The sequence below is a fragment of the Pseudomaricurvus sp. HS19 genome (assembly GCF_009857815.1).
Lineage (GTDB): Bacteria > Pseudomonadota > Gammaproteobacteria > Pseudomonadales > Cellvibrionaceae > Pseudomaricurvus.
On the sequence record NZ_WVVW01000001.1, the window covers coordinates 461,096 to 518,766 of the forward strand.

At 58.8% G+C, this 57,671-nt stretch carries 50 protein-coding genes (2 of these 50 running past the window's edge); 38 read left to right on the forward strand and 12 right to left on the reverse strand.

Annotated features, from left to right (window positions below):
* The 8 genes from ligA to GSF27_RS01955 all read left to right on the forward strand — a co-directional run.
* Positions 1-855 carry the final stretch of an NAD-dependent DNA ligase LigA gene (ligA, locus tag GSF27_RS01920; protein ID WP_160965156.1) on the forward strand. 1,185 nt of this gene lie to the left of the window's left edge, so 855 of the gene's 2,040 nt are visible here — the last part of the coding sequence; the start codon falls outside the window, past its left edge; the stop codon is at positions 853-855.
* Between the two features lie 36 nt (positions 856-891).
* The gene (locus GSF27_RS01925) at positions 892-1,494 is read left to right on the forward strand and encodes a transglycosylase SLT domain-containing protein (RefSeq protein WP_370462545.1); all 603 of its coding nucleotides are present in this window, start codon (positions 892-894) and stop codon (positions 1,492-1,494) included.
* 36 nt (positions 1,495-1,530) lie between these two features.
* Positions 1,531-1,956: a hypothetical protein gene (locus tag GSF27_RS01930; RefSeq protein WP_160965158.1), complete on the forward strand. Its 426-nt coding sequence runs from the start codon at positions 1,531-1,533 to the stop codon at positions 1,954-1,956.
* 89 nt (positions 1,957-2,045) lie between these two features.
* Positions 2,046-2,897 (forward strand): HAD hydrolase family protein, encoded by an 852-nt coding sequence (locus GSF27_RS01935; protein ID WP_160965160.1) that lies wholly within the window; start codon positions 2,046-2,048, stop codon positions 2,895-2,897.
* Between the two features lie 68 nt (positions 2,898-2,965).
* Positions 2,966-3,196, forward strand: a complete 231-nt coding sequence (locus GSF27_RS01940) for a hypothetical protein (protein ID WP_160965162.1) — start codon at positions 2,966-2,968, stop codon at positions 3,194-3,196.
* A 249-nt stretch (positions 3,197-3,445) separates the two neighbouring features.
* Positions 3,446-5,230 carry an acyl-CoA dehydrogenase C-terminal domain-containing protein gene (locus tag GSF27_RS01945; RefSeq protein ID WP_160965164.1) on the forward strand — a complete coding sequence of 595 codons (1,785 nt, stop codon included), beginning with the start codon at positions 3,446-3,448 and terminating at the stop codon, positions 5,228-5,230.
* Positions 5,231-5,521: 291 nt separating this feature from the next.
* Positions 5,522-7,153 carry an AMP-binding protein gene (locus tag GSF27_RS01950; RefSeq protein ID WP_160965166.1) on the forward strand — a complete coding sequence of 544 codons (1,632 nt, stop codon included), beginning with the start codon at positions 5,522-5,524 and terminating at the stop codon, positions 7,151-7,153.
* A 28-nt stretch (positions 7,154-7,181) separates the two neighbouring features.
* The gene (locus GSF27_RS01955) at positions 7,182-8,324 is read left to right on the forward strand and encodes a patatin-like phospholipase family protein (protein ID WP_160965168.1); all 1,143 of its coding nucleotides are present in this window, start codon (positions 7,182-7,184) and stop codon (positions 8,322-8,324) included.
* Positions 8,325-8,359: 35 nt separating this feature from the next.
* On the opposite strand, the gene GSF27_RS01960 is transcribed toward GSF27_RS01955, so the two are convergent.
* Positions 8,360-10,720: a bifunctional serine/threonine-protein kinase/formylglycine-generating enzyme family protein gene (locus GSF27_RS01960; protein ID WP_160965170.1), complete on the reverse strand. Its 2,361-nt coding sequence runs from the start codon at positions 10,718-10,720 to the stop codon at positions 8,360-8,362.
* Positions 10,721-10,727: 7 nt separating this feature from the next.
* Positions 10,728-11,579: a PP2C family serine/threonine-protein phosphatase gene (locus GSF27_RS01965; protein ID WP_160965172.1), complete on the reverse strand. Its 852-nt coding sequence runs from the start codon at positions 11,577-11,579 to the stop codon at positions 10,728-10,730.
* Positions 11,580-11,827: 248 nt separating this feature from the next.
* Between GSF27_RS01965 and GSF27_RS01970 the strand changes: the two genes are divergently transcribed.
* Both GSF27_RS01970 and GSF27_RS01975 read left to right on the forward strand, forming a co-directional pair.
* Positions 11,828-12,712: an FHA domain-containing protein gene (locus GSF27_RS01970; RefSeq protein ID WP_160965174.1), complete on the forward strand. Its 885-nt coding sequence runs from the start codon at positions 11,828-11,830 to the stop codon at positions 12,710-12,712.
* Positions 12,713-12,793: 81 nt separating this feature from the next.
* Entirely contained in the window at positions 12,794-13,039 is a 246-nt protein-coding gene (locus tag GSF27_RS01975; RefSeq protein ID WP_160965176.1) for a glutaredoxin family protein, read from the forward strand.
* Between the two features lie 121 nt (positions 13,040-13,160).
* On the opposite strand, the gene GSF27_RS01980 is transcribed toward GSF27_RS01975, so the two are convergent.
* Positions 13,161-15,182 carry a transglycosylase SLT domain-containing protein gene (locus GSF27_RS01980; RefSeq protein ID WP_160965178.1) on the reverse strand — a complete coding sequence of 674 codons (2,022 nt, stop codon included), beginning with the start codon at positions 15,180-15,182 and terminating at the stop codon, positions 13,161-13,163.
* 261 nt (positions 15,183-15,443) lie between these two features.
* On the opposite strand from GSF27_RS01980, the gene GSF27_RS01985 reads away from it, so the two are divergent.
* On the forward strand, positions 15,444-17,351 hold the full coding sequence (locus tag GSF27_RS01985; protein WP_160965180.1) for an ATP-binding cassette domain-containing protein: 1,908 nt from the start codon (positions 15,444-15,446) through the stop codon (positions 17,349-17,351).
* 106 nt (positions 17,352-17,457) lie between these two features.
* Here GSF27_RS01985 and GSF27_RS01990 read toward each other — a convergent pair whose 3' ends face one another.
* Complete coding sequence (locus GSF27_RS01990) at positions 17,458-17,892, reverse strand: universal stress protein (RefSeq protein ID WP_160965182.1); 435 nt, start codon at positions 17,890-17,892, stop codon at positions 17,458-17,460.
* A gap of 91 nt (positions 17,893-17,983) precedes the next feature.
* Here GSF27_RS01990 and GSF27_RS01995 point away from each other — a divergent pair, with 91 nt between their 5' ends.
* The 4 genes from GSF27_RS01995 to GSF27_RS02010 all read left to right on the forward strand — a co-directional run bounded on the left by GSF27_RS01995 (position 17,984) and on the right by GSF27_RS02010 (position 22,384).
* Positions 17,984-18,472 carry a hypothetical protein gene (locus GSF27_RS01995; RefSeq protein ID WP_160965184.1) on the forward strand — a complete coding sequence of 163 codons (489 nt, stop codon included), beginning with the start codon at positions 17,984-17,986 and terminating at the stop codon, positions 18,470-18,472.
* A 338-nt stretch (positions 18,473-18,810) separates the two neighbouring features.
* Positions 18,811-21,504, forward strand: coding sequence for a type I DNA topoisomerase (gene topA, locus GSF27_RS02000; RefSeq protein ID WP_160965186.1), 2,694 nt, complete (start codon positions 18,811-18,813; stop codon positions 21,502-21,504).
* A 74-nt stretch (positions 21,505-21,578) separates the two neighbouring features.
* Entirely contained in the window at positions 21,579-22,055 is a 477-nt protein-coding gene (locus tag GSF27_RS02005) for a DUF6586 family protein (protein ID WP_160965188.1), read from the forward strand.
* An 80-nt stretch (positions 22,056-22,135) separates the two neighbouring features.
* Positions 22,136-22,384: a hypothetical protein gene (locus tag GSF27_RS02010; RefSeq protein WP_160965190.1), complete on the forward strand. Its 249-nt coding sequence runs from the start codon at positions 22,136-22,138 to the stop codon at positions 22,382-22,384.
* Positions 22,385-22,788: 404 nt separating this feature from the next.
* On the opposite strand, the gene GSF27_RS02015 is transcribed toward GSF27_RS02010, so the two are convergent.
* From GSF27_RS02015 to GSF27_RS02025, 3 genes are all read right to left on the reverse strand, one after another.
* Positions 22,789-23,241, reverse strand: a complete 453-nt coding sequence (locus tag GSF27_RS02015) for a SulA-like leucine-rich domain-containing protein (protein WP_160965192.1) — start codon at positions 23,239-23,241, stop codon at positions 22,789-22,791.
* Positions 23,242-23,266: 25 nt separating this feature from the next.
* Complete coding sequence (gene lexA / locus GSF27_RS02020) at positions 23,267-23,869, reverse strand: transcriptional repressor LexA (protein WP_160965194.1); 603 nt, start codon at positions 23,867-23,869, stop codon at positions 23,267-23,269.
* A gap of 284 nt (positions 23,870-24,153) precedes the next feature.
* Positions 24,154-24,483 carry a DUF6763 family protein gene (locus tag GSF27_RS02025; RefSeq protein WP_160965196.1) on the reverse strand — a complete coding sequence of 110 codons (330 nt, stop codon included), beginning with the start codon at positions 24,481-24,483 and terminating at the stop codon, positions 24,154-24,156.
* A gap of 338 nt (positions 24,484-24,821) precedes the next feature.
* On the opposite strand from GSF27_RS02025, the gene GSF27_RS02030 reads away from it, so the two are divergent.
* From GSF27_RS02030 to GSF27_RS02050, 5 genes are all read left to right on the forward strand, one after another.
* Positions 24,822-25,505, forward strand: a complete 684-nt coding sequence (locus tag GSF27_RS02030; protein WP_237457330.1) for a TetR/AcrR family transcriptional regulator — start codon at positions 24,822-24,824, stop codon at positions 25,503-25,505.
* A 54-nt stretch (positions 25,506-25,559) separates the two neighbouring features.
* Positions 25,560-26,585, forward strand: a complete 1,026-nt coding sequence (nagZ, locus tag GSF27_RS02035) for a beta-N-acetylhexosaminidase (protein WP_160965198.1) — start codon at positions 25,560-25,562, stop codon at positions 26,583-26,585.
* Between the two features lie 15 nt (positions 26,586-26,600).
* On the forward strand, positions 26,601-27,719 hold the full coding sequence (locus tag GSF27_RS02040) for a mechanosensitive ion channel family protein (RefSeq protein ID WP_160965200.1): 1,119 nt from the start codon (positions 26,601-26,603) through the stop codon (positions 27,717-27,719).
* On the forward strand, positions 27,716-28,477 hold the full coding sequence (locus GSF27_RS02045; protein ID WP_370462546.1) for an S-methyl-5'-thioinosine phosphorylase: 762 nt from the start codon (positions 27,716-27,718) through the stop codon (positions 28,475-28,477). Before GSF27_RS02040 ends, GSF27_RS02045 begins: the two co-directional genes overlap by 4 nt.
* A gap of 254 nt (positions 28,478-28,731) precedes the next feature.
* Entirely contained in the window at positions 28,732-28,956 is a 225-nt protein-coding gene (locus tag GSF27_RS02050; protein WP_160965202.1) for a cold-shock protein, read from the forward strand.
* Between the two features lie 273 nt (positions 28,957-29,229).
* Here GSF27_RS02050 and GSF27_RS02055 read toward each other — a convergent pair whose 3' ends face one another.
* Positions 29,230-30,063: a CsiV family protein gene (locus tag GSF27_RS02055; RefSeq protein WP_160965204.1), complete on the reverse strand. Its 834-nt coding sequence runs from the start codon at positions 30,061-30,063 to the stop codon at positions 29,230-29,232.
* A 78-nt stretch (positions 30,064-30,141) separates the two neighbouring features.
* Positions 30,142-33,594, reverse strand: a complete 3,453-nt coding sequence (gene mfd / locus GSF27_RS02060; RefSeq protein WP_160965206.1) for a transcription-repair coupling factor — start codon at positions 33,592-33,594, stop codon at positions 30,142-30,144.
* A gap of 400 nt (positions 33,595-33,994) precedes the next feature.
* On the opposite strand from mfd, the gene GSF27_RS02065 reads away from it, so the two are divergent.
* From GSF27_RS02065 to sthA, 10 genes are all read left to right on the forward strand, one after another.
* Entirely contained in the window at positions 33,995-35,446 is a 1,452-nt protein-coding gene (locus GSF27_RS02065) for a glyceraldehyde-3-phosphate dehydrogenase (protein ID WP_160965208.1), read from the forward strand.
* A 527-nt stretch (positions 35,447-35,973) separates the two neighbouring features.
* A complete protein-coding gene (locus GSF27_RS02070) occupies positions 35,974-37,317 on the forward strand; it encodes a Na(+)-translocating NADH-quinone reductase subunit A (RefSeq protein ID WP_160965210.1) in 1,344 nt (447 codons plus the stop codon).
* A 3-nt stretch (positions 37,318-37,320) separates the two neighbouring features.
* The gene (locus GSF27_RS02075; protein WP_160965212.1) at positions 37,321-38,514 is read left to right on the forward strand and encodes an NADH:ubiquinone reductase (Na(+)-transporting) subunit B; all 1,194 of its coding nucleotides are present in this window, start codon (positions 37,321-37,323) and stop codon (positions 38,512-38,514) included.
* Positions 38,507-39,271 (forward strand): Na(+)-translocating NADH-quinone reductase subunit C, encoded by a 765-nt coding sequence (locus GSF27_RS02080; protein WP_160965214.1) that lies wholly within the window; start codon positions 38,507-38,509, stop codon positions 39,269-39,271. The genes GSF27_RS02075 and GSF27_RS02080 overlap by 8 nt, the downstream gene beginning before the upstream one ends.
* Before the next feature lie 2 nt (positions 39,272-39,273).
* On the forward strand, positions 39,274-39,927 hold the full coding sequence (locus tag GSF27_RS02085) for an NADH:ubiquinone reductase (Na(+)-transporting) subunit D (RefSeq protein WP_160965216.1): 654 nt from the start codon (positions 39,274-39,276) through the stop codon (positions 39,925-39,927).
* A 3-nt stretch (positions 39,928-39,930) separates the two neighbouring features.
* Positions 39,931-40,539: an NADH:ubiquinone reductase (Na(+)-transporting) subunit E gene (gene nqrE, locus GSF27_RS02090; protein ID WP_160965218.1), complete on the forward strand. Its 609-nt coding sequence runs from the start codon at positions 39,931-39,933 to the stop codon at positions 40,537-40,539.
* A 21-nt stretch (positions 40,540-40,560) separates the two neighbouring features.
* A complete protein-coding gene (gene nqrF / locus GSF27_RS02095) occupies positions 40,561-41,784 on the forward strand; it encodes an NADH:ubiquinone reductase (Na(+)-transporting) subunit F (RefSeq protein WP_160965220.1) in 1,224 nt (407 codons plus the stop codon).
* Between the two features lie 47 nt (positions 41,785-41,831).
* On the forward strand, positions 41,832-42,854 hold the full coding sequence (locus GSF27_RS02100) for an FAD:protein FMN transferase (protein WP_370462547.1): 1,023 nt from the start codon (positions 41,832-41,834) through the stop codon (positions 42,852-42,854).
* 46 nt (positions 42,855-42,900) lie between these two features.
* Positions 42,901-43,149 (forward strand): (Na+)-NQR maturation NqrM, encoded by a 249-nt coding sequence (nqrM, locus tag GSF27_RS02105; protein WP_160965224.1) that lies wholly within the window; start codon positions 42,901-42,903, stop codon positions 43,147-43,149.
* A gap of 34 nt (positions 43,150-43,183) precedes the next feature.
* Positions 43,184-44,584: a Si-specific NAD(P)(+) transhydrogenase gene (gene sthA, locus GSF27_RS02110; protein WP_160965226.1), complete on the forward strand. Its 1,401-nt coding sequence runs from the start codon at positions 43,184-43,186 to the stop codon at positions 44,582-44,584.
* Between the two features lie 232 nt (positions 44,585-44,816).
* Here the strand turns inward: sthA and GSF27_RS02115 are convergent, their stop codons facing one another.
* Positions 44,817-45,137 (reverse strand): 2Fe-2S iron-sulfur cluster-binding protein, encoded by a 321-nt coding sequence (locus GSF27_RS02115; RefSeq protein ID WP_160965228.1) that lies wholly within the window; start codon positions 45,135-45,137, stop codon positions 44,817-44,819.
* Between the two features lie 168 nt (positions 45,138-45,305).
* On the reverse strand, positions 45,306-46,112 hold the full coding sequence (locus GSF27_RS02120; RefSeq protein WP_160965230.1) for a class II aldolase/adducin family protein: 807 nt from the start codon (positions 46,110-46,112) through the stop codon (positions 45,306-45,308).
* Between the two features lie 116 nt (positions 46,113-46,228).
* Here GSF27_RS02120 and GSF27_RS02125 point away from each other — a divergent pair, with 116 nt between their 5' ends.
* Positions 46,229-46,498, forward strand: a complete 270-nt coding sequence (locus GSF27_RS02125; RefSeq protein WP_160965232.1) for a DUF1653 domain-containing protein — start codon at positions 46,229-46,231, stop codon at positions 46,496-46,498.
* Entirely contained in the window at positions 46,495-47,067 is a 573-nt protein-coding gene (tadA, locus tag GSF27_RS02130; RefSeq protein ID WP_370462548.1) for a tRNA adenosine(34) deaminase TadA, read from the forward strand. The genes GSF27_RS02125 and tadA overlap by 4 nt, the downstream gene beginning before the upstream one ends.
* A 22-nt stretch (positions 47,068-47,089) precedes the next feature.
* Here the strand turns inward: tadA and mltF are convergent, their stop codons facing one another.
* Positions 47,090-48,550, reverse strand: coding sequence for a membrane-bound lytic murein transglycosylase MltF (gene mltF / locus GSF27_RS02135; protein ID WP_160965234.1), 1,461 nt, complete (start codon positions 48,548-48,550; stop codon positions 47,090-47,092).
* Positions 48,551-49,246: 696 nt separating this feature from the next.
* Here mltF and purL point away from each other — a divergent pair.
* The 6 genes from purL to atpD all read left to right on the forward strand — a co-directional run.
* Positions 49,247-53,122 carry a phosphoribosylformylglycinamidine synthase gene (purL, locus tag GSF27_RS02140; RefSeq protein ID WP_160965236.1) on the forward strand — a complete coding sequence of 1,292 codons (3,876 nt, stop codon included), beginning with the start codon at positions 49,247-49,249 and terminating at the stop codon, positions 53,120-53,122.
* Between the two features lie 157 nt (positions 53,123-53,279).
* Positions 53,280-54,524, forward strand: coding sequence for a sodium:proton antiporter NhaD (gene nhaD / locus GSF27_RS02145; protein ID WP_160965238.1), 1,245 nt, complete (start codon positions 53,280-53,282; stop codon positions 54,522-54,524).
* A 108-nt stretch (positions 54,525-54,632) separates the two neighbouring features.
* On the forward strand, positions 54,633-55,247 hold the full coding sequence (locus GSF27_RS02150; protein WP_160965239.1) for an FKBP-type peptidyl-prolyl cis-trans isomerase: 615 nt from the start codon (positions 54,633-54,635) through the stop codon (positions 55,245-55,247).
* A gap of 248 nt (positions 55,248-55,495) precedes the next feature.
* A complete protein-coding gene (locus GSF27_RS02155) occupies positions 55,496-56,536 on the forward strand; it encodes an inorganic phosphate transporter (RefSeq protein WP_160965241.1) in 1,041 nt (346 codons plus the stop codon).
* A gap of 3 nt (positions 56,537-56,539) precedes the next feature.
* Complete coding sequence (locus tag GSF27_RS02160) at positions 56,540-57,322, forward strand: DUF47 domain-containing protein (protein WP_160965243.1); 783 nt, start codon at positions 56,540-56,542, stop codon at positions 57,320-57,322.
* Positions 57,323-57,391: 69 nt separating this feature from the next.
* Positions 57,392-57,671, forward strand: the beginning of a protein-coding gene (gene atpD / locus GSF27_RS02165; protein ID WP_160965245.1) for a F0F1 ATP synthase subunit beta. 1,169 nt of this gene lie beyond the right edge of the window; only the first 280 of its 1,449 coding nucleotides appear in the window; the start codon lies at positions 57,392-57,394; its stop codon lies off the right edge, out of view.

A 57,671-nucleotide genomic window follows, 5' to 3' on the forward strand; every position in this document is an offset into this window, starting at 1 on the left:
TCAAAACGCCCGGCGGACGCATCGTCGATTACCTTTCCCGATGCCTGCCCGGTTTGTGGTTCGCCGGTGGAGTCAGTGCCGGGCGAGGCGGTTGCACGTTGTACTGGTGGCCTGATCTGCGAGGCGCAGCGCAAGGAGGCGATCAAACACTTCGCCTCCCGCAAGGCGATGGATATCGACGGCCTCGGTGACAAGCTGGTGGAGCAAATGGTGGATCAGGGGCTGGTGCATTCGGTGGCTGATCTCTATCGCCTGCAGGCGGCACAGGTCGCCGGACTGGAGCGTATGGGCGAAAAGTCGGCACAGAACCTGGTGGCGGCGCTTGACAAAAGCAAGTCCACAACGCTGGAACGCTTTCTTTTCGCGCTGGGTATTCGTGAGGTGGGCGAAGCTACGGCCCGGGCGCTGGCGCGTCACTTCGGCAACCTGCCGGCATTGATGGCAGCCGATGAAGAGCAGCTGCAGCAGGTGCCTGATGTAGGTCCGGTAGTGGCTCACTTTGTCGCTGAGTTTTTTCAGCAGGAACACACTCGCGAGGCGATTGTGGCATTGCAGGAGTGCGGGGTGCACTGGTCGGACCTGGAAGTGGCCGCACGCCATGAGCCGTTGGCGGGTAAAACCTATGTGGTGACCGGCTCCTTCGAGCTGATCAAGCGCGACCTGGCGAAGAAGCTGCTACAGGATCTGGGTGCCAAGGTGGCGGGTTCTGTGTCGGCCAAAACCCACTGTGTGGTGGTGGGGGGCGGTGCCGAGAATAACGCCAAGTACGTCAAGGCCCGGGAGTTGGGGATTGAAACCATGGACGAAGAGCAGCTCGTGACGCTGCTGAAAGAGCAGGGCGTCTTTGAGGGCTAGGAATGTGAGGATTAAGTGCATGGGGGATCGTCTGCAGTGAGGGTTCAGTGGCTGTTGGTCGTTGTGTTCGGGGTGTTGGTGAGTGGTTGTGTCACCAGCCCGCCCCGCCAGATCGATAACATCTGCGATATCTTTGATGAAAAGAGCGGCTGGTACGACGATGCGAAAGAGGCCAGTGACAGGTGGGGAGTTTCCATTCCGGTTATGATGGCGATCATCTACCAGGAATCCCGTTTTCAACCCAAGGCCAAGCCACCCCGCACCAAAATCCTGTGGATCTTCCCGGGGCCACGCAAGAGCAGTGCTTACGGTTTTGCCCAGGCCAAGGACGAGACCTGGGACTGGTATAAGGATCAGGCCGGGAGCTGGGGCGCCGACCGCGACGATTTTGCCGATGCTGTGGATTTTGTGGGCTGGTACAGCCATGTCAGTAACAAACGCAGTAAGATATCCAAGAACGATCCCTACCGGCTCTACCTGGCGTACCACGAAGGACACGGGGGGTATAACCGCGGGACGTATCGTAAAAAGCCCTGGCTGCAATCGGTGGCCAAAAAGGTCTCTTCCCGGGCGGCAATCTATCAGCGACAGCTGGTCAAATGCGAAGAGCGCCTGCAGGGCGGCTGGTGGTTTTTTTGAGTAAGGAGGCAGGGCCTCCGCTGATTGAGTAGCTCTATGGATCAGGAATCAATCGTGTACGGCTGTATCAAGGATGTTGCTTTCAGGGAGGGCGATGCGGTGCGCCGTCGCGCCAACCGTGAAGCGATGCTGAGCCTGCCTCATGCCGACGAATGGCCGTTTCTCAGTCAGGAGATGTTCGCCATCCCCCGTATTGAAGTGGATCAGTCCAACTACCAGACCGAAGTTATGCACTTCGGTGCCTCCTACCAGGCGGTTGAGTATGAGTGGGAACAGTGGATTGAACAGTTTGAGCGTCTGTTAAGTCGCATGTACTGGGTTTCTGCCACTGTGCATTTGGAAACAGAGCTTTCCGGAACCCACACTTTCACCTGGGAATCCTCCGGCAACTGGCATGAGCCGGGGTCCGGGGATATGCAGATCCGCTGTGAATGGAGCCACGAGGGTCGCTTGCGGCTCTAGTCTTTTTGTTCCGCCCGGGCTCCTGATCCCCAAACCGAATTTCAGGCCTGAACCCGAATTCCTGAACAAAGCCCTACAGGTTGTCACCGATGTTGTTCGATACCGCAGGCAGCGATGAGCTGCTCTCACGCCACTACAAGCTCGCGTTTTTCGATATTGATGGCACCTTACTGGGACTGGACGGTAACTACAGCCAGCGGGTGAAGGATGCGGTTCTTGCGCTGAGGCAGGCGGGTATCCGCACCGCCGTGGCTTCGGGGCGCCCCCGTTTTGCTGCGGACTTCCTGATAGACCAACTGCAGTTGCGTGACGCCGGCCTGTTCTATACCGGCGCTCTGGTGCAGGAGCCCGCCGGCGACGTGCTGGCCCTGCACAGTCTCGACGATGACATCGTGCAGGCATTGGTAATGAATGGGCGCGAGCAGGGTCTCTATACTGAAGTCTGCGGGCTCAATGAATTTTTCGTGGACCAGCTTACAGAGCTTGGCATGCTGCATGCGGAGCACCTGCGGGTGACGCCGGTGGAGACCGACCTGCTGGCGTTACGGGGCCGGTTTCCGGTCATAAAAATCCTGTTTGCAGCACACAACGCCGAAGAGCAATTGCGCCTGCAGGCCCTGGAGCAGAAATTTCCGCAGCTGGTTTTTGCCTACGCCAAGATGGCTGCCAAACCCGATTGGCTATTCGCCAGTGTTATCAGTGGCGCAGCCTGCAAGCAGCAGGCGTTTGACCTGTTGCTGGCCTATCACGGTGTGTCGGCCGATGAGGTGATGAGTTTCGGTGACGCCCAGTCCGATATGATTTTCCTGCAGCGAGCCGGTTTGGGTGTGGCGTTGGGAAACGCAGCCCCGGAGGTGCAGGCGGTTGCCAGCATGGTCACCAGCCCGGTGTGGGAAGACGGGGTCGCAGAGGTGATTGAGCGTCACCTGCAGCTGCGTTAACCCGGATCGTGTTTGCTTTACCCCGTCGTCTTGTGCGGCGGGTAGTATCAGTTTCTACAGGTGTGTGTATGTTATTTGGTTTTCGCCGCAAGTCCCGTCCCGCATTCGGGGTGGCCATGGTTGCCAGTCTGGCGTTTATTGCCCTGGCCATCTGGGGCTGGAATGTGCCGGTCGATCAGATTCTTTCGATTTTACTGGCATGCCTGCTGTTGATTGTCGGGCTGGTACTGGTCTCCGCGGCACTGATCGTGGGACTCAAATTATTGCGGCGCCTGCTGCGCAAGCCTCCAGAGCGCTGACCGCGATCCTGGCGGTGTGAGAAAAAGTCTGAATCAACCATTTCAAACGGTCGTTTGAAATGGTTATACTGAGGCGCGTTTGATCGGTGAGCCTTCTCTGTGCACCGCCTGCCAGGGCGCAGCGAGGGGAAAGTTGCTCCGGTCATCAGGGCGATAGCGTCGTTTAATGGAAATTTTTTGCGCCTCAGACGTCAAATCGCGTATACATTTACCAACAACACGCCAATTGAGTTGTGAGAGGTTATCGGGATGACAGATTACAAAGCTCCACTGCGGGATACCCAATTCACCCTGTTTGAATTGCTGGACTACGAGCAGCACTGGCAAAGCCTGCCCAGCTACGGTGATACCGGTGCCGACATCGCCAATGCCATCCTGGAAGAGAGCGCCAAGTTTTGTGAAAACGTACTGGGCCCCATCAATCAGAGCGGCGATGCCGAAGGCTGCAGCTGGCAAGATGGTGAGGTTACAACGCCCAAGGGCTTCAAGGAGGCCTACCATCAGTACGTGGAGGCGGGCTGGCCATCCATCAGTCATGATGTTGAGTACGGTGGCCAGGGGTTGCCACCTTCGCTGGGAATGGCGGTAAATGAAATGTCCGGCACTGCCAACTGGTCCTGGGCCATGTATCCCGGCCTCTCCCATGGCGCGATGAATACCATTGATGCCCATGGCACCGAAGAGCAGAAGCAAACCTACCTCACCAAATTGATCAGTGGCCACTGGACCGGCACCATGTGCCTTACCGAGCCTCACTGTGGCACAGACCTGGGTATCCTGCGCACCAAAGCAACACCCAATGCTGACGGCTCTTACGCTATCAGCGGTACCAAGATCTTTATCTCCGCCGGCGAGCACGACATGGCGGACAACATCATCCACATTGTGCTGGCCCGTCTGCCGGATGCGCCTCCCGGCACCAAGGGTATCTCGCTCTTTATTGTGCCCAAATTCAATGTGAACCCGGACGGCACTCCGGGTGAGCGCAATGCGGTCAGCTGTGGATCCATCGAACACAAGATGGGTATCAAGGCTTCCGCCACCTGCGTGATGAATTTTGATGGTGCCAAAGGTTACCTGATTGGCCCTCCCAATCGCGGCCTCAACTGCATGTTTACCTTTATGAATACCGCGCGTCTTGGAACCGCCATGCAGGGCGTGGCCCATGCCGAGCTGGGTTTCCAGAAGTCGCTGGCCTACACCAGGGAGCGGCTGCAGATGCGCTCTCTCAGTGGTGCCAAAAATCCGGATGGCCCTGCAGATCCCATCATTGTGCATCCGGATGTACGCCGTATGCTGCTGACCCAGAAGGCCATCGCCGAAGGTGGTCGTATGCTGCTCGCCTACTGCGGCAAACTGGTGGACATTGTTGCCGATGGGGACGAGGCCGCCAGTAAGGAGGCCGATGGTAAACTCTCTTACCTGACACCGATTGCCAAGGCTTTCCTGACCGAGGCGGGTTTCGAGTCTGCCAACCTTGGCATGCAGTGTTTCGGTGGCCACGGCTATATCGCTGAGTGGGGCGTGGAGCAGAACGTACGCGATGCGCGTATCGCCATGATCTACGAGGGTACTACCGGTGTGCAGGCTCTGGACCTGTTGGGTCGCAAGGTACTTATGAGCCAGGGCGAAATCATGAAGCCCTTTACCAAAGAGGTGCACAAGTTCTGCAAGGCCAATGAAGGCTCTCCTCATGTGGAAGCGCTGGCGAAGGTTAACCAGCAGCTGGGCGAGCTGACCATGCATGTGGGTATGCTGGCGCTGGAAAATCCCGATGAGGTAGGCGCCGCCTCGGTGGATTACCTGATGTACTCCGGATACTTTGTCATGGGCTACCTGTGGGCGATGGCGGCACTGAAGGCGCAGCAGGCTCTGGATGAGGGGCGGGGAGACAGCGCTTTCTATACTGCCAAGATCCGCACCGCCAACTTCTATTTTGCGCGCATACTGCCGCGCACCGCTGGCTTGGCGGAAACCATCAAGGCTGGTGCTGCATCCTTGATGGAAATGGACGACGACGCCTTCGCATTTTGATGGTTATGACACAGGTCGCGTGCTCTGCTGTGCGCGGCCTGTGTCGCTCCGGTTGCTGCTTCGCCGGAGTTGGCGGTCGGTTACGTTACCGATCGGTGCTGCATTAGCCGGCTGTCAATGCCTGCCCATGACACCTCAGTGGGTTGTGATCACGGCGCTGCAGCAGGTCGTAAATAAAGGTAGTATCGGTTATTGAGTTATCCCGGACAGCAGGTTACAGCCACAGTTGTCGCCATCCGGTTTTAATCGTGGGGCGACGCCAGGGAATGCAGAGAATCAAATGGGGGCGATATGAATAAGAACGATATGCGGTCAATTCCCGAGACAGTCTGGGACGCCTTTGGGCAGTTCAGGGACAAGCCTGCTTTCACCTGTATGGGGAAAACCCTCACGTACAGAGAGATGCAGGAATACAGCGAACAGTTCGCCAGTTTTTTGCAGCACCATACCAGTTTACAGCCCGGTGACCGGGTGGCGGTGCAGCTGCCCAATTTGCTGCAGTACCCGGTGGTCATGTTCGGAATTCTGCGCGCCGGTATGATTCTGGTAAATACCAACCCGCTGTACACCGAGCGCGAGCTGGAACACCAGTTGAACGACGCCGGTGCCAAGGCGCTGGTGGTGTTTGCCAACCTCGCCAATACCGCCGCCAATGTGATTCACAAAACCTCTGTGGAAACGGTGGTGGTAACCGATATTGCCGACCTGCACGGCTTCCCTAAACGACCCTTGATTAACGGTGTGGTTCGCTACCTGAAACGAATGGTGCCGGCGTACCATTTCCCATCCCAGATCACCATGCGCCGGGCTCTGGCATTGGGTCGCCAGCAAGCGGCGACAGCAGCGGAGGTGCAGCCGGAGGATGTGGCTGTATTGCAATACACCGGCGGTACCACCGGTGTCGCCAAGGGCGCCATGCTCACACACGCCAATATTGTGGCCAATATGCACCAGACCCAGGAGCGCATTGGCGAGCTGAACGGTGTCGGGGTAGAGACCTATGCGGCGCCATTGCCGCTCTATCACATCTACGCCTTCACCATTCACTGCATGATGCTGGTGAATACCGGCAACCACAGCATCCTGATTCCCAACCCCCGCGACCTGGCATCGCTGGTCAGTGCTATAAAGCCTTTCCGGTTGACCGGCTTTGTGGGGCTTAACACCTTGTTTAACGGGCTCTGTCACAACAACGGTTTTCAGGCGCTGGACTTCTCCAAACTGAAAATTACCGCGTCAGGTGGTATGGCGTTGACGGCTGATGTGGCCAAACTGTGGGAGAAGGTGACCGGCTGCAAGGTTACAGAAGGCTACGGCATGACCGAGACCTCACCGGTGATTTCTGCCAATTTCCCCAGCAATATTCACCCGGGAACCGTCGGTCCGGCAGTGCGGGATACCGAAGTGCGGGTGCTTGATGAAGCGGGTACCGTTTTGCCGGTGGGCCAGGTGGGGGAACTGGAAGTCAAAGGCCCGCAAGTCATGAAAGGTTACTGGCAGCGGCCGGACGAGACTGCCCAGGTGATGGACGCTGAGGGCTGGTTGAAAACCGGTGATATGGCGGTCCTGGATGAGGAGGGGTATATCCGAATTGTGGATCGCAAGAAGGATATGATCATTGTCTCCGGGTTTAACGTTTACCCCAATGAGGTTGAGGACGAGATCACGCAACATCCCGGCGTGCTGGAAGCTGCAGTGATTGGTGTGCCCAGCGACAAAACCGGAGAGGCTGTGAAGCTGTTTGTGGTGCGGCGGGACCCGTCACTCACTATCGAAGATGTTATCGGCTTCTGCCGTGAGCGTATGACCGCCTACAAGGTGCCGCACCTGATCGAATTCCGGGATGAGCTGCCCAAGTCCAATGTGGGCAAGGTGTTACGTCGTGAACTGAAGGATCAGGAAATGCGCCGTCGTGGCAAGTGATGGTGAATCGCTGCAACAGGAGCACTGAATGCCCACCAATGCGCTGATTCTGTCGGGTGGAGGTGCCCGGGCTGCCTATCAGGTAGGTGTGCTGAATGCGGTTAATGAACTGTTGCCTGCGGGCGTACACAACCCGTTCCCGGTCATCTGTGGTACATCCGCCGGTGCCCTCAACGCGTTGGCGCTGGCCACCCACACCGGCAGTTTCTACGAGGCGTCGAAAGACCTGGAGAAGATCTGGGGTGAACTGCAGACGCAAAAGGTGTTTCGGACCCGCTGGCGGGACCTGCTGGGTGGTGGCGGGCGCCTGCTGACTTCCCTGTTCAATGAAGGCGTCGGTAAAGGCAAGTCCATTGCCTTGCTGGACAATGCCCCGTTGCGGGAATTCGCCGATCGCCATATCAACTTCCCTCAACTGGACGCCGGTATTCAGAAGGGCGACCTGAAAGCTGTTTGTGTTACCGCCATGAACTACAGCAGCGGTGAGTCCATGAGCTTTTTCCAGGGTGACCCTTCGGTGAAGGAGTGGCGTCGGTACCGGCGCACCGGTGTCAAAGCACAGTTGTCACTGGATCACCTGATGGCGTCGTCTGCCATTCCGGGCATTTTCCCCGCCATACGTTTGGGACGTGATTACTTTGGTGACGGAGCCTTGCGTCAGGTCGCGCCGATCAGCCCGGCGCTGCACATGGGCGCGGACAGGATCTTTATTGTTGGTGTTTCCGGTAACCGTAACCCGGTGCACTGGGCCAAGCCGAAATTGCGTGCACGTCATTCGCCTTCCATTGGCCAGGTCTTTGGCCATTTGTTCAGCAGCGCGTTTATTGACAGTTTTGAAGGGGATATCGAGCACCTGGAGCGGGTCAATCACCTGCTCAGGCTGGTACCGGAAAAGATACTGCAGGAGCAGGGCGTAAAACTGAAGCCGGTGGACACGCTGATTATCTCACCCAGCAAGGAACTGGATAAAATGGCGGGTCGGCGAATCCGCCATATGCCTCGTTCGGTGCGCTTTTTCTTTCGCGCCACAGGTGCTACCACCAAGGGTGGCGGTGCGACCACCAGCAGCTACCTGCTGTTTGAAAAGCCCTACATTGATGACCTGATCGAGCTGGGTTACCAGGACGCCATGTGGGAGAAGGAGCAGATACAGGCGTTTTTCCAGGTCTGATGCCGGGTCATGGCCCGGGGCAGGACGGGCGTCTGTCAGTAGAGGTCAACCACCACCCGAATGCCGACATCATTGTAGACGCTTCTGCCGTCACGGTGATCCCGGTAGTAGCTCTTCAGTTCCTCGGCGCTGTTACGAATACTGCCGCCGCGTACGACTTTTTCCGCGCAGCCGTTCTGCACCACGGCACTGCCGTCCCGCGGTGCTGCGAGGTAGTGGGGCTGGTAGCAGTCCTCTACCCATTCGGCCACATTTCCTGCCGTATCAAAGATGCTGAAGCCATTGGCTGGATAGCTGCCCACCGGCGCAGTCTTGGTGCGGAACAGGTTGCTGAATTTGCTGTTACAGCCGCGTCGACAGTTGGCTTTGCCGTCGGCACTTCCTTGCCACCAGTAGTCGCCGCCGGTGCCGGCACGGGCCGCATATTCCCATTCCGCTTCTGTTGGTAAGCGGTATTTGCGTCCGGTGGAGTCCCGCAGCCATTTGGCGTAGGCACGGGCGTCTTCCCAGCTGACATTGATGACCGGGCGACTGCCCCGACCCCATTGGCCGTCGGGCGGCAGGGGGCGTTTGGTGGCCTGTGCAAATTTGTCGTAGTCGGCAAAGGTGATTTCGTACTGGCTGATGGCGAACGGTTGCGCCAATCGCACGCGGCGGGTGGGAGAGGTGATGGCGTCTCCCGAGTTGCCCATTTCAAAGCTGCCCTGGCGCACGATAACCATAGCTGGCCCTTTGGAGCCATCTGCCAGTTCGTTATGGAAGGTGGCGCCGGGCACGGGGATCTTGCGCAGGGATACGTCCAGCGTCAGCGGTTGGTTGGTGATCTCCACCCACTGCACGTCGCGATCATGGCCCTCTGCGGTTACCTCCACCTGATAGCGTCCCGGCAGCAGCGGAATTCCGGTGTAGTAGCGTTCGCGAATATTGAGCACCCGAACTTTGGCGTCAATCGGGCTGGCGTTCACTTTCAGCCCAAAGCGTGGCGGCGGTGGCGGGGGACTGGCGGGTTGCACCGACGCGGTTGCCGGAGGCTCGGCCAGTGCGGCAGAGGCGGGTAGCGAAGCAGCAGGAGGAGCCTCAGTAGTTTCTGCGGAAACGGCTTCGATGTCATGGTCGCGGGCGGGCTGCTGTTCTCCCTCAGCCAGCAGCAGGCGCTCGACCCAGCGGTTGGTGGAGATGATCGCCGCCTGCAGCGAGTTAGGCAGGACCGTGTCCCGGTTATCGATCAGTCTGCCCATGCCCATGCTGAACGCAATCCAGATGATACCCAGCAGCCCCCCCAGCATGAGACCGCGGTAGATGCGGGCAATGCGCCGGTTTTCCAGTGACTGGTAGTGAGCCGCTTTCTGCACACGGGTGGAGATAATCGTGGCCCGGTCTTCTTCGACGGTTTCGGCGCTGGTACGGATCTCGGTGACGGTGACCCTGGGATGGCGGTAGACGCCGCGCTTGGGGGTCCAGCGCCAGCTGGCCAGCCACAGGCCTGCCAGTTTCGCCTGCGCGGCAATGGCTGCATAGCTGGTGAGCACCAGTGCCTTGAACAGCGACAGGATCTGGATGGCGGTGGGGTCGGTCTCCGTCAGGTAGGTCGGTGTTGTGCCCCTGGAGGTCCCCTGCAGCTGGGCAATGGCCTCCACCACTTCGCGACCACGCTGGAAGCGGTCGTTGGGATCCTTGGCCAGCAGCTTGTTCAGGAATGGCTGGAACATGGTGTACTGCGGCGGCAGCTTGGGTATCGGTGCCGTGAGGTGCTTGATGGCGATGGCCACAGCTTCCTCGGCGGTGTAGGGGACACTGCCGGTAATCATTTCGTAGAACACCACGCCCAGGCTGTAGAGATCGGCACGCCCGTCAATGGGTTTGCCGCGGGCCTGTTCGGGGCTCATGTAGTGGGGGGTGCCGACCACCGTTCCGGCGTTGGTCATGTTGGAGGCGGTACTGACGGTCTTGGCCACGCCGAAGTCGGAGAGTACGGCGGTGCCGTCTTCCCTGAAGAGGATGTTCTCCGGTTTGATGTCCCGGTGGATATAGCCTTTTTCGTGGGCGTGATCCAGGGAGTTGGCAATCTGGGAGGTGATGCGCAGCGCTTCCACAGCACTGAGCCCCGCCTTCATGCGGTCGTGAATGGATCCGCCGGCCAGGTAGTCCATGGCGATGTAGTTGAGATTCTTGAAGCGGCCAATGTCGTAAACCGAGACGATATTCGGGTGTGACAGCTGGCCAACAATATTGGCTTCACGCTGAAAGCGCTCGCTGAATACCGGGTCGGCATTGAGCGCCGGCGACATGACCTTCAGGGCAACTTCCCGACCGACACTGAGCTGAATAGCCAGATAGACGGTCGACATACCACCCTGGTTGATTTTGCGAATGATTCGATAGCCGGGGATCTGCATTGCGGTATCAGGTGATCGTCCAGTAACCAATCATAAGGGTGCTGACCAGGGCCAGCCCGTAGAGAGTCAGGTCCAGCCACAGGCGACCTGTAACCCTGGGCAGCCACTCGTTGAGGCGGTGCAGCAGGTTGCGGCGGAAAAGAGGGGATTCGATCACCTGCACGGTGATGTTGTCCCTGCCACCGGAGGTCAGCGCCTGTTGCATCAGCTTCTGCGTGGCCTCCCTGGGAGTACTGGCATGGCAGAGAATCTGGGCGATGGCGCTGTTGTCCAGTTCGTCGGTCAGGCCATCGCTGCAGAGCACAATCCACTGTTGTTGCTCCCAGTTACCGCGCACCGTATCCACCTTGATGGGATCGGGGCCGGAAGAGCCAATACATTGGGTAATGACATTCTTGTCGGGATGATCATCCACCTCTTCGGCCTGGATGGCGCCGGAGGCGAGCAGCATCTGCACATAGGAGTGGTCGGTGGTGAGCTGCTCCAGACGGCCGCCGTCACCCTCTTCGGACCAGAGGTAGGCACGGCTGTCGCCAACCCAGGAGACCTGGTAGTCGGTATCGTCGGACAGCAGGGCCACTACGGTGGAGCCCATGCCGTTGGCACCTTCGCCACGGGAGGCGGCCTTGAGTACCGCCTTATGGGCGCTGTGAATGGCACTTTCCAGGTCGCGGCTGCCCGGCAGTTTTTCATCAATGGTACGTTTGACAATGTCACTGGCAACTTCGCCGGCATCGTGGCCGCCCATGCCATCTGCCACCATCCAGAAACCCTGGTCGGGCCTGCTGAGAAAACAGTCCTCGTTATTGTCTCTGACCAGACCTTTGTTGGTCAGCGAGTAGGATTGCAGTGGTGGCATAGAAAATCCGTATTGGCGTGAACTGTCGGGATCACCGGCAATTCAGGGGCAGTGGTGAGCCAGATAATACGTGCGAATATAAGGTGGGCGCAATTTGTCCACAGGAGTTCCGCTAAAAATGTATAGTACTGCTAAATACCCACAAAAAAAGTGATTTATTTCACCTAACCTATTGAAGGCCAAAGAGCTTTTATGCATTATCGGGCGCTTGAAAATATCTGGGTTTACTTGCAGAGGGTCACCTTTTTATGCTCAAGCTCCGCTTTACCAACAACAAACAGAATGCGGTGTGGCTTGTTGAACCTCTGGTGACCATTGGCCGCAGTCCTGACTGTGACCTGGTGCTTGAAGGGGAAGGAGTTGCCGACCAGCACGCCGAGATCCGTGTTGAGCATGAGCAGCTCACCTTGCGCCTGCTGGTAGATGCCGACAACACCTTCCTCAACGGAAAGCTGGTTCCCATGGCCACGCCGCTGCCTCTGGAGCCGGCTGATAACCTGCGCATCGGTCGTGTGGCCATGCAGGTGGTAGACCCCAAGCGCGAACCGCGTCCGGCGGTGAATATGGCCAAGCCCGACCCGGGTACCGGTTGGGCCCTGAAAGCCAACCACAGTGCATTGGGCAACCGCGTTTTCCCCCTCAAAAATGAAACCCTGGTGGGTCGCTCCGGCGATTGCGACATCACCTTGGCTGCCGCCCACCTCTCACGCCGCCACGCGCAACTGACGGTGCGCGACGGGCTGCTCTACGTGCGCGATATCGAATCCGCCAACGGTACTTTTCTCAATGGCCGCCGTATCAAGGAGGCGAGGGTTCGTCGCGGTGATGACCTGCGCTTTGATACCCTCAGCTTCGGTGTGATCGGACCTGCGGATGATCTTGATAAAACGTCGGTGCGTGGTCCCGAGAAGCACACCGGCAAAGTCGCACCGGGCAAGGCCCGGGCGGGAGTTCGCCCGGTCGCGGCCCGCGTCCAGGAGGACCGTGACCTGGATGTTGCTTTACAACCGGCCGGTAACGCTGTGGAGGCCTCTGCAGCACCCGCGGCGGGTATGGGGCGGGCTGTGGGGCTGGGTCTGCTGGTATTGATTGCCGGTGGTGTCTACGTTGCCTTCCAGAATGGTCTTTTCTGAGTCCTGCGGTGGGCTTGCCCGCTTGCTGTAACTGTCACGCAGGGGCTGCCGCCACCTTCGTGGCAGTGAGTCCGGATCCAAATGAAAACTCTCTATCTGTACACCACTCTCGGTTGCCACCTCTGTGAGCAGGCGCAGGCGTTGGCCTGGCCGTTGCTGGGCACTTATGGCCTGCGTTTGCAGAGTGTGGAAATCGCTGATGACCCGCAGCTGCTGGAGCGCTATGGGGTGCGGATTCCCGTGCTGGCGGTTGTCGGGGACGAAGAGGGGTTGGGCTGGCCGTTTGATGCGGCCGCGCTTGAAGCCTATCTTGCCGCCCACTGCTAGGTCGACAGCAGTACTGCTCCGGGTAGCCCCGGTCACACCCATGCCGCTTCAGGCAGATTAAACAGGTTATTGGCACAGCCCCGGGTCACTGTTCCGGGGGCTGTGCTTGTTGGTGCCTGTTTCAGAAGTTCTGGTCGTGTTCCACTGGGTTCAGCATGGTGGGCGTGGTGCCGGTGCGGTAACCGTAGATTACCGAGTAGGCCAGTACGTTTTGCACATAGCGACGGGTTTCACGGAAGGGGATGGTCTCGATCCAGACGTCAGCCGGCAGTGCGCTGGCGCTGTTGCGCAGCCAGCGATCCACGCGGTGAGGGCCGGCATTATAGGCGGCGGCAGCCAGGAAGCGGTTACCCTGGTAGCGCTGCAGCATTTCGGTAATGTAAAAACTGCCCAGGGAGATGTTCTTGTCCGGCACCATCAGGTCGCTTTTGCTGTAGGGCAGCCCCGCCTTGCGCGCGGTTTCCTGGGCGGTGGCCGGCATCAGCTGCATCAGGCCCATGGCGCCTGCGGGTGAGCGGGCGTGTTCCGCGAAAGCGCTCTCCTGTCGGGTGATGGCGTACAGCAGCAGGGGAGAGACCTGGTTGTCGTCTGCCGCCTTGAAGATGGGCTGCTGGTGGGCGAGGGGGAAGCGCAGGCGCAGGTCATCCCAGTAGCGGGCGGTGGCCAGTGAGGTGATCGACTTGTGGTGCCAGCCCCACTGATTGGCCAGTTGGGCGGCGGCAATGTGTTCCTCTTCCGAGGTAAAGCGACTGCTCAGGTCGAGCCATTCCCGGCTGGCATTGGTGATATCGCCAACCGCACGCAGTTCGCGGGCGCGCTGGCTGGCAGGCTCGGAGGCAATACGCAGCAGCAGCTCCGGGGCGGCGGTGGCGGGTACGTCACCAAGGCGGTACTGGTTGCCGATGTGATCAGCGGCCATAAAACCGTAGAAACTGCGCTCCAGGGCCAGTTGTGTATAGATGTCCTGTGGCCGCATCAGGTCGCCGTCCTGCTCGCCCAGTGTCTCCAGGGCGCGAGCGCGCCAGTAGAGCCAGCGCTCGCTGGACTGCTCGTCGTCCGGCAGTTGCCGGATATACTGATAGACCTTCTGCCAGTCCTGTTGCTTGAGGGAGTCCCGGATCAGGAACTCGGTGACCTGCAGGTTGCTGAATCCGGGGATTTGCTGCAACAGCGAGTCCGCCTCGCGGGTGTAGCCGTCCTTGACCAGCTCAATGGCCAGCAGCTCCTGGGTCTCCCGCCGGGGCTGGTCATCAAACAGCTGCTGCGCGTCGTACAGTCCCCACTGATTCAGTGCTTTTACCGGGTCTCGATGAGCCAGTCGCTGCACGCCGTGGAGGATGATGGATTGCATCGCCTGGTTCTGTGGCTGGAACTGCTGTTGCTGCAGGATGCGCTGCGGGTGGCGATCCACTTCCAGGTGCAGCTCTGCCAGTTGCTGGTTTTCACCTTCCAGCTGCCGGGCCAGGTAGCGGGCCAGCTGGCTGCTGCGTCCCTGCAGGGCTTTGTTGAAACGCTCCCAGACGATCTCCTGCGTGCGGTAGCCGGCATTGGTCCAGAGGCTGAACAGTGGGTCGCAGTCCTTGGGTTGCGAGTAGTCCACGTTCCACAGGGGCGCGGTCTCTGCCAGGGCGGTGCTGTCGCCGGTGAGGTGGCGGGCCTGGATCCAGCGGCACTGCAGGGCGGTATTGGCAACCTCCGGACGGTAGAAGGCGATGTAGTCCTGCCAGAGTTCACGCTCGGCAAGCTGGTCCAGCCAGGCGCGGCGCAGACGGTCCGCCAGGTAGCTGTTGTCCTGTTGTGCCAGGAATTCGCCCACTTCTTCGCTGGGCAGTCTGGATAACTGGCGGCGCAGGTCGTAATAGTCCAGATAGGCCGTCAGCGGGTAGCCGTGCAGGCGCTCGCGCAACTGCCGGTATTTCTGCCGCTGGCCATGGCGTTGGGCCTCGCGGGCTTCCAGGTAGATCTGGCGCTGGCTATTCAGCAGGTCGTGGCTGTCATCCGCTGCCGGCAACAGATTGCCAGCCTGGGCCAGGGGGGTGGCCAGCAGGGTGGTGCAGATCAGCAGGCGTAGCGAGGATATAACCGGTTGCAGGTTTGGGCGGAGGCGTTGAAGGGGCGACAGTAACTCAGGTCTCAGAGGCATATATACGTCATATTCGGCCACGGCTGGCCGCGATGGGTGTATTTATTATTCTAGGGTAATCCCAACCGATTTCGCAGTGCGGGAAAGATAACTGGATCAAATTTTAACAGGTTTGCCTGCTGATTGGGCGCCCCGCCGGGCGCTCCTGACGTTGTTGGGCATGCGAATGAGGTTAGGCGTGCGCTCAGCCCCCGGTTTTCGGTACCATGAGCGCCGTTTCAAGGCTTCCTATTCTTCCGGGCATTTCTCTGCGGTACTTCTATGGCGTTAATTGAAATCAAAAAAGCGTGTCTGAACTATGGTCACCAGGTCCTGCTGGATCACGTGGACCTGGCGGTGGAACGGGGTCAGCGGCTCTGTCTCATTGGCCGCAACGGCGCCGGTAAGTCCACCCTGCTGAAGGTGCTGGCAGGGGATATCAACCTGGACGATGGCAGTGTCTGGCGGCAACCGACGCTGAAGATTGCGCGCCTGGAGCAGGACCTGCCGGATGCCGATGAGCTGCTGGTGTACGACGCCGTGGCCATGGGGCTGGAAGAGGCCGGCGAGCATCTGGCCCGCTACCATCAATTGCTGCAGCACACGGAAGAGCCGGGTGCCCTGGAGGAATTGGCGAAAGTGCAGCAGGCCATTGATGCCTGCGACGGCTGGAGCCTGCAGCAGCGAGTCGAAACCGTAATTTCCCGCCTGGACCTGCCGGCCGATAAAACCATGGCCGAGCTTTCCGGTGGCTGGCGTCGCCGCGTCGCTCTGGCCCGGGCCATGGTGAAGGATCCGGACTTGCTGCTCCTCGATGAGCCCACTAACCACCTGGATGTGACGGCCATTGAGTGGCTGGAGAAGCAGCTGCTGGATTTTCGCGGCGCCGTTGTCTTTATTACCCACGACCGGCAACTGCTGCAGAACCTGGCGAACCGTATTGTGGAGCTGGATCGCGGTCACCTGCGCAACTGGGACGGCGACTACCAGGGCTTCCTGGAATTTCGCGAGCAGCAGCTGGCGGAAGAGGAGCGTCACAATGCGCTGTTTGACAAGCGCCTGGCGGAAGAGGAGAAGTGGATCCGGCAGGGCATCAAAGCCCGGCGCACCCGTAACGAGGGCAGGGTACGTGCGCTCAAGGCCATGCGAGTGGAGCGTGCCGGCCGCCGCGAGCAGCAGGGGCGTGCACAAATGGTGCTGCAGGGCGGTGGCCTCTCCGGGAAACTGGTGGCGGAGCTGCAACACGTCACCCATGGCTACGATGACAAGGTTATTGTGCGTGATTTCACCTCTGCCATTATGCGTGGTGACCGTGTGGGCCTCATCGGGCCCAACGGTGCCGGTAAGAGTACCTTGCTGAAAATCATACTCGGGGAGCTGCAGCCGCAGCAGGGCAGTGTGCGGCTGGGCACCAATCTGGAAGTGGCCTACTTCGATCAGCTGCGTAACCAGCTGGACCTGGATAAAAATGCGGTCGATAACGTCTCCGGCGGCCGTGACAGTATTGATGTGGGCGGCAAGAGCCAGCATATCATCAGCTACCTGAGTAAATTCCTGTTTACCGGTGAGCGCGCCCGCACACCGCTGCGTGCCCTGTCCGGTGGCGAGCGCAACCGTGTCCTGCTGGCCAAGCTGTTCAGCAAACCCGCCAACCTGCTGGTACTGGATGAGCCCACCAATGACCTGGATGTGGAAACCCTGGAGTTGCTGGAGGAGATTCTCGCCGGTTTCGAGGGGACACTGTTGCTAGTGAGCCACGACCGGGCGTTTCTCGATAACGTGGTTACCAGCACCATCGCCTTTGAAGGCAATGGCCGTGTCATGGAGTATGTTGGCGGTTACGAGGATTGGCTGCGTCAGGGTGGCCACTGGCAGGAAGAAGGCTCTGCAGCCGGTGGTGCGGGAGAGGCAGCTGATGTGCCGCCTGTAGCCTCAGCCCCGGCGCCTGCAGCCAAAACCGCTGGCAGCCCAAAAAAGCTGAGTTACAAGTTGCAACGGGAACTGGAAGCCTTACCCGGGGAAATCGAAGCGCTAGAACTGGCCATCGCGGATCTGGAAAGTGACATTTCCAACCCGGACTTCTATCAGCAGGAGCAACAGGAAGTGCAGGACACCCTGGCAAAGATGTCCGCACTGCAGGCGCAGCTGGAGGAGAAGTTCGAGCGCTGGGATGAGCTGGAAAACAGTTGACCCGCCACCGGTCGGCACCATGACAGGGGCGTGGTTGTCTCAAGGTTGTGAACGGGCTGGCAGGTTGCCAGCCCGGAGCTGATCAGTCGGGAGCAGATGGGCTGATTCAGTCCGCGACCCGCACCGCCAGCACATCGCAGCGAGCGCCGTGCAGGACACCGTTGGCGGTAGAGCCGAGTAACAGGGCCAGCCCTTTGCGGCCGTGGCTGCCAACCACAACCAGGTCGGCCCCCAATTCTTCGGCGATGTCGTGAATTTCGGTCACCGCAGAGCCGGTTAAGACGTGGCGATTGGCTTCGTCCACCTGAATGGAGTCGCCCAGCGCCTGCAGCTGCTGGGTCGCCTGTTGTTGCAGCTGCTGCTGGATCTCGCTCAGGTCTACCGGAATATCACCGCCGTAGGCGAAGGTCAGGGGCTCGACTACATGTACCAGTGACAGTTTGGCATTGCTGGCTTGGGCCAGTGCCGCGGCACGCCGGGCAACTTGCTGCGCTTCCTCAGTCAGGTCTACCGCAGCCAGGACGTGGGTGTATTGACTCATTGTTATCTCCTTTTCGCCAAGCGGTTGTCGGGTCATACTATCGGCTAATAAATTTCTTGCCTAGACCCAGATCAAACGACGATTTTTCTCTATGTGGTTACCCATTCTTTTTACCATCGGTGCTGTGGCACTGGTGTTAGGACCGATATTCCTGATGCAACCCAGCGCCACGCAGCGGCGCGAAGCTCGCATGCGCAAACTGGCGCTGGACCTGGGGCTGCGGGTGCACCTGCAGGAACCACCCAAAGGATCCCGTTGCCCGCCGCAGCGCAAACTGCTGCCACTCTACTGCCTGCCCTGGGAGCGCAGCCGCAAGGACCGGGGCAGCTGGTCGTTGGTGCGCAAAAACTTCTCCCATGAGCTGCACTATAGCGGAGAGTGGGATTGGGGCGACAAACCCTCCCGGTTACCACCGGAAGCCTTCAAAGAGTGCCTGCAAACCGCACCGGAGGTGGTGCTGGCGATCACCCTGGGGGCCGCCGGCCTCTGTGTCTTCTGGGAGGAGTACGGTGGCGATCAGCAGGTAAACATCATCGCCGACTGGCTGCGGAAAACTGCCGCCAGCACTACCGCGCAGTAATACACCCTGGCTGCCCGGAACGAAGATTGTGTTTTCGCCCTGCCAGCCTCTAATGCCTGTGCTCCGCCGTCAATTTTGGGGGTTACTCCATCCCTTTATTCCCGACTGGCTGCCATGGACGGGGTTTTCACCCTGTCGCAATCTGTGCTATCAGTAAAAAATAGGCCGGAACCCGGTTGTCGTCCAGCCGTACCAAAATATGCCTAAATGGCGGGCCCGGGTTGACCCTGAACCGGCAAGCCCTTATATATGCGCATCCCTTGCCGCCGGGGCGGCAAATAACACAGCACAGCGTGCCATTGATCCGCTCCTTGGCCGCCACTGTACAGAAGGAAGATATGGGTAAATCATTAGTTATTGTTGAGTCGCCTGCCAAAGCCAAAACGATCAACAAGTACCTGGGTGACGAATTCATCGTTAAATCCAGTATTGGCCATATCCGCGATCTTCCCACCGGTGGAGGTAACAAGGCACCGGTAGACGCGAAGGAGCGGGCGCGCCAGGCCGCTATCACCCGCAAACTCTCCCCGGAAGAAAAGGTCGAGCATAAACGCCGCAAATCCCGTGAGCAGCTGGTGTCGCGTATGGGAATCGATCCGGACAATGGCTGGCAGGCCACCTACGAAATCCTGCCGGGCAAGGAAAATGTCGTCGATGAATTACGCAAGCTGGCAGACAAAGCCGATACCATCTACCTCGCGACGGACTTGGATCGCGAAGGGGAGGCCATCGCCTGGCACTTGCAGCAGGCGATTGGTGGCGACGAATCCCGTTATCGTCGCGTGGTCTTTAACGAGATCACCAAGAGCGCCATTCAGGAGGCCTTCAAGCAGCCAGGGCCGATTGACCAGAATCGTGTTAACGCACAGCAGGCGCGTCGTTTCCTGGACCGGGTGGTGGGCTACATGGTGTCGCCGCTGTTGTGGGAAAAGGTAGCGCGCGGCCTGTCCGCCGGACGTGTACAGTCGGTTGCCGTGCGGTTGGTGGTGGAGCGTGAGCGCGAGATCAGGGCTTTTATTCCCGAAGAGTATTGGGATGTGTTTGCTGACCTGACCACCGCTGCCGGTGCCGGCATCCGCTTTGAAGTGAAGCGTTGCGGCGACGAGGCGTTCCGCCCGGTCAACGAAGCCCAGGCAATGACGGCTGTGAACGCCCTGCAAAGTGCGGCGTACACCGTCAGCCAGCGGGAAGACAAGCCCACCAGCTCCAAACCCGGCGCGCCGTTTATTACGTCGACCTTGCAGCAGGCCGCCAGTACCCGTCTGGGTTTTGGTGTGAAGAAGACCATGATGCTGGCCCAGCGCCTCTACGAAGCCGGTTACATTACCTACATGCGAACCGACTCCACCAATCTCAGCAAGGAGGCGGTGGAGGCCTGTCGCGATTTTATCCAGGAAAGCTACGGCGAGCGTTACCTGCCCAAGCAGCCTGTCTCCTACAGCAGTAAAGAGGGGGCGCAGGAGGCGCACGAAGCCATCCGCCCATCCTCGGTGACCACCCGTCCCACCCAGTTGAAGGGCATGGAGCGCGACGCCGAACGACTGTATACCCTGATCTGGCAGCAGTTTGTCGCCTGCCAGATGGCGCCGGCTGAATTCACCAGCACGTCACTGGTGGTTACCGCCGGCGATTACGAGCTGCGTACCCGCGGCCGTGTGATCCGTTTTGACGGCTTTATGAAAGTGCAGCAACCCGCCGGCAAGAAGGACGAAGACATCGTCCTGCCGGAAGTGGCGGTGGGTGAGTCGCTCGCCTTGCAAAAGCTGGATCCCAACCAGCACTTTACCAAGCCACCGGCACGTTACACGGAAGCCAGCCTGGTCAAGGAGCTGGAAAAACGAGGTATCGGCCGGCCGTCCACCTATGCGTCCATCATCTCCACCATCCAGGACCGCGGTTATGTGCATGTGGACAAGCGCCGTTTCTACGCCGACAAGATGGGCGATATCGTTACCGACAGGTTGACGGAAAACTTCTCCGACCTGATGAGCTACAGTTTTACAGCGAACATGGAAGAAGCGTTGGACCAGGTGGCTACCGGCAAGGTGGAGTGGCATCACCTGCTGGATGATTTCTACCGCGATTTCTCCATGTCGCTGCTGGAAGCCCAGAACGATGAAGGCGGTATGCGCCCCAACCAGCCGACGGAAACCAGCATCAGCTGCCCCACCTGTGGTCGCCCCATGCAGATTCGTACCGGTGCTACCGGTGTCTTCCTCGGGTGCTCGGGCTACAGCCTGCCGCCCAAGGAGCGCTGCAAGTCCACGCTCAACCTGGTTCCCGGTGATGAAGCCGTGAATGCCGATGACGACGACGAAGCAGAGTCCCGTCAGCTGCGCAGCAAGCACCGCTGCAAACTTTGTAATACCGCCATGGACAGCTACCTGCTGGATGAAAAGCGCAAGCTGCATATCTGTGGTAACAACCCTGATTGTGCCGGCTACGAGGTGGAAGAGGGCAGCTTCAAGCTGAAAGGCTACGACGGTCCGCTGATCGAGTGTGACAAGTGCGGCGCGGACATGCAGCTGAAAACCGGTCGCTTTGGCAAATATTTTGGCTGTACGTCCGAGAGTTGCAAGAACACCCGCAAGTTACTGAAAAACGGCGAAGCGGCACCACCCAAGATGGATCCGGTGAGTATGCCGGAGCTGGCGTGTGAGAAGGTGGATGATCACTACGTGCTGCGCGATGGTGCCTCTGGCCTGTTCCTGGCGGCCAGCCAGTTTCCCAAAAATCGTGAGACCCGGGCACCGCTGGTGGTCGAGCTGCTGCCACACCGCAGTGAGATTGATCCCAAATACGAATTCCTGTTTGACGCGCCGGTAGCTGACAACAATGGCCTGCCCACGGTTGTCCGTTACAGCCGCAAGACCAAGGAGCAGTACGTGCAATCCGAAGTGGACGGCAAGGCTACCGGTTGGAAGGCGTTTTACGACAATGGCAAGTGGGTGGTCAGTCAGTCTGAAGCAGCCAAACCCAAAAAAGCGCCAGCGAAAAAGAAAGCGGTCCGCAAGGCCGCCGCAACCAAGTAACGCTGGCAGGCGCCGCACCGACGCCCGGGGTGAGTTGAATCCCGGGCGTCATCTTTCTTGCGGAGGTTTATCTCATGACCAATCCCTATATCACTCGCGTACAGCAGAAACTGGCTCATAGCAGCTACCTGCTCGATCAGGCTCGACAGGTCCGCGATGATCAGCCCCAGGCTCAGCGCGCACTGCTGGAGAGCAGCGCATTGGCACTGGCCATTGCTGCCCGGCTCTATCTGCGTGAGCTGGGGCATCTGCTGGCGGAGCGGGAGCCGGAGCGGATCTATAATCTGGCGGATTTTACCTCTTCAAATCAGCACAACGGGCTGTTGCAGGAGTTGGCCCAATCCTCATGGCTGTCGGCCCTGTTGCGTATGGAGTCGAAAATCCTCAGTCCGCAGGTTGCTACAGGGGTCCCGGCGGGGCTGATTGCAGGCAGCGAAACTTCATCAATAACAGGTGCTTATGATGATTTAACGGCATCATTGGTGGGGCAGTGGCTGGCGGGTTTGCGTGAGCACTCTGAGCGCCAACGGGCCAGTCAACTGGAATACTGACTGCCTGAAGTGGTAGAATTGCCGCCCGCTTCACGTCGAGTGCCCGACGTGCTGTTGTACCGGATACCTATGGAGCTGTCATGACACCGTCACTGTATGAAATTGTTGAACTGGCCGATGGTCGCATTGGATTGCGCCGCGCCGGTGAAGACGGCGAGCCACTGATTGCGGTGCACTTTTCACAGGAAGCCCAGGAACATCTGCAGGATATCCGCTTCGACGTTGCCAAGGTGATGATTGAAGCCGGCCTGGAAGCGGTTGGTGACCTGATCGAAGAGGAAGACGAAGTCTCCTTTCAACTGGATTCCCAGGAACGTACCCTGCACTGAGGCGGGTGCCGCCTTACCTCAAGTTGTACCGGCGCACTGCCTCCCTCGTGGTACCGGTACATAACCGGTAGATAAGAAGCCTCGAAACTCCCCTCCAGAACTTTCAGTCACTGCCCGGGAATCGCTTTTGCTGTACTTGCTGTTGGCCGCTCGCCGGATTTGGCGTCGTCATCTGCAGGCACGTTGCGTCCCTGACATGTCTTTCAACACGAGTGCACAGCACGGTCTTCTCCCGACGTCAGATTTCTTACACCTGTGGCCACAGGCGCGTGTCAGTAGTGTCGGGCGAATGCTGGTGGCGCAGTGGGTGGTAGTCGATAACAGGTAACGGCGTCAGAGGTTTGGAACAGGGGGTGGGCACAAGGGCGAGCGATCCTGAGGGAGCCCCGGCCCTTGCGCCGCGATTATTGGCGGCGAATCAGGAGTGCGCGACTGTTGCCTTTTTGAGCCGCCTGATCGAGGTAAGCAAGGTCTTCTTCACTCAGTGCACTGCCGTCAGCGATAACGGTGTGACTGGTGCCGGCCCGCAGGGCCTCCCAGAGCATCCAGCGCTGATCGTCGCCTTTGGTGGTAACAAAGCGCACGCGGCGGATGTCCACACCATAGGCTTCCAGTAGCTGGCGATTGGCCCTGCTGGGGCCTATCCAGGTAATCCAGCGACAGTCATCGCGACTGAGGTGTGCCAGCAGTGGCATCAGCAGCAGTGACAGCTCCGGGCTACGTTCGGTCAGGAACAGTTCGCTGATACCGCCGTAGGGCAGGGCATCCGCTTTGGTCGATCTGGCAGTCTGGGTTCTGCCGGAGAGGCCGCTGTGTTGGACCGGCTCCGGGCGGTTGCAGGAAGTGGAGATGGCCATGGGTTGCACTCCTGTCGTCATGGTTTCAGCTGCGGCGCAGAACGCCGACACTCAAGCCTTCGATGGCGAACTGCTCTTCACGCAGGTCTACCTTGATTACCTCAAACTCTTCGTTCTCCGGCCACAGTAAAACCTGATGCCCGTCGCCACCTTTCTCGAAGCGCTTGACGGTTACTTCGTCCTCGATGCGCGCGACGACAATGTCGCCATTGCGGGCCTGGGCGGTTTTGTGAACCGCGAGCAGGTCACCGTCCATGATGCCGATGTTTTTCATGCTCTCGCCGTGAACCCGCAGGAAGTAGTCCGCAGCCGGGGAGAAGAAGCTAGAGGGCAGGCTGCAATAGTCCTCAATGTTTTCCGTCGCCAGGATCGGGTTACCGGCGGCTACGCGGCCGACAATGGGAATGCCGGTCATCTCTTCCGGCAAGCGGATTCCGCGGGAGGCGCCGGCTACCATTTCGATGGCGCCTTTGCGGGCGAGGGCCTTGAGATGCTCTTCGGCGGCATTGGGGGATTTGAAGCCCAGCTCTTTGGCGATTTCAGCCCGGGTAGGGGGGTAGCCGGTCTCTTCAATAATGCGCTTGATGAGATTCAGCACTTCTTCCTGTCGGGAGGTGAGCTTGATCATGAGCCAGTTCCTCTTGCTCGGCTTAATGCCGTGTCCTGATTTTTTATACAGTAGCTGTGATTATATACAGTATCCGTGTGCCGGCAAGCACTTTTTGCTGAGAGCTGAGTGGCTGGCGTAGTGTGGGCGGCAGGGCCAGGGGCGAAGAGACCGGGCGCAGACTGACCGCGGAGCCCGGTCGGATCGGGGACACGGGTGCAGATGGGTACAAAGGCGCAGCCGTTGGCAGGGCGCCATCCGGTGCTGCCGGATGGCGTTAAGAGGTTACCGGCGATTAGCGTAGGTCAGAGATCGTCGAAGCCCTGGTAAAAGTCCGCCTCAATGGTATTGAGGGGGTCTATCCAGTCGGCGGGGTTGCCACTGAGGTCATCCTGCCATTCGTCCAGGGAGGACATGCCATAGGCCGGCCCCGGGTCCTCCGGCGGCTCGGCGGGCAGGAGTGGCATCATGTCCCAGCTGTCGCTGTCCAGTTCATCGATTGCACCGTCCAGGTACTGGATGTCGATGGTGCCGCCGGCGCTGTCTACGGCAACCACTTCAAAGCAGAGGTTGCTCTCTATCTCCTGATACCACTCTCCCACGACAGGAGGGGCGGGTGGATGTCTTGAAGCCATGGTGTCAGCCTCCGCTTTCGGTTTGCTGTGGTTGCGGGTGACCCCGCGCGGCACGGTAGGGGTGCCCTTTGGCTACCTTAACGCTCCCCGATTTGGCGGAGAACCCCCGCGATACCAGGGGTGCCCACACTGGTTAAGCTGCCAGGGGGCGGGGATTCCCAGCGGGATGGTGCTAAGCCGTTATTTTCTTTGGTTAAACAGATAGGGGTGGGTACAGGCCTGTGGGCGAATTTAAAACCGGCAGCTATTAACAGCAGAGGTCGAATTGAAAATGGGTCTAAATGCGTACCAGTTGGCGGGCTTCTCTACCCAGGTTGACAGGTAAATAGCATAAACGTATGTTTCAAAGCCAATTTGCCGACAGCCAGTGGTTCCCGAGAATGTCACAGCCAGAGACCAGCGAAAGAATCTTGGATGCCGCCGGAGCCCTGTTTGCCGAGCGCGGTTACGCCGAAACCTCCCTGCGCACCGTGACCGGTGCGGCTAACGTCAACCTGGCGGCAGTCAATTACCACTTTGGCTCCAAGAAAGGCTTGATCCAGGCGGTGTTTGCCCGCTTCCTCGACCCCTTCAGCGAGCGCCTGGTCGCAGAGCTGGACAAGCTCGAAGCGGAAGCTGCCAGCGGGCAGGTGCCCGATTCACAAACACTGCTGCGGGCGCTGTTTGGTGCACTGGCATCCACCAGTCGGGAACGCCAGCAGCCCCTGAGCCAAATTATGCGTCTCATCGGGCAGGCCTATACGCAATCCCAGGAGCACCTGCGACAATTTGTCATGGGTCGTTATGGGGATCTCTATGTGCGCTTCAACGCCCTGTTGCGACAAGCAGTACCTGACGTAGCCCTGGAAGCGTTTTACTGGCGCCTCTACTTTATGCTGGGCGCATCGGTGTTTACCCTCTCCAGCTATGATTCCATCAGCAGTATTCTGAAAACCGATTTTGCTACCGACAGCAGTGTGGAAAAGGTGGTTGAACTGCTGATTCCCGCCGCTGCGGCCATGCTTAACAACCCCGATAACTGATACCGTCGCCGCGGCAATCCTGCCGCGCAGCGATCCGCAGGATGTAACCTCTTTATGACCCTGGGCCCCGTCATTCTCGACCTGGAATCCACCAGCCTATCGGCAGAGGAGCGGCAGCTGCTGCTGCACCCTGCCGTGGGTGGCGTGATACTGTTTTCACGCAACATTACCGATTACCAGCAGCTGCAAGTACTGGTTGCCGATATACGCTCTGTACGCGGGGAGTTACTGGTGTGCGTCGATCAGGAGGGGGGCAGGGTGCAGCGCTGCAAGGAAGGCTTCACGCGCTTGCCTCCCATGCAGGTGTTTCATGGCCTGTGGGAGGAGGATCCCACTGCTGCGCTGCAACTGGCGCGGGATTGTGGCTGGCTGCTGGCCTCGGAGATTCTCGCCGTCGGTATTGATTTCAGCTTCGCGCCGGTGCTGGATGTGGACGACAGCTTCTGCAGTGTGATCGGTGATCGTGCCTTCTCCTCTGATCCGCAGCGGGTGAGTGAGCTGGCTGGAGCCTTTATTGATGGCGCGCACGAGGCGGGGATGGCGGTGACCGGCAAGCACTTCCCCGGTCATGGCAGTGTCCGTGGTGACAGTCATCTGGAATTGCCTACGGACAGTCGCCGCTTTGATGAGGTGGAAGCCCGCGATCTGATACCTTTTGTGCAGTTGCAGCCGCGCCTGGACGCAGTGATGCCGGCACATATTGTTTTCTCTGCGGTGGATACGGAGCCAGTGGGTTTCTCTGCCCGTTGGTTGCGGGAGATCCTCCGCCAGCAGCTGGGGTTTACCGGAGTGGTGTTCAGCGATGACCTGAATATGGAGGGGGCATCGGTAGCCGGCAGTTACGTCAATCGGGCGCGGCAGGCCCTGCAGGCCGGTTGTGATCTGGTGCTGGTGTGCAACAACCGGCCCGGTGCAGAGGACGTGTTGCAGAACCTGGAGCCTGACCTGTACCAGTGTCAAACGGGAGATCGGGACAGCATGCGCGCCCGCCAGCGTCCGCAGGCGGACGAGCTGCGGTGCAGCGAGCGTTGGCAAAATACATCGAGCCGCCTGCAACAGCTGCAGGCGGCCAAGTCATAGAGTCTGGAGCAGGTAATGGAGTATTCCCGCCAATTGGTTGATTGGGTAGGTCAGGGCAACTACTGGGTGCTGGAAGTGTTTGCGGTGGTGTCAGCTACCTTGCTGGCCGCGCTGGTGGTGAAGGTCATGCTGGCTCGCCTGGAGCGTAAGGCGGAGGTGACCCATAACCTCTGGGACGATGCGGTGGTGGGGGCCATCAAGCGGCCCCTGCACTGGGCGGTGTGGCTGGTGGGGCTGTCCATTGCGGTGGAGATGATTGACCCGGTGGTGGAGGATTCACTGCTCAACCTGGTGGAACCGCTGCGCAAAATCGGTATTGTCTGGTTGCTGGCCTGGTTCCTGGTATTGCTGATCAAGCGTGCCGAGCAGAACCTTATGGATCCGCAGTACTCCGAGAAGCCCATGGATGAAACCACGGTGCGGGCACTCGGCAAGCTGTTGCGCATGTCGGTACTGATCACGGCGGCGCTGGTGCTGCTGCAATCCCTGGGTTACAGCATATCCGGCGTGCTGGCATTCGGGGGTATCGGTGGCATCGCCGTTGGCTTCGCGGCCAAGGATCTGTTGGCCAACTTTTTTGGTGGCCTGATGATCTATCTGGATCGCCCCTTCAGTGTCGGCGACTGGGTGCGCTCGCCGGACCAGGAGATCGAAGGGGTGGTGGAGGATATCGGCTGGCGCCTGACCCGCATCCGTACATTCGACAAGCGTCCACTGTACATTCCCAACTCCACGTTTACCCATATCTCTCTGGAGAACCCCTCGCGCATGAGTAACCGGCGCATCTATGAAACCATCGGGGTGCGCTACAGCGATGCCTCTCACTTGCCGGAAATCATTCGCCGCACCGAAGCTTACCTGCGTCAGCATGAGGCCCTCGATACCGAACAGACGCTGATCGTCAATTTCAACAAGTTTGCCGCCTGCTCGCTGGACTTTTTCATCTACACCTTCACCAAAACCACCAACTGGGTCGAGTACCACCAGATCAAGCAGGAGGTGTTGCTATCCATTCTGGGCATCATTGAAGAGTGTGGTGCCGAGTGTGCGTTCCCGACCTCTACCGTGCATTTGCCGGATCAATTGCGCGTGCTCAATGAAGGTACAGTTGCCAGCGGCGGGGGCGCCCAGTGAAGATCGCGGTTGTCGGCGGTACGGGCCTTTGCGATTGGCCGGATATGCAGTGGTTAGGGAAGCAGGGGGTGCAGACCCGTTTTGGCGAGCCATCGGCAGAGCTGCACACCGGAATGCTCAACGGGGTGGAGTTTGTGTTTTTGCCGCGCCATGGCGGTGCCCATTCCATTGCCCCGCACCGCATTAATTACCGGGCCAATATCGCGGCGCTGCAGCAGGTGGGTGTGACACACATACTGGCGGTAAACGCCGTGGGTGGTTTGACCGAAGCCCTCGGCCCGGGTGCCATGGCGGTGCCGGCGCAGATTGTGGATTACAGTTGGGGCAGGGAGTGCAGCTTCGCGGATGGTGAGGCCGGCCCTCTGGATCATGTGGATTTTTCCGAGCCTTATTCGGCTCCGTTGCGTCAGCAGCTGCTGGCTTCAGCCGCTGCACTGGGTTACTGGTGTTTCGATGGCGGCGTGTATGCCTGTACCCAGGGGCCGCGGCTGGAGACCGCCGCCGAGATACGCCGTCTGCAGGCAGACGGCTGCCATCTGGTGGGTATGACCGCCATGCCCGAGGCGGTACTGGCCAGGGAGTTGGGGATCGATTACGCCAGTCTTTGCCTGGTGGTGAACTGGGGGGCCGGAATGACCCGTGAGCCCATCACCATGGATGAGATCGGGCGCGTCCTGAGCAGCGGCATGAGTCGGGTTTGCCATCTGTTGGGCCACACCATTGGTTCTTTAGCACAGACGTCGGCGCCAGTTACGTGACGGTGGTCAATTACAGCGTCCGCTGGTCGCCTGAGGGGCAATTGGCTATGGACATCACTACCGATTTGGCATAAAACAGAGACGCTTCCACAGATGAAAGCAGCGCCTTACCTGACGGGGTCCGGACGGGGGAAGGCACTGTACTTGGGCGACCGGTTACGCAAAGCTGTGGCCGGAAAGGGGTGGAAGCGGTTGGCCGTAACCGGCTGACCGGAATACAGAAATATCACCTATAAAAATAAAGAGGTAATCTTATGGCGACTCGTCAGGTTGGCACGGTCAAGTGGTTTAATAACGCACGTGGCTACGGCTTTATCACCCGCGGTGAAAACACCGACGATATTTTCGTTCACTATCGCAATATTCAGGGCGACGGCTACCGCTCCCTGAGCGAAGGGCAGCCCGTGGAATTTGATCTGCTGGAAGGGGATAAAGGGCTGCAGGCCGAGAATGTCTCATCCATGGCGACCGCTTCCTGATTGCGGGGAAATCTCGCTGCCCGACCCTGAGGCTCAGGGTCGCCTTACGATTCAGGTTCCCGGTCCAGGTGCTGACGCTGTAGCGGTGTCGGCTCTGGCGTTGTCACGGTGTCTGTGAGTCCCGGCCGGTAACTCTGTTCTGTCTGATCTTCCTGCGCCGGTCAGGCGTGGTAGTGGGCGAGGTAATAATTGCTCACGTGTTTCAGTGCGTCTGTTTCAGTGCGTCCCGGCTCGGTGGACCTCGGTTTAGCCCGGTGCGTTCCGCTCTCTCTTTTATTGCGGGTTGCTTTCCAGCGGCTCGATCAGAATCAATACGCCCATCAGCGGGTGGTCAATGTAATGCAGCTCCTTGCTGCGCATGCGCCGACTCTGCTGCATCAACGCAACCTGTGCCGGCACATAGGGCTGCTCCTCAGCTTCTGTAAGGGTCAGCAGTTGATTGGCGGACGCGTCATCCTCCCACAGGGAGCCTGTATCCCGGGAGTAGAGCTGGGCGTACTTTTCGGCTGCGGCATCCGGTCGCAACGGCAGTTGTGGCCAGGCCTCACCCTCCTGGTTCTGGCCGACATTGTGTGCGAAGCGCGTCAGCCACAGATTGGTGGAAACATGCAGGTAGCGGGAAACGCCAACGCTGATGTTGCCTTCCAGTTCCGAATGGTCACCAAACTTTTCACCGGCAGCGATAACCACGGCGGGAGCCTCCTCACGATTGCCAACGGGTTGGCTCCAGCCGGTATGCAGCAGCACCCGCATGCCTCTCGAGCGGGCCAGATGGCCGGCTTCTTTGGTCAGCTGCAGTTGCTCCTGTGGCAGGGTGATAAAGGTCCGGGCTGGTGTGTTGGTTGCCCCGGGTTGGCCAGGGTCGGCGAGAGTGACCCAGTTTATCGGGTAGGAGAGGTTGATGTCCTTGCGCCAGGCTTCGTTCTCGTCCGGGTAGAGGTATTTGAACAGCACCACTTCCACCTTGTACCAGGGGGCGGTCTCCTGTGCCATGGCCGGGGCCTGTGGCAGTAACAGGCAGAGCGGGGCCAGCAGGAAAATATTGATGGCCAGCCGCGCGAGGGCATTGCTGTGGCGGTTGCTGTTGCGCCAGTCAGGCTTCTTCAAGTGTCATCTCCGGGAGTCAGTGAGCGTTTTGCTGATGCGCTGTCGGGCTTGCTCACCTGTTCAGGTGATCCGCGCTCCTCAGGCGGCGCTCAATTGCTGCAGCAGGTCGGTGACCCGCTGCAGGCGGCTGTCGCTATTATCCATATCAAGGGTGAATTTGAAATGTTGGCCACTTTCGAGACGGAATTTTTGTGGTTGAGTCTGCACCATTTTCACAATCTTGAGTGGATCTACCTGGGTGACGGCGGCAAATTCGATGCGTCCGCCGGTAGCGGATGCCTCCAGCTTGCGGATGCCAATCTGTTTTGCTGTCAGTTTCAGACTGGCGATGCGGAACAGGTTTTTCAGCGGCTCCGGTAGCAGCCCGAAGCGGTCGATCATCTCTACCTGCAGTTCCCGCAGGCCCTCGTCACTGTCGGCGCCGGAGATGCGCTTGTACATCATCAGGCGGGTGTGGACGTCGGGCAGGTAGTCTTCAGGGATGAGGGCGGGAATGCGCAGGTTGACGTCGATGCCGGTGTCCAGTGCTTCATCAATATTGGGTGTCTCGCCCCGCTGGATGGCTTTGACCGCGCGATCCAGCATATCCATATAGAGGGTGAAGCCCACCGCCTGCATCTGGCCGCTCTGCTCATCACCCAGCAGTTCACCGGCGCCGCGGATCTCCAGGTCGTGGGTTGCCAGGGTAAAGCCGGCACCCAGGTCGGTGGTACTGGCAATGGCTTCCAGTCGCTTCACCGCATCGGTGGTCATGGACTTGGGGTGCGGCGTCAGCAGGTAGGCGTAGGCCTGGTGGTGGGAGCGTCCCACGCGCCCTCGCAGCTGGTGCAGCTGTGCCAGGCCAAACTTGTCGGCGCGATCGATAATAATGGTGTTGGCGTTGGGAACATCGATACCGGTTTCGATAATGGTGGTACACACCAGCACATTGAAACGCTTGTGGTAGAAGTCGCTCATTACCTGTTCCAGTTGCCGCTCGCGCATCTGGCCGTGGCCGGTGATCACCCGCGCCTCCGGCACCAGCTCCTGGATCTCCCGTGCCGTTTTCTCGATGCTCTTGACCTCGTTGTGCAGGTAGTAAACCTGGCCGCCGCGCAGGATCTCCCGCAGGATGGCCTCCTTCAGCATGGCGTCGTCACTCTGGCGTACGAAGGTTTTGACCGACAGGCGCTTGGCGGGTGGGGTGGCGATGATGGAGAGGTCGCGGATACCGGACATGGCCATGTTCAGCGTGCGCGGAATCGGGGTGGCGGTAAGTGTCAGGATATCCACTTCGGAGCGCAGGGATTTCAGCTTCTCCTTCTGCGCCACGCCGAAGCGGTGCTCTTCATCGATAATCAGCAGTCCCAGGTTCTTGTAGTTGAGGTCAGACTGCAGCAGTTTGTGCGTGCCGATAATAATGTCCAGCTTGCCGTCCGCCAGTCGTGACTGCACGCTTTGGGTCTCCTTGCCGGAGCGGAAGCGGGAGATGACGTCCACTTTAATGGGCCAGTCGGCAAAGCGATCGCGGAAGTTTTCGTAGTGTTGCTGTGCCAGCAGGGTGGTAGGTACCAGCATGGCTACCTGCTTGCCGCCAAACGCGGCGATAAAGGCCGCGCGCATCGCCACCTCGGTCTTGCCAAAGCCCACATCGCCACACACCAGTCGGTCCATGGGTTGTTTGGACATCATGTCGCGGCACACGGCCTCGATGGCGGACTGCTGGTCTGCCGTTTCTTCAAACGGGAAGTCGGCGGCGAAGCGCTCATAGGCTTCGGCGGGATCGTCAAAGGCAAAGCCCTGGCGGGCCGCGCGGCGGGCGTAGATGTCCAGTAGTTCGGCGGCGGCATCACGTACCTGCTCAGCGGCCTTGCGGCGGGCCTTCTGCCACTGATCGCTGCCCAGCCGGTGCAGGGGCGCGAGGTCGTCGTCGGCGCCGGAGTAGCGACTGATGAGGTCGAGGCTGGCCACCGGTACATAGAGCTTGGCGCCATTGGCGTATTCCAGGGTCAGGAACTCGTTCTTCTGGCCGTCGATCTCCAGCGTCTCCATGCCGCGGTAGCGGCCCACGCCATGCTCGATATGCACCACCGGGGCGCCGATGCGCAGCTCGGTCAGGTTGCGGATGACCTGGTCACTCTGGTCCTGCTGTTGCCGGCGCCGGCGCCGCTGCTGGATGCGCTCCCCCAGCAGCTGTGATTCGGTAATCAGGGTGATGGCCGGGTCGGCCATGGCGCAGCCGGTGTCCAGTGGCGATACGGCAATGGCCAGTGACTGGCTGCCCTGCAGGAACTCCTGCCAGCCGCTGACGGGCTCCGGGCTGATATTAATGCGCTGCAGCAGCTCCAGCAGGGCTTCCCGGCGGCCGGCAGACTCGGCACAGAAGAGGACCCGTTGTTGGGTCAGCAGCAGGTAGTTCTCCAGCGCGGCCAGGGGGCGCTCGGCACGGGAGTTGGTGGTGACCTCCGGCTGCGACAGACAGGCGAAATTGTGGCTGCCGGCGCCGGTCCCGATCTTGCCGGCGTGCAGCTGGGTGCGGGGGTAGGTGTTGAGGTAGCCAAACACTTCGCCGGCGCCGAGAAACATCTCGGCCGGTCTGAGGATGGGGCGCTGCAGGTCGCCGCAGCGGCTGTCATAGCGGCTGCTCAATTCCCGCCAGAACTGTTCCATGGCATCGCCGCACTGCTCAAACAGGTAGGCCTGGGTGGAGGCCGGCAGGTAGTCGAAGAGGGTGCTGCAGACGTCAAAAAAGAGTGGCAGATAGTATTCGATGCCTGCCGGACTGATGCCGGCGCTGATGTCCTGATAAATGGAGCAGGCCTTGTGGTCCACATCAAAGCGCTGGTGCCAGCTGTCGCGGAAGTGCGCGATACCGGCTTTGTCGATGGGGTATTCCCGCGCCGGCAGCAGCTCAATAGCCTCTACCTTATCGATGGAACGCTGGGTTTCCGGATCAAAGGTGCGCAGGGTTTCTACCTCTTCATCGAACAGGTCGATGCGGTAGGGGGTGTCTGTGCCCATGGGGAATATGTCCACCAGCGAGCCGCGGATGGCGAATTCGCCGTGCTCGTAAACCGTCTCCACACAGAGGTAGCCGGCATTTTCGAAGCGCCGGCGCATGGTTTCCACCGGGAAATGATCCCCGGGTTTCAGCATCAGGCTGTGGCCCTGCAGGAAGGACAGCGGCGCGAGGCGGTGCATCAGGGTGCTGACCGGAACTACCAGGATTCCGCGCCGGGTCTGGGGCAGCTGATAAAGGGTGCGCAGGCGCTCGGAGACAATGTCCTGGTGCGGCGAGAAGTTGTCGTAGGGCAGGGTTTCCCAGTCCGGCAGATGCAGGATGGGCAGCTCACCGGAGGCAAAAAAGAGCATTTCGCTCTCCAGCCTGCGGGCGCTCTCCGTGTCAGCGGTCACCACCAGTGTCAGGCTGTCGTGCTGGCGCGCCGCTTCCACCAGGGTCAGCGCGGTGGCGGCCCCGGGCAGGTTTCCCCATTGCTGTTTATTGCCCGGCTTGTTGGACAGGGGCGGGGACAGAGGGGATAACTCACTCATAACAACAGGCTCTGTGATCAGTCGGCGGCGCGCTATTGTAGCGGTGTTTGTTGCAGTTTGCAGGGCGTCACGCGGAGGCTGGTGGCGTTCGCGGTTGTGTCAGTCGTGTGCGGCGGTTCAGTGGCGATACTGGCGGGGGTGGGTCCCGGGGGGGGGGCGCATTTTGTAGTATTTTTAGCTTATGGGCCTCATTCGGGTCAAAAATCACCGAAATCCGGTGATTTTTGTAATTTTTTTAGTTTCCCGGACTGTGCTTGCACCTGCACACCCTAACCACGATAATAGCGCTCCTTTTTTGACCGCCAGATCGGCCAGAAAGGCCATGATACGGGGCTTCGGCGCCGCTGATGGCCGGACGGACCGGTCCGGGAATATTCATTACACTTTAAGGTGAGAACTCGTGAATCGACCAAAGCCAGACGATTTTTTCAAGGACTGGAAAGAGCGTGAAGCCCTCGCAGAGGCGATGATCCCTGTAATTGGCAAGCTGAACCGTGAGCGTAACGTTGGCCTGTATATGTACGGCCGGTCTCTGGTGAACCGTTCCGTGATCGATCTGATGAAGGCCCATCGCCGAGTTCGTCAGGTTGAGGCCAACGAGCTGTCCGAGTTTGAAACCTATCCGTTGCTGCAGGAAATCACCAAGCTGAATGTGGGTCCGGCCCATATTGATCTCGGCAAGATGGCTGTGAAATACATGAAGCTGGACGGTGCCGTTTCCGTCGCCGACTTTGTAGCTTCCGAGCTGGCTGGCTGTATCGGCAGCTCCGCCAAGCCATTGCCGCAGCCGCAGGACGTGGTTCTGTACGGTTTTGGTCGTATCGGACGCCTGGTTGCCCGCTTGCTGGTGGAAAAAGCCGGTAGTGGTGATGTGCTGCGTCTGCGCGCCATCGTTGTGCGTCACGGCAAGGCCGTCGACGATCTGGTGAAGCGCGCCAGCCTGCTGCGTCGCGACTCCGTACACGGCTCCTTCAAGGGCACCATCCGTGTCGATGAAGAGTCCAACACCCTGGTGATCAACGGTAACGAAGTGAAGGTGATCTACGCCAACTCCCCGGCCGAGGTCGACTACACCGATTACGGTATCAACAACGCCATTATCGTCGACAATACCGGCGTCTGGCGCGATGAAGATGGCCTGGGCCAGCACCTCAAGTGCCCTGGCGCTGCCAAGGTTATCCTGACTGCGCCTGGCAAGGGTGATATCAAGAACATCGTTTATGGCATCAACAACGGCGATATCACCGCCGATGACCGCATTTTGTCTGCCGCTTCCTGTACCACCAACGCCATCACCCCGGTGCTGAAAGCGGTTATGGATGAGTACGGCATCAAGCACGGCCACGTTGAGACCGTACACGCCTACACCAACGACCAGAACCTGATCGACAATTACCACAAGGGTGAGCGTCGTGGTCGCAGTGCAGCCCTGAACATGGTGATCACCGAGACCGGTGCTGCCAAGGCGGTTTCCAAGGCTCTGCCTGAGCTGAAGGGCAAGCTGACCGGTAACGCCATCCGTGTACCGACGCCGAATGTCTCCATGGCCATTCTCAACCTGCAGCTGGAGAAAGAGACCACAGTTGAGGCGCTTAACGACTACATGCGTGAAACCGCACTGTACTCGCCGCTGCAGCAGCAGATCGACTTCACCAACTCCCCGGAAGTGGTGTCCACCGATTTCGTCGGCTCCCGTCACGCCTGTGTGTTTGACTCCAAGGCCACCATCGTTGACGGCACCTCGGCAGTGCTCTACTGCTGGTACGACAATGAGTTCGGTTACAGCTGCCAGGTGGTGCGCTGCCTGGAAGATATGTGTGGCGTACACTACGACATGTACCCGAAGCGCTGAGTCCAGCCGCTTCCGCGCTCTGAAAAGCTGCCTCCGGGCAGCTTTTTTGTCTCTGGCTGAGCCCTGTACGCATCGGCCGATATTTGTTCATGAGTCCCTTGCAGGACTGTCATTGCGCTTTAGACAAAAGTCTAACAGCTTGAGTTAAAAGGGGGTTTTTGGCAGGAATTTGGCCGAAATCCCCAACAATCTCTGGTCAGATTTGGCTGCCATCTTTATAATTGCCGCGGTTAATTTTGGGGTGTCGCCGTTTGCCTGGAAATAGGTGCGCGGGGTCTGAGGGTGTCTGGCAGAGAGATATCCAGCTCAGATCGTCGATAGAATCCGGCCGGTGTCACCCGTCAGCCTGATGCAAATTTAAACGTCTTTGACTCACCAGCGGTGCCGAACGGTTGCGAACGGTCGTGATCAGGTCTCGAACACCCTCTGTCCTCATGCGTCATGCGATCAGGCTGGCCACAGAAAAATAAGGTCGCGCATTCGCGCCGACCAAACACTGTTTCAAACAAGTGACTAGGCAGAGACGTATGATAAATATCCGTCGGGGATTGGATTTACCCATATCCGGAGCTCCCGAGCAGACCATCTATGATGGTCCGCGGATCCGTTCTGTCGCCGTAATTGGTGCTGATTACCACGGTATGAAGCCCACCATGGCCGTTCAGGTCGGCGACAGGGTGAAGCTCGGGCAGCTGTTGTTTTCCGATAAAAAGACCGAAGGTGTGCGCTATACCGCGCCCGCCGCAGGTACCGTTGCCGCGATCAATCGCGGTGCCAAGCGGGTCCTGCAGTCGGTGGTTATCGAAGTGGATGGTGACGACGCCGAAGCTTTTGCGCAGTACAGCGCAGAGCAGCTGGGCTCGCTGACCGCAGAGCAGGCCGGTGAAAACCTGGTCAACTCCGGTCTGTGGACTGCGTTCCGTACCCGTCCCTACAGCAAGGTTCCGGCGCCGGGCTCCAGCCCCAGCTCCATTTTCGTAACCGCCATGGACACCAATCCACTGGCAGCCAACCCAGCTGTGATCGTTGCTGAAAAAAGCGCAGATTTCGCCAACGGCCTGACGGTACTTTCCCGTCTGACCAGCGGCAAGGTCTACGTTTGTAAGGCGCCTGGTGCCGATGTGGCCACAGGCAGCAACAGCAGTGTGGCAGTCGAGGAGTTCGGTGGTGTTCACCCTGCGGGCAACGCAGGTACCCATATCCACTTCCTGGATCCGGTGAGCGTCAACAAAACCGTTTGGACGGTTGGCTATCAGGATGTGATCGCCATTGGCCAGCTGTTTACCACTGGCAAGCTGTCCACCGAGCGTGTTGTTGCCCTGGCGGGCCCTCAGGTTGCCGAGCCGCGCCTGGTTCGCACCCGTGTTGGCGCCAGCCTTGATGAACTGACCGCAGGCCAGCTGAAAACCGGTGAAAACCGCGTGATCTCCGGCTCGGTTTTCGGTGGTCGCACCGCCGTGGGGCCGTTCGCCTACCTGGGCCGTTACCATCAGCAGATCTCTGTGCTGGGCGAGGGGCGTGAGCGTCCGTTCCTGCACTACCTGCGTGCCGGCTTTAACAATTTCTCCAGTCTCAGCATCTACATTTCAAGCCTCTTCAAGGGCAAGAAATATGACTTTGACACCTCTACCAACGGCAGTGAGCGTGCCATGGTGCCGGTAGGTGCCTACGAGCGCATCATGCCGCTGGATATCCTGCCAACCCATCTGCTGCGGGCCCTGATTGTGGGTGACACCGACAGTGCTCAGAAACTGGGTTGTCTGGAGCTTGACGAGGAAGATCTGGCGCTTTGTACCTTCGTTTGCCCCGGCAAGTACGAGTACGGCCCGATCTTGCGTAATAACCTGACTCGTATCGAGAAGGAGGGTTAAGGCATGGGTTTACGTGCTTTTCTGGACAGTATTGAGCCGCACTTCCACAAGGGTGGCAAATACGAAAACTTCTATGCCTTGTTCGAGGCCGTTGACACTGCCCTGTACCGTCCCGGTGACGTGACCCGTGGCAGCTCTCACGTGCGCGACGGTATTGATCTGAAGCGCATCATGATCACGGTCTGGGTCTGTACCTTCCCGGCCATGTTCTACGGTATGTACAACGTCGGCTGGCAGGCCAACACCGGCATGGCCTCCCTGGGCCTGACCGAGATTGGCAACTGGCGTGACCTGTTTATCAGCAGCTTTGACCCCAACAGCATCCTGGCCTGTTTCTGGCACGGTGCGCTGTACTTCCTGCCTATCTACCTGACCACATTTATCGTGGGCGGTTTCTGGGAAGTGCTGTTTGCGGCCAAGCGCGGCCACGAAGTGAACGAAGGCTTCTTTGTTACCTCCGTGCTGTTCGCCCTGATCTGTCCGCCGGACGTGCCCCTGTGGCAGGTGGCGCTGGGTATCAGCTTCGGTGTGGTAATCGCCAAGGAAGTGTTCGGTGGTACCGGTAAGAACTTCCTCAACCCGGCACTGGCGGGGCGTGCGTTCCTGTTCTTCGCCTATCCGGCCTCCATGTCCGGTGACACGGTGTGGACTGCGGTTGACGGCTTCAGTGGTGCGACTGCGCTCTCTGTAGCGGCCACTGAAGGTGTTGTGGGTCTGAGCAACCAGCTGACCTGGATGGATGCGTTCCTCGGTCATATGCAGGGCTCCATTGGTGAAGTCTCCACCCTGGCTATCCTGTTGGGTGGTGTGGTGCTGGTAGCGATGAAGATCGCGTCCCTGCGCATCATTCTCGGTGTCATGGGTGGCATGATCGTAACCTCACTGCTGTTCAACGTCCTCGGTGATGCGACCAGCAATCCGATGATGGCACTGCCCTGGACCTGGCATCTGGTAATCGGCGGCTTCGCTTTCGGTATGGTGTTTATGGCGACGGATCCGGTATCCGCTTCCATGACCAATGCCGGCAAGTGGTGGTTCGGCGCTCTTATCGGATTTATGGTGGTGGTAATTCGTGTAGTAAACCCGGCCTTCCCGGAAGGCATGATGTTGGCGATCCTGTTTGCCAACCTGTTTGCGCCACTGATTGACCACTTCGTTGTTCAGGCGAACGTTAAGCGGAGGTTGGCACGTGTCTAACGATACTGTAGGAAAAACCGTTGGTGTCGCGCTGGCACTCTGTATTGTCTGCTCCGTGGTGGTATCCACTGCGGCGGTCATGCTCAAACCCGCGCAGGTGGCCAACAAAGAAGTGGACTTCAAGCGCAACATTCTGGCGGCTGCCGGTATGTTGGATCCAGGCAAGAAGGTAGAAGATCAGTTTTCTGCCATCACCACCAAACTGGTGGATATGGAGAGCGGTACCTTTACCGATCTGCCCGGTGGTCCTGAAGCCTATGACCAGCGCAAGGCCTCCAAGGATCCGGCGCTGTCCACCAAGCTGCCGGCTAACCTGGATGTGGCCAAGATCAAGCGTCGCGCCAATGTGGCCGAGATCTATGTGGTAGAGAAGGAAGGCAAGATTGAAACTGTCATCCTGCCGATCAAAGGCTATGGTCTTTGGTCCACTCTCTATGGCTTCCTGGCCCTGGGCCCGGACCTGAATACGGTGGTTGGTCTCGGTTTCTACGAGCATGCCGAAACCCCCGGTCTCGGTGGTGAAGTGGACAATCCCAACTGGAAAGCCCTTTGGGTGGGCAAAAAGGCCTATACCGACGAAGGCAAAGTGGGCCTGACTGTCGTCAAGGGGCAGGCCCCTGCGGGCTCCGATCACCAGGTTGACGGCTTGTCCGGTGCCACTCTGACCAGCAAGGGCGTCGATAACCTGATTCACTTCTGGCTGAGTGAGCAGGGCTACGCCAAGTTCCTGAGCAATCTCAAGAATGGGGAGGCTTAATCATGAAAGTGAAAGAGCTACTGTTTAAACCGGTATTTGAAAACAACCCCATTGCGCTGCAGATTCTCGGGATCTGTTCTGCACTGGCGGTTACCAGCTCGCTGAAGGTCACACTGGTTATGTGTGTGGCACTTACGGCCGTAACAGCGTTTTCCAACCTGTTCGTCTCCCTGGTGCGTAACCACGCGCCGGGCAGTATCCGCATCATTATCCAGATGACCATTATTGCCTCCCTGGTAATTGTGGTGGACCAGATCCTGAAAGCGGTGGCCTATGACATCAGCAAGCAGTTGTCGGTCTTCGTCGGTCTGATCATTACCAACTGTATCGTGATGGGGCGCGCCGAAGCCTTCGCCATGAAGAATCCGCCGGTGGCGAGTTTCATGGACGGTATCGGTAACGGACTGGGCTACAGTGCCATGCTGATTGCTCTGGGTGTCACCCGTGAGCTGTTTGGCTCCGGCAAGCTGCTGGGCTTTGAGATCCTGCCTCTGGCCACCGATGGCGGCTGGTACGTCTCCAACGGTCTGTTGCTGCTGCCACCGAGTGCGTTCTTCCTTATTGGTCTGTTCATCTGGGCCTTGCGCAGCTGGAAACCGGCTCAGCAGGAAGCCGCTGAATTCAAGATCTGTCCCAACACAGCGAAGGAGGCTTAATCCATGGAACATTATTTAAGCCTGTTTGTCCGGGCCATCTTTATTGAAAACATGGCGCTGGCCTTCTTCCTGGGGATGTGTACCTTCCTGGCGATTTCCAAGAAGGTGGACGCGGCTCTGGGTCTGGGTATTGCGGTTACCGTGGTACTGGGTATTACTGTGCCGGTGAACAACCTGCTCTATACCTACCTGCTTGCAGATGGTGCATTGGCGTGGGCCGGTTTGCCGGATGTAGACCTGAGCTTCCTGGGCCTGATCACCTACATTGGTGTTATCGCTGCAATCGTGCAGATCCTGGAGATGGTGCTGGATAAGTACGTACCGGCTCTGTACAACGCCCTGGGTGTGTTCCTGCCGCTGATTACCGTGAACTGTGCCATCATGGGTGGCTCACTGTTCATGGTGGAGCGCGACTACAACCTGGGCGAGTCCACAGTCTATGGTCTGGGTGCCGGTATCGGCTGGGCACTGGCGATTACCGCTCTGGCCGGTATTCGCGAGAAGATGAAATACAGTGATATTCCTGCAGGTCTGCAAGGCCTGGGTATCACCTTTATCACCGTTGGTCTGATGTCGCTTGGCTTCATGTCCTTCGGTGGTATTGATCTGTAACGCAGCGGGGTATTACGACAGATGAATATTACGATCGTATTAGGTGTCGCGATGTTTACCGGCATCGTGCTCGCGCTGGTGGCAGTGATTCTCAGTGCGCGCGCCAAGCTGGTAAGCAGCGGTGATGTAAACATCCTTATTAACAATGAAAAGACCCTGACTGTGCCTGCCGGTGGCAAGCTGCTGCAGACCCTGGCTGAAGGCGGCTTGTTCCTGCCTTCCGCTTGTGGCGGCGGTGGCAGCTGTGCCCAGTGCAAGTGTGTGGTGGAAGAGGGGGGCGGTTCCATGCTGCCTACCGAAGAGGGTCATTTCACCAAGCGTGACGCGGCTGAAGGCTGGCGTCTCTCCTGCCAGGTACCTGTTAAGCAGGACATGAAGATCGAAGTGCCTGAAGAGGTGTTCGGTGTTAAGCAGTGGGAATGCACCGTTGAGTCCAACCCCAACGTTGCCACCTTCATTAAAGAGCTGACCCTGCGTCTGCCAGAAGGTGAGAACGTTGACTTCCGTGCTGGCGGTTACGTGCAGCTGGAAGCACCTGCTCATCACATCAAGTACGCTGACTTCGATATCGAGGAAGAGTACCGCGGTGACTGGGAGCGTTTTGGTTTCTTCAATATTGAGTCCAAGGTGGACGAGCCGGTGATCCGAGCCTACTCCATGGCCAATTATCCGGAAGAGAAGGGCCTGGTTAAGTTCAATATCCGTATCGCCACGCCGCCTCCCGGTTCCCAGGGTATTCCGGCCGGACAGATGTCGTCCTACGTCTTCAGTTTGAAGCCAGGTGACAAGATCACGGTATACGGACCCTTCGGTGAGTTCTTTGCCAAGGATACCGACGCCGAGATGGTGTTTGTGGGTGGTGGTGCCGGTATGGCGCCAATGCGCTCCCACATCTTTGACCAGCTCAAGCGTCTGAACTCTACGCGCAAGATGTCTTTCTGGTACGGAGCCCGTTCCCTGCGTGAGATGTTCTACCAGGATGAGTACGATCAGCTGGCTTCCGAAAACGAGAACTTCCAGTGGCATGTTGCCCTGTCTGATCCCCAGCCAGAGGACAACTGGAACGGTCTCACCGGTTTCATCCACAACGTGCTCTTCGAAGAGTACCTGAAGGATCACCCGGCGCCGGAAGATTGTGAGTTCTACATGTGTGGACCACCCATGATGACCGCAGCGGTAATCAAGATGCTGAAGGATCTGGGTGTTGAGGATGAGAACATTCTGCTGGACGACTTTGGCGGCTAAGGGCAGTCATGTTGTTGAGTAGAGAACTCTCCGGAATGAGGTCAGCAGTGCTGGCCTCATTTTGTTTCTGCCTGTTTCTGGTGGTCGGTTGCGCTCCGCAACCGGAGACCTTTGCCAACAAATTCTCTGGTGCCACCATGGGTACCAGCTATCACATTACGCTGGTGACCGATGAAGCCCTTGCTGGCTCAGACATCGCAGAGGTTCAAAAAGCGATTGATGAGCGGTTGGCTGCGGTCAACCAGAGCATGTCCACCTACATCGCTGACTCCGAGATCAACCAGCTGCACAGCACTGCTCTCAATGAGTGGCACCCCATATCCTCTGAGTTGGGCCGGGTGCTGGCAATCAGTGAGTCGGTGTCGAAGCTGAGCGGCGGGGCGTTTGATATTACCGTCCGGCCCCTGATCGATATGTGGGGGTTTGGCCCCAAACCTGCATTGGATCAGGTGCCGCCGCAGGCGGAAATCGATACGGCACTGGCAAATGTGGGTTATCAGTACCTGCACCTGCGGCAGGAGCCCTGGCAGTTACTGCGTGATCGTGACGTGGATATGGACCTGAGTGCGGTGGCCAAGGGCTATGGGGTTGACGTGGTGACGGAGCTGTTGCTGGCAAAGGGCTATGCTAACCACATGGTGGAAATTGGTGGTGAGTTGCGGCTGGCGGGCCTGAGCCCACGTGGTGAGCCCTGGCGTATCGCGGTGGAAAAACCCCAGGCCGGTCTGATGCAGAGCGTCTACCGTGCCGTCAGCCTGACCGACACGGGTATGGCGACCTCCGGCGACTATCGCAATTACTTTGAACAGGATGGCGTGCGCTACAGTCATACGATAGACCCCCGTAGCGGGCAGCCCATCCGTCACGGGCTGGCGTCGGTAACGGTTTTGCATCCCTCTGCGGCCTATGCCGACGCCCTGGCGACAGCGTTTAACGTCATGGGAGAGGAGCAGGCCCTACTATTGGCGAATAGTGAGGGGATAGCGGCATTGTTTATCATCAGGGACGGTGACGAATTTGTTGAAATGGCCTCAGAGGCCTTTCAGCCTTATTTGGAACAGCGTGAATAGCCCGTTCCGGGAGTAGAGAACCCCGTGAATCGCGGGAGGAGTCACTATGCAAACTTTTATCTTAACTCTGGTCATGTTGCTGCTGTTTGTGGTCTTCATGTCTGTGGGGGTACTGATGGGGCGCAAGCCTCTGAAAGGCTCCTGCGGTGGTGTGGGCAAGGCGCTTGGCGAAGAGGACTATGTCTGTGATATCTGTGGTGGCGACCCGGATAAATGCGAAGAGCAGTCTGCAGGCAACGGAAAGACGGCGTCCGGCCAGTCACTGGCCTACGATGCCACCCAAACGGACAAGTAACACAAGCAGTAACTAACGGGGGCACATTGCAGTAATGGCGGAATATTCCTACGACTTATTGATCATTGGTTCAGGGCCCGGCGGAGATGGCGCAGCCATGTCGGCGGTGAAAAGCGGGCTGAAGGTGGCCATTGTTGAGCGCCCGCAGATGCTTGGCGGCAATTGTGCTCACAAAGGTACTATCCCATCCAAGTCGCTGCGTCACGCGGTGAAGCAGATTATCCGTTACAACACCCACCCCCTGTTCCGTAATATCGGTGAGCCCAAGTGGGTGCCGTTTCCCGCGGTACTGAATTCGGCCAACAAAGTAATTCCCAAACAGGTAGAAAATTCCGCCTCCCGCTATGCCCGCAATCGCATTCGCGTGCACACTGGTGATGCCACATTTGTCACTGCCAACCGGGTTCAGGTGACCCAGGAGAAAGGTGGTGTTAACGAATTTATCACCGCCACCAACATTATTATCGCTACCGGCTCACGACCCTACCGCCCGGTGGATGTGAATTTTAACCATCCCCGTGTCTACGACAGCGATACCATCCTCACCATGCAGCATACGCCGCGCAGTATGATTATTTACGGCGCTGGGGTGATTGGCTGTGAATACGCCTCAATCTTCTCCGGCCTGGGTGTAAAAGTTGACCTGATCAACAGCCGGGAACAGCTGCTCTCCTTCCTGGATGATGAAATCTCCGATGCTCTCAGTTACCACCTGCGGGACGGCGGGGTAACGGTTCGTCATTGCGAGGAGTACGCGTCGGTGGAGGCCGATGGCAAGAGCGTCACCATGCATCTCAAGTCCGGCAAGCGCATTACCGCCGACGCTTTGCTATGGAGCAATGGCCGTACCGGTAATACTGACACGCTCAACCTGGAGGAGATTGGCCTGCAGGCTGATCACAGGGGGCAGCTGAGTGTTTCCGAGCGCTATGAGACCGAGGTGCCCGGCATTTATGCCGTTGGCGATGTGATCGGTTGGCCGAGCCTGGCCAGTGCCTCCTATGATCAGGGGCGTGCCTGTGCCAGGGGCATTGCGGGTCTCAGTGTTCGCGCGGTGGACAACGCGCCTACTGGTATCTACACGCTGCCGGAGATCAGTTCCATCGGTAAAACCGAGCGTGAACTGACGGAGGCCAAGGTGCCCTATGAAGTGGGGCGCGCCTTCTTCAAAAACACTGCCCGGGCCCAGATCAGTGGCGAGGATGTGGGCATGCTGAAGATCCTGTTTCGGGTCGATACCCTGGAGATCCTGGGTGTTCACTGCTTCGGTGCGGAAGCCTCTGAAATTATCCACATCGGCGAGGCGATCATGAGCCAGCCGGGAGAGGGCAACAGTATCAAGTTCTTCGTCAAGAACACCTTCAATTACCCCACCATGGCCGAAGCCTATCGTAGTGCAGCCCTGAACGGCCTTAATCGGGCGCGGCGCTTCTGACGGGCGACAGTGAGCGGTGACTGTCCGTATGGGCAGTTGCCGGGACTGGATTACAGGGAAAGTTGCGGGGAAGATAGATTGCTGAACGTGTTACGGGCAGGATGGCAGCAGACGCAGCGGAGTAGGCTGAATCCCCAGTTGCGGAGCAAGGAGCTTCCGCAAACCGGTGATATCAGTGTGGCACGGGCGTGCCGGAAGCCGACCCAAGGGTGGCCTCAGGATTGTTCTGAACTCAGAACTGGGACTCTGGCAGACGCAGGGTCAGGCCGTCCATATCTTCAGAAACGATGATCTGACAGGCCAGGCGGCTGTTTTCCTGTGGATCGACAGCCATGTCCAGCAGGTCTTTCTCAACGTCGTCAGCAGCAGGGATCTTGCCTGTCCAGGCGTCGTCAACATAGCAGTGACAGGTTGCGCAGGCACAAGCGCCGCCGCAATCACCCAGAATACCGTTGATCATGTTATCCAGCGCAGCCTGCATCAGGTTCTCACCGACGGCAACTTCTACTTCGTGCTCGGTGCCATTGGCTTCGATGTATTTAATAGTTGGCATAGCAAACCTCGTAATTTCCGGAGCGGCAATATTAGCGGTTTCTGCCACGAGTAAAAAGGTTCAGCGGGGCAATTTATAGGGTGAAACGGGCATTTTGGAGACGCATGGGGGGCGTTTACAGCTGGATGGAGGGTTTTGCGCCATTCCGGGGGCTGTCTCCGGGCGCCATCAGTGGAAAATATCCGGGTTTTTGGCGCCAATTACACTGAGCAGTGGCTGAAAACTGAACCAGCCTGCCCACTCACAACCTACCAGTTCCCGCGCTGCCCGCGCCGCCTCCGGGGCGATGGTTTTGGGTGTACCTGCTGCTTCTGCCAGTAACTGGGCCTGGCAGCAGCGGTCCATGGCGATAAACCACCAGACCGCAGCTTCCACGCTGGTGCCCACTGTCAGCAGGCCATGATTCTGCAGGATGGCTGCCTTGCAGGAGCCCAGTGCCGACGCGATCTGCTCGCCTTCATGGCCATCCACCACCACGCCGCCGTAATGATCAAACACGACGTGATCCTCATAAAACGCGCAGGCATCCTGGGTAATGGGATCCAGCAGGCGCCCGAGACTGGACCAGCTTTTCCCGTACAGCGAGTGGGCGTGAGCGGCGGCGATGATATTGGGCCTGGCCCGGTGCAGACAGGAGTGTATGGTAAAGGCGGCGCCGTTAAGCAGGCCGGAGCCTTCCACCACCTGGCCGGCGTGATTGACCAGCAGCAGGTCAGAGGCCTTGATCTGCTGGAAGGAGACGCCCATGGGGTTTACCCAGAACAGCTCCGGATGTTCCGGGTCGCGGGCGGTGATGTGGCCGGCCACGCCCTCCTCAAAGCCGAAATGGCCAAACAGGCGGAACGCTGCCGTGAGCATGCGTTTGCGATGTTCGCGGACTTCGGCGTGAGTCTTGCCTTCCTGTGCCGGGCTGGCGCTGCGGCCGGCGGTGTTCAGGAGCAGCTTGTTGATGCTGTCAGTATGGCTTTGAGTCATGGGGTACGCTCCCCGAAGATTGGCTATTGTGGCGGGATGGCCAGCGGTGGCTGACAGCACTGCCTCGCCATTTCAGTTAGAATGGGCGCTTTTCCGTACAAAATCCAGAGGTGGTCATGAGCCAATTGCGACCTGGCGTCTACAGGCATTACAAAGGTCAGGAGTATCAGGTGTTTCGCACCGTGCGTCACAGCGAGACCGAAGAGGAGTTGGTGCTTTACCGCTGCCTGTATGGTGATTTCAGCTGGTGGGTGCGCCCGCAAGCCATGTTCCGGGAGACCGTAGTGGTAGCGGGCGAAGAGTGCCCCCGTTTTGCCTGGCAGCGGACCTTCTATCCTGATAGTTACCCGGACGCGCCGCCGCTGGCAGCTGAGGGGCTGGTGTGACTTCCGGCGAGCAACTTGCCGGTAGCCCATACCCGCCGGACAGTGATGAGTACTGGATGGAGCGGGCCCTGAGGCTGGCGGAAAAGGCCGCCGAATTGGGTGAAGTGCCGGTGGGGGCGGTGCTTGTGCGGGACGGCAAGCTGCTGGGGGAGGGCTGGAATCAGCCCATTTCCGCCTGCGACCCTACCGCCCACGCCGAGATTGTAGCCTTGCGTGCCGCCGCCGTGGCGGAGTGTAATTATCGCCTGCCGGACAGCAGGCTCTATGTGACGATTGAACCTTGTACCATGTGCGCCGGCGCACTGGTGCATGCCCGGGTGGGCAGTGTGATCTACGCGGCGACAGAGCCCAAGGCCGGAGCAGTGGTCAGCCAGAGCCGGGTATTTGAGCAGTCCAACCTGAATCATCAGGTGCAATGCTGCGGCGGGGTGCTGGAGGAGCAGGCCCGTGAGCTGATGCAGGCGTTTTTCCGCCATCGGCGGGATGCGGTAAAGCGGTTACGGCGAGAGGCGCAGCAGGTCGCTGCGCCGGTTGATGACAGAGATGGCAAGGAGAGCGGCGGGCGCTGATGAGTCCCCGGCGCGCTGTTACTTACAGCAGGTCAAGCGAGCCAGCGGATACCGGCACAAACTGCGCGGCATTGGGCTGGTGGTCAACCATGGAGACCAGGCGCCGCTGCTGTTGCAGCTGGTGCAGGGCGATGGTGTTGTAGAAGCCGCGAATGTTCTGTACATAGGCGACCGGTTCCCAGCCACGGGCATAGCCATGCTTGACGGTGCGGTAGTACTTGCGCTGGGCTAACAGAGGCAGGTGACGGCTGACATCATCCCACTGGTCGGGATTGCCGCCCATACGCTGGGTCAGAATGCGGGCGTCTTCAAGGTGGCTGGTGCCAACATTGTAGGCCGCCAGTGCCATCCAGATGCGATCATCTCCCTGAATGCCCGCCGGAACGCGATCCAGCAGTTTGCGGAAATAGCGGGCTCCGCCCTGAATGCTCTGCACGGGATCAAGGCGATCTTCTACCCCCATCTCCTCGGCGGTAGTGCGGGTAAGCATCATCAGTCCGCGCACCCCGGTATAGGAGCGGGCATCGGCGTCCCAATGGGACTCCTGATAGCTGATTGCAGCCAGCAGGTGCCAATCCAGTTCGGTTTCGCGTGCTGCCTCCTGCAGGGTTTCCTGCCAGAGGGGGAGGCGGCTGTCGAGGCGGTTGGAGAAGGTGACCGCGCTGCCGGTGTCCAGCTCCTGAATTTGGCCGTAGTAATGATTCTTCAGTGATTTGAGCTCGCCGGAGACCCGCTTTTCTGCGAGGTAGGCTTGCGCCAGCCGGAACAGGCTGTCGTCATCGCTTTTGCCAAATGCCCAGGCCAGGTCATCGGCTTCCTCTTTCAGGCGGAACGCCTTGCGCGCGCGCGGATAGAGGTTGCGGTTGAGGGTGTAGGTGTTGGAGTCGACGATGGCGGCATCAATTTCACCGCGGTGCACCAGCTCCATCAGGTCACTGGTATCGATGTCGGACATTTCCCGCCACTGCAGTTGCGGGTGCTCGGAAGCCAGTTGGCGCAGCTGCTCGGCGTGGGCGCTGTTGGCGGCTACTACCAGAGTTTTGTCATACAGGTCTTCGATGCCCTTGGGCTTGTTACCGCCACTGCGGTAGAGCACCAGTTGATAGACCTGCATATAAGGAGTGGTGAAGCGCACGTGCCTGGCACGATCGGGGGTTACGGCGAGCCCGGCGGCGGCCAGCTGAATCTGCTCACTGTTGACGGCGCCCAGCAGGGTAGCTGGGTCATCCCGTTCGGTGACCACAAGCTCTACACCCAGGCTGTCAGCAAAACCCTTGGCGAGAGAGTATTCGTAGCCGTCCAGTCCCTGACGTCCTTCAAAGTAGGTAGAGGGCCCGTTGCGGGAAACAATCTGCAGTTGCCCGGCTGCCAGAACCCGCTCCAGTTCGTTGGGGGTATGGCTACCGGTCAGGATCAGGGCCGCGGCAGGGATTACCATCAATGCGACCATACACCGAAGCAGGCTCAGCGTGCGTTTCGGCATTCGAGTCTCCTTATGTTTGGCGTCGGGGTTAGCTTCCATATTGCTTGCCTCGTCATTGACAGTTCCTGAACGACGTCACCCGGATTCAGTCAGGGGCGACATTTCCTGCGTCACGGCACTCCCTCAGTGAGGGCCAGCAGGGTATAGCCAGGTGTCGAGAGTGTGCTCAAATCCGTGAGCTGGTCGACATTTTTGGCTATCAAGTTCAAATTTCGCGCAATTCTAGCCGCAAAGTGCGTGACGCAATAGCTTGTTTTTTGTTCGTTATTAGTGTAGCAGGCAGTTTAAAATTTGGCCTCGTGAGCGATTCCTAACCGGCCGGGCGCCTTGTGGCGCCGCTTTCCCTCTTCCTGGGGAGTTGGTTGGCGGGATTTGTGCGCCTGGTAAATTTTCTATAACCGGTCTGATGTTGGTTGGGAGGCGGTTGGGGGGCTTCCTCAGCCATTTTTCCCGTGCTGCCAGCCCAATAGGGGGCCGGTTCTGCAGGTTGGCAGGTGGCGCTGATTAAATAGAGGCAAAAGCTGCTAAGAGGAACGATATTCAGTACAATGGCGGCCTTTTCGCGGGGGGCGTTCGGGCCATACTGGTTGTCGCCTGAAAGCTTGCAGCCGATACGCCGTTGCAGTGCGCCTGATCGGGTCGTTCCCCCACTCTCTGAACCAGGATCCACAAAGAACCAAGAGGTCATTACCGACTATGCTGACCCTGCGCGGCGCTCCGGCACTTTCTTCATTTCGCACCCAGAAACTTCTTGCCACCCTGCAGCAGGCTGACGCCGGGGTGCATGCGGTATACGCCGAGTTTATGCATTTTGCTGACCTGAAGGCGGAGCTTGATGAGTCCGGGCTGCGGGTTTTGAAACAGTTGCTGGTTTACGGGCCTTCAGAAGCTGCGGGTGAGTGCGACGGTGACCTGTACCTGGTGGTGCCTCGTCCCGGCACCATCTCACCCTGGTCCTCCAAGGCGACCGATATCGCCCATAACGCGGGCCTGACCAATATTGATCGCCTTGAGCGTGGAATTGCCTATTACGTAAAGGGCGCCACCAACGCTGAAGCAGTGCGCGCGGCATTGTACGACCGCATGACCGAGGCGGTGTTTACCGATGTGGAGCAGGCTGCGCAGCTGTTCCGCCACGAGCAGCCACGACCACAGTCCTGTGTTGATGTGCTGGGTGGTGGACGCGAGGCGCTGGTGGAAGCCAATACCGCGCTGGGCCTGGCACTGGCAGACGACGAGATCGACTATCTGGTGGATGCATTCAAGGGCCTGGATCGCAATCCGGTGGACGTGGAGCTGATGATGTTTGCCCAGGCGAACTCCGAGCACTGCCGCCACAAAATCTTTAACGCTTCCTGGACACTGGATGGCGAAGAGATGCCAAAGTCCCTGTTTGGCATGATCAAGAACACCTACGAGCAGGGCGGCGAAAATGTGCTGTCGGCCTACGCGGATAACGCCTCGGTGATTGCCGGCAGCAAGGCCGGTCGTTTCTATCCTGACCCGGTAACCAAAAGCTACGGTTACAACAACGAAGACATCCACATCCTGATGAAGGTGGAGACCCACAACCACCCAACCGCCATTGCCCCGTTTCCCGGTGCGGGTACCGGTGCCGGTGGCGAGATTCGGGATGAGGGCGCAGTTGGTCGCGGCTCCAAACCCAAGGTCGGCCTCACCGGCTTTACCGTCTCCAATTTGCAGATCCCGGGCTATACCCAGCCGTGGGAACAGGACTCTCTCAGCGGCAAGCCTTATGGCAAGCCCAACCGCATCGTTACGCCGCTGGACATTATGATTGAAGGCCCACTGGGTGGTGCTGCCTTTAATAACGAATTTGGTCGCCCGAATATCTGTGGCTATTTCCGCACCTTTGAAGAGAACTTCGACGGTGAGCGTCGTGGCTATCACAAGCCCGTCATGCTGGCCGGCGGTTACGGCAACATCAAGGCCGAGCATGTGGACCAGCACGAGTTTGCGCCCGGTGCAAAACTGATTGCTCTTGGCGGTCCTGCCATGTTGATTGGTCTTGGTGGTGGTGCTGCCTCGTCCATGACCTCAGGGGCTTCGTCGGAAGATCTCGATTTCGCCTCGGTGCAGCGCCAGAACCCGGAGATCGAGCGTCGCTGTCAGGAAGTGATCGATCAGTGCTGGCAGCTGGGTGAGCGCAATCCTATTGCCTTTATTCACGACGTCGGTGCCGGTGGTTTCTCCAATGCTTTCCCGGAACTGGCGAAAGATGGCGGCTGCGGCGCCACGTTTGAGTTGCGCAATATTCACAATGATGAGCCGGGCATGACGCCGCTGGAGATCTGGTGTAACGAGGCGCAGGAGCGTTATGTGCTCGCCATCCAGCCGGAAGATCTCGCGGCCTTTGAAGCGATTTGCGAGCGTGAGCGTTGCCCCTATGCCGTGGTTGGCGAGGCCAATGCCACCGACCATATAGTGCTCAATGACAAGCACTTCGACACCAGGGCCGTAGACCTGCCCATGTCCGTGCTGTTCGGTAAGCCGCCGAAAATGCACCGTACGGCTGAAACCCGCCAGTACACAACCCATGCGCTGAACTTTGACGGTATTACCATTTATGATGCCGCTGAGCGTGTAATTCAGCACCCGGCAGTGGCCAGCAAGAGTTTCCTGATTACCATTGGCGATCGCTCTGTGACCGGTCAGGTATCACGTGACCAGTTTGTGGGTCCCTGGCAGGTGCCGGTGGCTGACTGCGCGGTAACCACCCAGGCCTACGATACCTACGCCGGTGAAGCCATGAGCATGGGTGAGCGTACGCCGACGGCATTGCTGGACGGTCCGGCCTCCGGCCGTATGGCAGTCGGTGAGGCCATTACCAATATCGCGGCGGCACCGATTCGCCAGCTGTCCGACATCAAACTCTCAGCCAACTGGATGTGTGCCGCTGGTCATCCCGGTGAGGACGAGAAGCTCTATCGCACGGTTGAAGCGATTGGCATGGAGCTGTGCCCGGAGCTGGGGATTACCATTCCTGTGGGCAAGGACTCCATGTCCATGCGTACAGCGTGGCAGGAAGAGGGGGCAGACAAATCTGTCACCGCACCGTTGTCGCTGGTGATCTCCGCCTTTGCACCGGTAACCGATGTGCGCAAGGTGGTTACTCCCCAACTGCGCACCGACAAAGGTGATAGCGAACTGCTGTATGTGGATCTTGGCGAGGGGCGCAATCGCCTCGGCGCGTCCATCCTGGCGCAGACCTGCAACCAGATGGGACAGGAGCCTGCTGATCTCAACAACCCGCAAGCATTGAAAGGTTTCTTCGCGGCCATGCAGCAGAGCCTGTCCGAAGGTGACCTGCTGGCCTACCACGATCGTGGTGACGGCGGCCTGTTCGCAACTGTGGCAGAGATGGCGTTCGCCGGCCACTGCGGTGTTGATATCAACATCGATACCCTGGGCGATGATGCGTTGGCAGTGCTGTTTAACGAAGAGCTTGGAGCTGTTCTGCAGGTGCCTTCTGCGCGGGTGAAAACGGTTATGGAGCGCTTTACCGGTGCCGGTGTAAAAATCGAGCGCCTGGGTTGGCTCAACAACCATGACACCATCCGTGTCGAGATGAACGCTGATATTATCTATGAAGAGTCACGTTCCGAGCTGCAGCGCCTCTGGAGCGAAACCAGTTACCGCATCGCTGCCTTGCGGGATAACGCCGATTGCGCGAAATCCGAGTTCGAGGCTATTACAAAGGTTGATCCGGGTCTTTCTGTTGAACTGACCTTTGATGTTAACGAGGACGTGGCTGCCCCCTACATTAATAAGGGTGTGCGCCCACGCCTGGCGGTACTGCGGGAGCAGGGCGTCAACGGCCACGTGGAGATGGCAGCGGCCTTCGATCGCGCCGGCTTCGAGGCTGTCGATGTGCACATGAGTGACATTCTGGCGGGTCGCGCCAACCTGAAAGATTTCCGCGGTCTGGTGGCCTGCGGCGGCTTCAGTTACGGCGATGTGCTGGGTGCCGGAGAAGGCTGGGCAAAAACCATTCTCTTCAACGCCCGTGCCCGCGATCAGTTCCAGTCCTTCTTCCATCGTCCCGAGACGTTCAGCCTTGGGGTGTGTAACGGTTGCCAGATGATGTCCAACCTCAAGGAGCTGGTGCCGGGTGCCGATCACTGGCCCCGTTTCGTGCGTAACCTGTCCGAACAGTTTGAGGCGCGCTTCAGCCTGGTGGGTATCGAGAAGTCCCCGTCGGTATTGTTCGATGGCATGGTGGGATCAGTTATGCCAGTGGCTGTGGCTCACGGTGAAGGGCGTGCGGAGTTCAGCTCCGACGATCACCTGGATCAGGTGCATCGTGGTGGCCTGGTGGCCATGCGTTACCTGGATAACCAGAAGCACTACAGCATGGATTATCCTTCCAACCCCAATGGCTCCCCCAAAGGGATCACCTGTGTAACTTCCGAAGATGGTCGCGCCACCATCATGATGCCGCACCCCGAGCGGGTCTTCCGGGCAGTGAGTAACTCCTGGCGTCCGGATGAGTGGCAGGAAGACAGCGGCTGGATGCGCCTGTTCCGCAACGCCCGGGTTTTTGTAGACTGATACTGCATCATTAAACACCGGCGCTACCTTCGGGTCAGCGCCGGTGTCGCATTCGCATAATAGACCAAAGTCCGATGGTTGATGACCAGCGGTTGTGGTTTCATGCGCGCGCCGATTTTCTAGTTCAGGTTCACCGTCCGGGTGATGAGGTTGTTCAATGTTTGAGATGTATCTGATTGCCCTGGCGGTGATCGCTCTCGTCTGTATCGTTCTCGAAGAAGTCATACACGTAAACAAAGCCAAAACCACACTGTTTCTGGGCTGCCTGGCCTGGATCAGTCTGTTTATTCACGCCGGCAACCACGATAACCAGCATCTGGTGTCCGAGCAGCTGGATGAAAACCTGCTGGAGATCGCATCGCTCTGGTTGTTCCTGATGTCCACCATGACCTTCGTGGCCTACCTCAATGCCAAGGGCGTGGTACAAAATTTTGTGCGCAGTATTTTTCCCAAGCGCCTGTCTGTGCGCAGCCTGCTGTTGCGGGTGGCAATATTCTCCCTGCTGCTGTCTTCCATCTGTGACAACGTTACCGCGACACTGGTGAGCCTGGGATTGATTCAGGTGTTTGAGCTGGATCGTAAGACCAAGCTGAAAATGGCCACGCTGGTGGTGTTCGCGGTTAACTCCGGCGGGGTGGCGCTGATCACTGGTGACGTGACCACGCTGATGATATTCCTGGGCGGCCACGTCTCCATGTCCCAGTTGCTGACGCTGATGCTTCCGTCGGCGACCGGTGTGCTGGTACTGGCGGCAATTTTTGCCATCAAGCTGGAGGGTGAGCTGGTGTTGCAGCCGGTGGAGATGCGCTATGAGCGGGTCGATATCTGGATTGCCGTCATCTTTTTCACCACCATTATCGCCACCATGTTGATGAATGTATTGTTTGGTATACCGCCGGTACTCACCTTCCTCACCGGCCTGTCGTTGATGTTCCTGGTGGGTCGTACTGTCAGCAGCGACATGGAGCAGACCCGCATCCTCGAATACATCCGTCAGGTTGAGTACGACACGCTGTTGTTCTTCCTGGGTATTCTGTTGCTGGTGGGTATGCTCAAGGAGATCGGCACTCTGGAGGTGCTGGCGCAGGTCTACGGTAACTATTCGCCGGAGGTTTCCAACTTCTTTGCCGGCGTGGCATCTGCTTTGCTGGATAACGTGCCTCTGACCGCAGCCTTGCTGAAGGCAGACCCGGTACTGAGCACTACCCAGTGGCTGGCACTGACCTATGCGGTGGGTGTGGGTGGCTCCCTGCTGGCGATTGGTTCGGCTGCCGGGATCCTGGCCATGAGCAAGATCGAGGAGCTCACCTTTGTCAGTTACCTGCGCTATGTGCCGGCCCTGATCGTGGCCTACGGCGTGGGTTATGCCCTGACCCTGTTGCTGGCTACCATCATTCACTGACCTTATTCACTGACTACAGCCCGGCAGCCGGAGTTGCTGCCGAGGGTGGGGTAGGAGGGCCGGGTGTGGTAAACTCCCGGCCTTTTGCATGTTTACAGGTGTACGCTTATGTCTGCTTTTGATAATCAGGAAAAGAAAGCCAGTTACGGTATTGGTCGCCAAATGGGTGATCAGCTGGCTACCGCCCCGTTCCAGGGCTTTGATCACGACGCCGCTATGGCCGGTTTCGCCGACGGTCTCAAGGCCGCGGGCCTGCAGGTACCTGCCGAGGAGATCAACGAAGCTTTCCGTGAAATTCAGGCCCGCCTGAAAGAGCAGGAAGAGAAGCGCGCTGAGGAGATGTCCGCTGAAGGTCAGGCATTCCTGGCCGACAACGCCAAGAAGGACGGTGTAACAGTTACTGCCTCCGGCCTGCAGTACGAAATCCTGGTAGAAGGTAGCGGCGACAAGCCAACGGCTTCTTCAACCGTGCGCACGCACTACCACGGCACCCTGATCGACGGCACTGTCTTTGACAGTTCTGTACAGCGTGGCCAGCCAGCGGAGTTTCCGGTAAACGGTGTTATTGCCGGCTGGACTGAAGCCCTGCAGATGATGCCTGTAGGCTCCAAGTGGAAGCTGACCATTCCGTACAACCTGGCTTATGGCGAGCGCGGTGCCGGTGGTTCTATCGCTCCTTACGCCACCCTGGTGTTCGAAGTGGAGCTGCTGGATATCCTCTGATCGACGAGGGTATGCCGCTGCCAGCCCTTGAGGCTGGATCGAAAAGCGCTGTTTCGACAGCGCTTTTTTTATGCCCGATAGTTTTCCCGGGGTATTGGTTTGCGCGCGATCAAGGCAGCGCGGATAATTTCCGGAGAGCATGGAGTCCGGGTGTACGGGGGGTGTCAGGTGGCATATCGCAAAAAGTCTTGTGGTTCGGTTTCCCGGTGTCTGCCGGTAGTCTGCGCCGGTGGCAGGTGGGTCCGTACATGACGGTTGCCGTAGCCTTGCTGGTGGTGACCATCCTGTTGGTGCTGTTGTTTGATCTCACCAACGGGTTTCATGACGCCGCCAACATGATCGCTACCCTGATAGCATCACAGGCATTGACGCCCGGTCCTGCATTATTGCTGGTAGGCGTTTTCACCTTTATCGGTCCTCTGCTGGCCGGCACATTGGTAGCCGATACCATCGGTGGTTTTGTCTCCCTCGAGGGAGTGCCTGCCACCCTTGGAATCAGTCTGGTGCTGTGTGCGGTGCTGGCAGCGGTGGGCTGGAACTTGCTCACCTGGTTGCTGGCTATGCCATCCTCCTCATCCCATGCTCTCGTGGGAGGTCTTGTGGGGGCGGTGTCTGTCACCGTGGGTCCGGCAAAGGTGCTCTGGGGCTTGAGTGACCTGGAGCAGGGTCAGTTGGTGGGTGTCACCAAGGTACTGCTGTCGCTGTTACTGTCGCCGTTGCTGGGTTTTGCCGCAGGTTACCTGTTGCACCGGTTAAGCTGCTTTCTGTTGCGTGCTGCACACCCCTCAATTAACCAGCGCCTGCGGCAATTGCAGTGGTTGACCGCTGCAGTGCTGGCGTTTGCCCATGGTACTAACGACGCGCAGAAGGGCATGGGTATTATCACACTGGTGTTGCTGCTGGGCGGTTTCCTGCAGACATTTGAAGTGCCGGTGTGGGTCATCTTCGCCAGTGCCGGCAGCATTACCCTGGGGACGATGTTGGGGGGCTGGCGAATTGTCAAAACGGTTGGCTACGGTATTTACCGGTTGCGTCCCCTGCACGGGCTTAACGCGCAGCTCTCTTCATCGCTGGTGATCCTTGCTGCTTCCCTTGCGGGTGGGCCGGTCTCCACCACACATGTGGTGAGCTCGTCTATTATGGGGTTGGGGGCGGCGGAAAGGCCGCGGGCGGTGCACTGGGTCAAGGCGCGGGAGATCGCTCTGACCTGGTTGTTTACCTTGCCGGGCTCAGCGTTGCTGGGGGCGCTGTTGGCGTGGCCGGTTTTTTATCTGTTACAGGGTGGTTGATTGATGGCGTCTGAGGGGAGTAGTGGCGGGAGCCTGCCGGGCAAGCGCCAGGGCCGGCTGTCTGTCTGGTGGCACAAGCTGTTTCCTTCCATGCCGGATTTCTATGGTTTGCTGAATCGGCAGTGTGAGCTGGTGGTTGAGGCCAGCGGGCAGTTACTGGCCTATATGCACAGTGGTGACGATACCAGTGCCGACCGGGTGGTAGAGTTGGAGCACCTGGGCCAGCAGTTGCGGGCTGAAAATATGACCGTGCTGCACCGGGCATTTGCCACTCCTTTTGACCGGGAGGATATCTATCGTTCGATCGCTGCGCTCAACGATATCCTCAACTACACCAAAACCACGGTGCGCGAAATGCGGGGGCTGGGGTTGGGGCCTGACGAACATACGCTGGCCATGGCAGAGCTGCTGCATGAAGGAGCGCAGGCACTGCAGCGCGGGTTTGCCCATCTGCAACTGGCGCCACTGCGTGCTGAAGCTGATGCTGAGGTTGCCTGTCGTACCGAGCGAGCCACGGAACGGGTCTATCGCAAGGCCCTGTCGGAGTTGTTCAATGCCGGTCATTACCAGGCTAACCTGACTGAAGAGCAGCAACAGGCCGCTGACTCGCTGGAGGTGTTGATGCAGACCCTGACCCAGCGTGAGTTGGCTGCCGTTGGTTCAGTGGTGGGATTTGTGGTGGAGATCCTCAAGCGACGTGAAGTCTACCGTCATATGTCCAACGCTGCTGACAGGGTAGAGCGGGCCGGGGATGTATTGCATGATATTGTGGCCAAGGTTGCCTGAAGTTTCCTGACAGCAACAGACATAATGGCTAAAGGGGCTGAGGCAGGATAGACCAAAGGGAGCTGCGCGATGGAGTGGCAGAAAAGAGAACCCGAGGCAGAAACACCGGCTGATCCGGTGGGTCATATCACGGAAGTTCACGGCCCGGTGGTGGTCATCGCCTGTGAGCGCCTGCCGCCGTTGCGCCAGGCCCTCATCGCGCAGCTGCAGGGCGAGACCTGCCTGTTCGAAGTTCACCAACATCTCGATGAAACCCGCATTCGCGCGGTTGCCCTGCATCGCAGCAGTGGTCTCTACCGGGGTATGCCGATCTATGATGCTGGCGCCCCTCTGCACGTGCCGGTAACTC

Excerpts from the sequence above, each read along its gene's own strand:
- GSF27_RS01930 (WP_160965158.1), top strand. The coding sequence starts at position 1,531 with ATGGATCAGGAATCAATCGTGTACGGCTGTATCAAGGATGTTGCTTTC.
- GSF27_RS01935 (WP_160965160.1), top strand. The coding sequence starts at position 2,046 with ATGTTGTTCGATACCGCAGGCAGCGATGAGCTGCTCTCACGCCACTAC.
- GSF27_RS01940 (WP_160965162.1), top strand. The coding sequence starts at position 2,966 with ATGTTATTTGGTTTTCGCCGCAAGTCCCGTCCCGCATTCGGGGTGGCC.
- GSF27_RS01945 (WP_160965164.1), top strand. The coding sequence starts at position 3,446 with ATGACAGATTACAAAGCTCCACTGCGGGATACCCAATTCACCCTGTTT.
- GSF27_RS01950 (WP_160965166.1), top strand. The coding sequence starts at position 5,522 with ATGAATAAGAACGATATGCGGTCAATTCCCGAGACAGTCTGGGACGCC.
- GSF27_RS01955 (WP_160965168.1), top strand. The coding sequence starts at position 7,182 with ATGCCCACCAATGCGCTGATTCTGTCGGGTGGAGGTGCCCGGGCTGCC.
- GSF27_RS01960 (WP_160965170.1), bottom strand. The coding sequence starts at position 10,720 with ATGCAGATCCCCGGCTATCGAATCATTCGCAAAATCAACCAGGGTGGT.
- GSF27_RS01965 (WP_160965172.1), bottom strand. The coding sequence starts at position 11,579 with ATGCCACCACTGCAATCCTACTCGCTGACCAACAAAGGTCTGGTCAGA.
- GSF27_RS01970 (WP_160965174.1), top strand. The coding sequence starts at position 11,828 with ATGCTCAAGCTCCGCTTTACCAACAACAAACAGAATGCGGTGTGGCTT.
- GSF27_RS01975 (WP_160965176.1), top strand. The coding sequence starts at position 12,794 with ATGAAAACTCTCTATCTGTACACCACTCTCGGTTGCCACCTCTGTGAG.
- GSF27_RS01980 (WP_160965178.1), bottom strand. The coding sequence starts at position 15,182 with ATGCCTCTGAGACCTGAGTTACTGTCGCCCCTTCAACGCCTCCGCCCA.
- GSF27_RS01985 (WP_160965180.1), top strand. The coding sequence starts at position 15,444 with ATGGCGTTAATTGAAATCAAAAAAGCGTGTCTGAACTATGGTCACCAG.
- GSF27_RS01990 (WP_160965182.1), bottom strand. The coding sequence starts at position 17,892 with ATGAGTCAATACACCCACGTCCTGGCTGCGGTAGACCTGACTGAGGAA.
- GSF27_RS01995 (WP_160965184.1), top strand. The coding sequence starts at position 17,984 with ATGTGGTTACCCATTCTTTTTACCATCGGTGCTGTGGCACTGGTGTTA.
- topA (WP_160965186.1), top strand. The coding sequence starts at position 18,811 with ATGGGTAAATCATTAGTTATTGTTGAGTCGCCTGCCAAAGCCAAAACG.
- GSF27_RS02005 (WP_160965188.1), top strand. The coding sequence starts at position 21,579 with ATGACCAATCCCTATATCACTCGCGTACAGCAGAAACTGGCTCATAGC.
- GSF27_RS02010 (WP_160965190.1), top strand. The coding sequence starts at position 22,136 with ATGACACCGTCACTGTATGAAATTGTTGAACTGGCCGATGGTCGCATT.
- GSF27_RS02015 (WP_160965192.1), bottom strand. The coding sequence starts at position 23,241 with ATGGCCATCTCCACTTCCTGCAACCGCCCGGAGCCGGTCCAACACAGC.
- lexA (WP_160965194.1), bottom strand. The coding sequence starts at position 23,869 with ATGATCAAGCTCACCTCCCGACAGGAAGAAGTGCTGAATCTCATCAAG.
- GSF27_RS02025 (WP_160965196.1), bottom strand. The coding sequence starts at position 24,483 with ATGGCTTCAAGACATCCACCCGCCCCTCCTGTCGTGGGAGAGTGGTAT.
- GSF27_RS02030 (WP_237457330.1), top strand. The coding sequence starts at position 24,822 with ATGTTTCAAAGCCAATTTGCCGACAGCCAGTGGTTCCCGAGAATGTCA.
- nagZ (WP_160965198.1), top strand. The coding sequence starts at position 25,560 with ATGACCCTGGGCCCCGTCATTCTCGACCTGGAATCCACCAGCCTATCG.
- GSF27_RS02040 (WP_160965200.1), top strand. The coding sequence starts at position 26,601 with ATGGAGTATTCCCGCCAATTGGTTGATTGGGTAGGTCAGGGCAACTAC.
- GSF27_RS02050 (WP_160965202.1), top strand. The coding sequence starts at position 28,732 with ATGGCGACTCGTCAGGTTGGCACGGTCAAGTGGTTTAATAACGCACGT.
- mfd (WP_160965206.1), bottom strand. The coding sequence starts at position 33,594 with ATGAGTGAGTTATCCCCTCTGTCCCCGCCCCTGTCCAACAAGCCGGGC.
- GSF27_RS02070 (WP_160965210.1), top strand. The coding sequence starts at position 35,974 with ATGATAAATATCCGTCGGGGATTGGATTTACCCATATCCGGAGCTCCC.
- GSF27_RS02075 (WP_160965212.1), top strand. The coding sequence starts at position 37,321 with ATGGGTTTACGTGCTTTTCTGGACAGTATTGAGCCGCACTTCCACAAG.
- GSF27_RS02085 (WP_160965216.1), top strand. The coding sequence starts at position 39,274 with ATGAAAGTGAAAGAGCTACTGTTTAAACCGGTATTTGAAAACAACCCC.
- nqrE (WP_160965218.1), top strand. The coding sequence starts at position 39,931 with ATGGAACATTATTTAAGCCTGTTTGTCCGGGCCATCTTTATTGAAAAC.
- nqrF (WP_160965220.1), top strand. The coding sequence starts at position 40,561 with ATGAATATTACGATCGTATTAGGTGTCGCGATGTTTACCGGCATCGTG.
- nqrM (WP_160965224.1), top strand. The coding sequence starts at position 42,901 with ATGCAAACTTTTATCTTAACTCTGGTCATGTTGCTGCTGTTTGTGGTC.
- sthA (WP_160965226.1), top strand. The coding sequence starts at position 43,184 with ATGGCGGAATATTCCTACGACTTATTGATCATTGGTTCAGGGCCCGGC.
- GSF27_RS02115 (WP_160965228.1), bottom strand. The coding sequence starts at position 45,137 with ATGCCAACTATTAAATACATCGAAGCCAATGGCACCGAGCACGAAGTA.
- GSF27_RS02120 (WP_160965230.1), bottom strand. The coding sequence starts at position 46,112 with ATGACTCAAAGCCATACTGACAGCATCAACAAGCTGCTCCTGAACACC.
- GSF27_RS02125 (WP_160965232.1), top strand. The coding sequence starts at position 46,229 with ATGAGCCAATTGCGACCTGGCGTCTACAGGCATTACAAAGGTCAGGAG.
- mltF (WP_160965234.1), bottom strand. The coding sequence starts at position 48,550 with ATGCCGAAACGCACGCTGAGCCTGCTTCGGTGTATGGTCGCATTGATG.
- purL (WP_160965236.1), top strand. The coding sequence starts at position 49,247 with ATGCTGACCCTGCGCGGCGCTCCGGCACTTTCTTCATTTCGCACCCAG.
- nhaD (WP_160965238.1), top strand. The coding sequence starts at position 53,280 with ATGTTTGAGATGTATCTGATTGCCCTGGCGGTGATCGCTCTCGTCTGT.
- GSF27_RS02150 (WP_160965239.1), top strand. The coding sequence starts at position 54,633 with ATGTCTGCTTTTGATAATCAGGAAAAGAAAGCCAGTTACGGTATTGGT.
- GSF27_RS02155 (WP_160965241.1), top strand. The coding sequence starts at position 55,496 with ATGACGGTTGCCGTAGCCTTGCTGGTGGTGACCATCCTGTTGGTGCTG.
- GSF27_RS02160 (WP_160965243.1), top strand. The coding sequence starts at position 56,540 with ATGGCGTCTGAGGGGAGTAGTGGCGGGAGCCTGCCGGGCAAGCGCCAG.